A 55,866-nucleotide genomic window follows, 5' to 3' on the forward strand; every position below is an offset into this window, starting at 1 on the left:
CCTACGAGGGCGGGTATGGGGCCTACATCCTCCAGCGGGCCGAGCGGCACCGGCTGGCGGCGCAGGCGGCGGATAAGCGGGCGAACCTGCTGCGCAAGGAGTTGGCCTGGCTACGCCGGGGCGCCCCCGCGCGGACGTCGAAGCCGAAGTTCCGCATCGAGGCGGCAAACGAGCTCATCGCCAATGAGCCGCCGCCGCGAGACACGCTGGAGCTCACCAAGATGGCCACCACCCGGCTGGGTAAGAAGGTGGTTGACCTCGAGGACGTCACCTTCGCCTGGCCCGGAGGCTCCCCCGTGCTGCGCGACGTCACGCTCCGCCTCGCCCCCGGGGAGCGCGTGGGCATCCTCGGACGCAACGGCGCCGGCAAGTCCTCCTTACTGGGGCTGATCGCCGGGGCGCTTGAGCCGAGCGAGGGCGTCGTCAAGCGCGGCAAGACGGTGGAGCTCGCGGTCCTCAGTCAGGACACGAAGGAGCTTGACGAGGTGGCTCACCGGCGGGTGGTCGAATCCGTGGCGGACATCGCCACGCACGTGGTGGTGGGCGGCAAGGAGGTCTCCGCCTCCCAGCTGGTGGAGAGGCTTGGCTTCACGCGCGAGCGCGCCTGGACGCCGGTTGCGGACCTGTCGGGAGGCGAACGACGTCGGCTGCAGTTCCTCCGCCTTCTCATGCGGGAACCCAACGTGCTCCTGCTCGACGAGCCCACCAACGACCTGGATACCGACACCCTCGCCTCGATCGAGGACCTCCTCGACACGTGGCCGGGCACCCTCGTTGTCGTCTCGCACGATCGCTACCTGCTCGAACGCATCACCGACCACCAGATCGCCGTGATGGGTGGGACGGTGCGCGACCTTCCCGGCGGGGTGGACCAGTACCTTCAGCTCGCGCAGGCAGCCAAGGAGGCGCCCACAGAGGCGGGCGCGACGCCCGGCGGGACCGGCGCAGCTGGCTCGGCGTCGTCGACCGGCGAGCAGCAGGCGACGGTGAAGAACGCGGCCAAGGAGCGCCAGGCGCGTAAGGACATGGAGCGTGCCGAGCGGAAGATGGGGCGGGTGCGTGAGCGGATTGAGAAGCTCGGCGTCAAGCAGGGCGAGGTGGCCGCGAGCGTGAGCCAGACCGGCGACTACGAGGGGCTCGCCGCCATCGGCAGGGAGATCGCGGAGCTGAAGGATGAGCTGGAGGCCCTGGAGCTTGAGTGGCTCGAGGCGGGGGAGAGGGCCGAATACTACGGTTAGGCTTCACGTTTATCTCGATGTGAAGTAAACTTTTCGCATGGACAAACACGATGAGGTGGACCGCGTCGTCGAGGCCTGGCGCACCCAGCGCCCCGACTTTGACGTGGAACCCCTGGAGATCTTCTCCCGATTCCTGCGGGTCAACCGGCACTTTACGAAACTCCGTAAGGCGGTCTACGCCCGCCACGGGCTCGAGACCTGGGAGTTCGAGATGCTCGCGGCCCTGCGCCGCGATCCGGCGCATATTCTCACCGCCGGACAGCTCATGAAGGATACCTTCGTCTCCTCCGGAACGATCACCAACCGCATCGACCGCATGCAAGATCGCGGGTTGGTCAAGCGCAAGTCAGCCCCCGATGACGGGCGCGTGGTTCGGGTGGCCGCCACGAAGAAGGGGCTGACGGCCGTTGACGAGGCGATGGGGGACCTGCTCGAGGTTGAGCGCGAGATCCTCGCCCAGTTCACGGGCGAACAGAATGAGAAGGCCGCCGATTACCTGCGCGACGTCCTGCTCGCCCTCGTCGACCTCAACAGCGCGCCCGCGAAGGCGGGCGCGGGCAAGTAGCGATGTGCGACGGGCCTGTGCCGGCCGGCGCCCGCAAAGGCGTGCGCCGGCCGTGCGGGCCTACCGGCCGCGGATGCCCTGGATCAGCGAGAGCCGCTTGCCGGTGTGCAGGATCGAGTTGGAGTAGATCTTGCCTGCAAGCATTGCCACGAGCGGGATCGCCACCACCCCGATGACGGCGGCGATCGCCATCTCGGCTACCGGGACCGTGCCGTAGGCCTGGCGCACCGGGATCACGAACGGGCTAAAGCCCGGCACGAAGGAGAGAACCTTCGTCCACACCGAATCGGGTGCCGCCGGCACGAGGAACAGCGCGAGGTAGAACGGCACGAGCATGAAAAGCGATAGCGGCATCGTGACCGCGCCGAGGTCCTCCTGGCGGGAGGCCAGTGAGGCGAAGGCGCCCATGAGCATCGCATAGAAGAAGAAGCCCAGCAGGAGCCACACCAGCATCCAGCCTAGGAAGCTGCCAATATTGATCGAGAAGTCGATGCCGGCCACCTGAAGCGCGATGTAGATCGACGCGCCGAGGACGGCGAACTGGACCAGCAGGAAGGCGCCGATGCCGAGGACCTTGCCCAGCAGTAGTGTGCGGGGGCGGATCGTGGTCAGCAGGATCTCCACCACGCGCGAGGACTTCTCTTGGACCACGCCGTTGGCGATGGTGGTCATGCCCATCATGATCATCATGAACAGGATCATGATTCCGATCAGGGAAGTGAAGTAGCCAACCGGGTCGGTCTCGATGAGGCCGCCCGAGCCGAAGGAGACGAACTGCGGGGTGACGGACACCGAGGCGGCGAGCTGGCCGTAGTCGGCGTCACTGAGAGCGACGCCCTTGGACTCGAGGAGGTAGGCGGTCGCCGCGAGGTTGGCGGCGTTCGCGGCCACGGGGTTCACGCCCCCGGCGGGCGAGCCGTCTACCACCAGGGTGGGCTTGCCCGGTTCGCCGGCGAGCACGGCCGCGTAGCCCTCACCCGATTCGTCGTTGGCCTCAAGGTAGGACTCGGCGCTGGCGGTGTCGATCAGCTCGGTGTTGAGGAAGCCGGCGCCCGCCTTGTCCAGGTAGGGCAGGTAGTCGCCCATCTGCTCCTCGACGGCGATGGTCACGGCGTCGGAAGCGCTGGGACCCTCGTCGGCAGTGCTATTGAAGTAGCGGGCCGCGAAGCCGGCGACGAGGATGAGCACCGCCATGATGGCAATGGAGATGACCATGGCTTTCGAGCGCGCCATCGTGGTGAATTCGCGCTTCATGACGTGAACGAGCATTACTTTTTGCCTCCAAACAGGCCCAGGAAGCCCTTCTTCGGTGCGGTCTCTTCAGGCAGCGGCTCGGGGACCTGGACGATGTTGCCGAACAGGTCGGTGAGCGTCGGGCGCACGTGCGTAAAGCCGTGGACAGGGCCGGCGGCCATCGCCTCGCGCAGCACCTGCTGGTCGGTGACGGCGGCCGAGAGCCGCACACGCACGTGGTTGCGCTCGACCTCCGGGGTCAATCCCAGCGTGCGCACGGCGTTGGCCGTGGCGGCGGCGTCGGGAACCTCCAGATCGAGGAGCGTGTCGGAGCTGGTCGAACGTAGCTCCTCGATGCTGCCTTCGGCGGCGATCTTGCCCAGCGAGGCGATGCCCACGCGGTCGCACAGTCGCTCCACGAGGTCGAGCTGGTGAGAGGAGAAGACGACCGTAGCCCCGGCCTGCGCCTTCTCGCGAAGCACGGCACTCATGTCTGCCACCGCGAGCGGGTCGAGGCCGGAGAAGGGTTCGTCAAGAACAAGCACCTCAGGGTCGTGGACGAGGGCCGCCGCGAGCTGAACGCGCTGCTGGTTGCCCAGCGACAGGGTCTGAACCTCGTCCCCGCGGCGCATGTGAACGCCGAGGCGTTCCGTCCAGTACTCCATCGCGGAACGCGCCGCGGATTCGGATAGGCCGTGCAGGCGCGCGAAGTAGATGAGCTGCTCGCCCACCTTCATCTTCGGGTACAGGCCGCGCTCCTCGGGCATGTAGCCGAAGCGCAGGCGGTCCTCAAAGGTGAGCGGCTGACCGTCGCGCAGGACCTCGCCGGAGTCGGTGGATAGGACACCGAGGACGATGCGCATCGTGGTTGTCTTGCCAGCGCCGTTGGAGCCGACGAAGCCGTAGAGCTCGCCGGGATGGACGGTGAAGTCCATCCCGTCAAGCGCCTGGGTCTTCCCGAAGCGCTTGTATAGTCGGTGGATGCTGAGACTCATGATCCTCCTTCGTGGGTGGGTTGGTGTGAAACTGTTACTGTTCGCGTGGCGGTGGAAGGGGTGGGCTGAGGCTCTCGCTCGTGGCGAGGAGGAGGGCCAACTGTTCCTTGTAGTTGGCGTAGGCTTTGCGCCCCGCGCGGGTGGCGCGGGACCGGGGGCGTGGGTGCCTCACTCGCGGCCCAGCAGCTCAAGGCTCGGTTCGTGCTCGAGCCCGCGCAGCCCATTCCACATGAGATTGACCAGGTGGGCGGCGAGCACCTCCTTCTCCGGCGACTTCTCCTGAGCCCAGATCTGACCCATCGTGCCCACCGCGCCCGCCAGCATCTGTGCGTACAGCGGCGCCGTATCCACGTCGAAGTTGAGGTGCTCGAAGTAGGCCGCCAGTAACTCCGTCAGATAATCGCCCATGTCGGACATGGTCGTGGAAAACTGCGCTCCCGCGATCGCCTGCGGCGACTGGTGCACCATCAGCCCGAAGCCGTCCGGATTGACCTCGATGTAGTCCAGTAACGCCAGGATTGAGCCTTCGAGCGCCTCGCGCGGAGCCAGCGCCGGGCGCACCTTCTGCTGGAGCAATTCGTGCAGCGCCGTCGTCTCCCGGTCCACGATCACCTGATACAGGCCCTCCTTACCGCCGAAGTGCTCATAAATGACCGGCTTTGACACGCCGGCCGCGGTGGCGATCTCCTCCACTGAAACGGCGTCGAAGCCGTGAGCGGCGAAAAGACGGCGGCCGATGCCGATCAGCTGCTCGCGCCGCTGGATGCGTGACATCCGCGAGCGCTTGGGGCGGGAATCTTCTGAGGAGTCTGTCTTCATGTCCCCATTATCGCAAATGGCGCCGACATTGCGGACCTGATCCCACTTTGATTGGAAATTGCCGCACCAATGCTGGCACAATGGTGGAGAATTCCGCCATGGTGTAAAGGCAGCACACGGGTCTTTGGAACCCTTTGTCTAGGTTCGAATCCTAGTGGCGGAGCGCTGAGACCAGGAGGAATCATGGCCGAACTCACCGCAGCGATCGTCCTTGCCGCCGGCAAGGGTACCCGCATCAAGTCCTCGATCCCCAAGGTGCTGTTGCCGATGAACGGCCGTTCCCTGGTGGGCCACGCCAACGACGCCGTCGTTGGGGCTGGCGCCAAGCACGTCGTCTACGTGGTGCGCCACGAACGCGACAAGGTCGCCGCCCACATCTCCCAGATCAACCCGGACGCCACGATCGTGGACCAGGACGACATCAAGGGCACCGGCCGCGCCGCCTGGTGCGGACTGCAGGGTCTGCCCGCGGGCTTGACGGGCTCCGTGCTCATCATGGCGGGCGACTCGCCCATGTTCACCGCGGACACGCTCGCCGAGCTCGCCCGGATCCATGCCGCCGGCTCCAACGCCGTCACGGTGTTGTCCACCGTCGTCGAGGACGCCTCCGGCTACGGCCGCATCATCCGCGACGCGGCCGGGGCCGTGGTGGGAATCGTCGAGCACAAGGACGCCACCCCCGAGCAGCTGAAGATCCGCGAAATCGGCACGTCTACCTACGTCTTCGACATCGCATTCCTGCGCGAGTCCCTCGACACCCTTGACACGAACAACTCCCAGGGAGAGATGTACTTGACCGACGTCGTCGCCCGAGCCCACGCCCTCGGCGCCGGCGTCGGTTCTTTCGTGTTGGAGGATAGCGTCCAGGCCGAGGGCGTCAATGACCTCGTCCAGCTTGCCACCCTCCGCGCCGAGAAGAATCGCCGCATCCTGGCGGCGTGGATGCGCACCGGCGTCCACATCGTCGACCCGGCCACCACTCACGTCGACGTCGACGTCACGCTCGAACCCGACTCGGTGATCCAGCCCGGCACCATCCTGCGTGGCAGGACGCACGTGGCGGCCTTCGCCGTCGTCGGCCCGAATACCGAACTCGACTCCGTAGCCGTGGGGGAGCGTGCACGTGTCCCGCACGCCGTCCTTAGCGGCGGCGAGGTCGCCCCCGGCGAGGCGGTCTCGCCATTCAGCACGCGCATCACCAATAGGTAAGAAGGGCCCGCCGCACCCCACGTGTGCGGGGTAGGCTGGGCACTAGCACTCAGGCACCGCGGACGCGGCCGAAGAAAAGGGAAGTGGAATGACGGGTATTCACACCAGCGGCGCGAAGCATCTGGTTCTGGCGAGCGGACGCGCTCACCCCGAGCTTGCGAAGGCGGTGGCAGAGGAACTCGGCATCGAACTCCTGCCCGTCACGGCCTACGACTTTGCCAACTCCGAAATCTATGTTCGATTCGACGAGTCGCTGCGCGGCTCCGACGTCTTCATCCTCCAGTCCATCACCGTCCCGGTTAACAAGTGGATCATGGAGACCCTCATCATGGTCGACGCCGCCAAGCGCGCCTCGGCCAAGCGCATCACCGTCGTCGTGCCGTCCTACCCCTACGCCCGCCAGGACAAGAAGCACAAGGGCCGCGAGCCGATCTCGGCCCGCCTCATGGCCGACCTGTTCAAGACGGCCGGCGCGGACCGGATCATGTCAGTGGACCTGCACGCCGCCCAGAGCCAGGGCTTCTTCGACGGGCCGGTCGACCACCTGTGGGCCATGCCCACGCTGGTCAACTACGTGCGCACCCGCATCGAGCCGCACAAGTCCGTGATCGTCTCACCCGATGCCGGCCGCATCAAGGTGGCCGAGCAGTGGGGTGAGCGCCTCGGCGGCGTCCCGCTCGCCTTCGTCCACAAGACCCGCGACATCACCCGACCCAACCAGGCCACCGCCAACCGCGTGGTGGGCGACGTCGTGGACCGCACCGCCGTCATCGTCGACGACCTCATCGACACCGCCGGCACTATCACGGGAGCCGTGCGCGTGGTCCTCGAAGCCGGTGCGAAGGACGTCATCATCGCCGCCACCCACGGCGTGCTGTCCGACCCGGCGGCGAAGCGCCTCGCGGAATGTGGCGTGCGCGAGGTGATCCTCACTGACACGCTACCGATCCCCGTGGAGAAGCGTTTCCCGCAGCTGACCGTCCTGCCGATTGCGACAGTTCTGGCCCGCGCCATCCAGGAGGTCTTCAACGACGGCTCGGTGACTAGCCTGTTCGACGGGGCGCACGCCTAGCGTGGACGTGCGCACGGGCGTGGGCTTGGCGCTCTGCGTTGGCTCGCGCCCCGCTCAACCAGCTACGTCGAGGAACCCTCCGCTAAGTCGAAGCTCATCCACGAAGCGTTGCCTTAACGGATTAGAATCATCGCGTCGCCAGATCACTGCCACCTGCGTCATGATCTCCTGCCTAACACGCACGTACTTGACGTTTGGTATGCCAACGTGCCGGGTGGACAACGGCATTACCGTCACGCCCATACCAGCTCCTACAAGTCCGATTGCTGTCAGAGTCTCCGTCACTTCTATCCTTCTCCGTGGCTCGTAGCCTGCCCGCCGATACATTGACTGGGTCTGCTCAGCCACAACGGATCCTGAATGTGCGGGAAACACGATGTGTGTATCATTGGCAAGCTCACTGAGGTCAACGATCTTTTGGTTCCCACACCTGTGCCACGCGGGCAACACGGCAACGAGCGGGTCGTCGTACAAGGGACGCCAGTCAACGTGTGCAGACCTCACCGGAGTTCGCCCAATTCCGATATCCGTGCGGCGCAACTCGAGAAGCTCCTCAATTTTCTGGGTAAATCCTTGGCTACCGATTTCAATTGTCATATCTGGGATACGTTCAGAAAGCCGCCGCAAAATGCTGGGTAGAACCGTCGTCCCCACGGAGCCGATGAACGAGAGGTGGATTCGCCCGGAACTACCCGTCGCCTGGGCCTGAAGCCGTCTCGAGGCTGACGAGAATTGATCAAGAAGTACAACCGCTTCGCGGTGCAAAGCGCGCCCTAACTCCGTCAGTTCCAGATTCCGAGTATTGCGAATAGCGAGCCGCCCACCTAGCTCCTTTTCCAGTGCCGCCAAGCGTTGTGAGACTGCGGCCGGCGAAACGTAGAGCCTCTCGGCGGTGCGCCCCACGTGCAGTTCTTCTGCAAGCACCACAAAGGTTTCAAGCGCGACAAGGTCCCTCATGGTTCACCCACCTCTCAGCATTCAGCAAACCTAACCAATCGATCGAATTGTTTAGCTGAACTTAATGATTATTAACTCTACACAACAAGCCAGTGACAATGATCCCGTTTCGACACAGAATTTCATCCGATGGACCACAAGGCTATTGGGATTGCCCTATTCCTTCTGGCAAATCTTGTCCTTTGTAGCGACCTTCAAAGCTGAACGAGTTGCTACACAGTTAAACGAAAGGAGTCAGAGTGAACGCCGTAGCAAGCTTCTTCACAAATCTGATGCGTCGATGGCTTCCGGATCCGCTTGTCATTGCAATCATCCTGACGCTCCTGGCAATGATCCTGGCGATGACGTGGGGCGGCTCAACGCCGATGATGGTCGTTCAGTATTGGGGTGACGGATTTTGGAACCTGCTCGCATTTACGATGCAGATGACCGTCATCCTCCTGGCGGGTTACATGTTGGCTAAGACCCCGATCGTCGATCGCCTACTCGACCGACTGGCAGAAACTGTCAAGTCTCCACGCGCAGCCATCATTCTGATCACTCTTGTCGGTGGCATCGGTTCATGGCTCAACTGGGGTTTTGGTCTCGTTGCCGGTGGCATCATTGGCAGGAAGATTGCGGGACACGTCAAGGGCTTGCACTATCCGCTCGCCATCGCCGCAGGATATTCCGGCTTTTCGGTTTATGGTATCGGCCTGTCCGGAACGGTTCCATTGCTCATCGCCACTGAGGACAATTTCGTCCAGGAACAGATGGGTGGCACGGTTCCGTTGAGCGAGACCATCTTGGGACCTTGGGTCGGAGGGATGGCCATCGCCACCATCGTCCTCCTCCCGCTTTTCAACGCTTTCATGCACCCGAAGGATCCGTCGCAGATCAAGGAATACCGCCCCGCCGAGCATGACGTCGTCGTCGCCGAACTTGAACCACTTCCGGAAGATGAGAGTAGGCTGTTTGGCCCCCGTATGAACGACTCGCCTCTGTGGGGTATCCTCATCGGCGCCATTGGACTCGTCTACGCCGTCATGCACTTCGTCAACGGCGGTCAGCTCGATCTCAATATCGTCAACATCATTCTCCTCATGCTTGGCATGTTGATGTTCGCTCGCCCCCGCCATTACCTCCACGCTCTGAACGACGCCGTCAAGGTTGTTGCCGGCGTGATCGTACAGTATCCCTTCTATGCAGGCATCATGGCCATCCTTGTGGGGTCGGGACTAATCGTGTCCTTCTCGGAACTGTTCACTAGCATTTCCACTGCCGAAACGCTGCCCCTCTGGTCTTTTATTTCTGGCGGAATCACGAACATCCTGGTCCCTTCCGGCGGCGGCCAGTTTGCCGTTCAAGGTCCAGTCATGCTGGAAGCTTCCAACGCCCTTGGGGCGAATAACGCTGCTGTTGCGCTGGCCGTGCAAATCGGCGACCAGTGGACCAACCTCGTTCAACCCTTCTGGGTTGTCCCCGTTCTGGCAATTACCGGCTTGAAGCTCAAAGACGTCATGGGATACATGGTTTTGATCCTCGCGTTCGTCGGGGTGATCTTCGGCGTTGGAGTCGGTCTTTGGGGCTTCCTCGGATAAATTCGAAAGGAAAATGACATGACGCGATGGGTATGCAAGCCCGAGGGCTCGAACTGGGGCCGTTGGGGCAACGACGACCGATACGGCACGCTCAATCTTCTGAGCAACCATGCACGCAAATTGGGGTTCGAATCTGTGCGAGAGGGCAAGGTCTTCGTCCTGAGCCTGCCTCTGAATCTCCCGGGCGGATCGAAAATGAACCCCAACCGCAAACCACCTGTCCTTCGCCCAAATTTGCGTGGGGGCAAACCCAACTTCCTTTGCAAGCTCGGGCAAACCTCTCGTTTCACTGACGTGCTCTCCGACGATTTTGTCGTCCTCCACAACCAGTACTCGACACAGTGGGATGCCCTTGCCCACGCCGGGATGCTTTTTGATGCCGACGACGACGGCGAAGCTGAGATCGTCTTTTATAACGGATTCGGCCCTGAATCCATGCGCGGCCCGGACTCCCTTACCGGGGCAGGCTTCGATTCGCTTCCGGGTGATTCAACCAGCAATATGGGGCCGTTGAGCATCGACGCCGTTGCAGAAACGGGTGTACAGGGTCGTGCCTGGCTCATTGACCTGCGCCACCATTTTGGCGAGCAACGTAGGCGAATAGGCCTGCAGGATCTGATGGAAGCCTTCAGAGCAGACCACATCTCTCCTCAACCGGGAGATATCCTCACGTTCCACACCGGCCTCGCGGAGAAGATCATCGAAATGGCTGGTAACCCTGACCCCCGCGTATTTGAGAGCTACGGGGCCGTTCTCGATGGAACAGATCAAGCGCTTCTGAACTGGCTACGCGAGAGCGACATCGCGGCGATCGCCGCTGACAACTACGCAGTGGAGCACGTGATTGCCAGCGGTGCGTCCTCCGAGCAAGCCCCGATGCTTCCCCTGCACGAACACTGCCTCGTCAAGTTGGGAATGCCACTTGGTGAATTGTGGCGTCTGTCCCCGCTTGCTCGCCATCTGCGCAAGCGTGGTTCGTTCTCGTACCTATTGACCGCCCCGCCACTCATGTTGCCGGGCGCGGCCGGGTCAGCTGTCACACCAGTCGCAACAGTTTAAGGAGTACACGTGAATAACAGAGTCTTGATTACCGGCGGAGCACAGGGTATCGGTGCGGCGATCGCGGATCGATGTGCGCAGGACGGTTATGACGTCGTCGTCCTCGACCGCATCGATAACCCGCGCCACCACACGATCCTCGTGGATCTTTCCGACGCCGATGCTACCGAGGTTGCACTCAGCCAGGCGCTTGAAACTGGAGCTATCACACGGCTCGTCAATAATGTCGGAGCTGTATTTCCTGCGCCAGCCGACGAACAAACCCTCGAGCAGTTCGACATGGCGCTCACGCTGAATGCACGGACTGCAATGCAGTGCGCACAGGCTCTCAAGCCGGGCATGGCGGCGGCTGGATTCGGCCGTATCGTTTCAATGTCCTCCCGAGCCGCACTTGGCAAGGCCGACCGCACGGCGTATGCCGCTTCAAAAGGTGCGCTCCTGTCAATGACACGAGTGTGGGCGCTCGAATGGGGTGCCTGTGGTATTACCGCGAACGCCATTGGTCCTGGGCCGATCGCGACGGAACTCTTCATGAAAGCCAATCCGCCCGAAGCCCCCAAGACACAGGAGATCATCAATTCGCTTCCGGTACGCCGGATGGGAACTCCAGCTGACGTGGCGCACGCTACTTCTTTCTTCCTCTCGGAGGGGGCCGGCTTCATCACCGGACAGGTCTTGTACGTATGTGGCGGTATTACGGCCGGGAAGGCACCGCTATGAGTGTTGCAATTCTTGGTGCCGGCGCGATCGGCGTATCATTCGCCGCGCGTTGTTGTGCGAATGGAATTCCGGTGTTCCTGCTAGAAAGCAACTCTCACCGTGCGCAGGCGGCGCGAAGCGAATTTGCCGAGCGCAAACCCACGGAGTCATGGGCCGAGCTGGCTATCACAGATAACCTCGGCGAGGCAGTCTCTGACGCATACTTCGTCATCGAGTGCATCACCGAGCGACTTGACGCCAAGCGCAACCTGTTTGCCGAGCTTGACCCTCTTATCGATCCGGATAGGACAACAGTGGCCTCGAGCTCCTCCGTGTTCTTGCCTTCTGATGTCTTTTCAGGATTGAACCTGGCGCGTTCGGCGCTTGTCGCCCACCCGCTTAATCCACCAGAAGCAATCCCCATGGTCGAACTTGTTCCCGCTCCCGCCACAAGCGCTGAGGCGATGAAAGCCGCCGAAGAGTTCTATTCTAGGATCGGGATGTCACCCGTCAAGCTCAATCGCGAGATCGCCGGTTACGTCTCCAATCGGCTTCAAGCAGCGCTTCTGCGCGAAGCCTATCTATTGGTGAGAGACGGAATCATCAACGCTGACGGCGTCGATACTGTCGTGCGAAGCGGGCTTGGGCGTCGCTGGGCGTTCTACGGGCCGTTCGAAGTGGCAGACCTCAATACTCGCGGCGGTATCGACGCTCACGCCGCCCGTCTGGGAGACGCCTACGGCAGGCAGGCTGAAGAACGTGGCAGCACCAACCCGTGGCGCGACCGGGATCTTATCGAATCAGTAACCAAGGAGCGTCGGCATCTGCTCCCCATCGACGAGTGGGATACCGCGAACGCGGAACGTGAAGCGAAGGTTCGAGCCCTGTCTGAACTCATCGCCAAGCTGGAGGAGAAGTAATGCCGTACCTCATTGGCACACTCGTGTCATCGCTGACGGCGCACGCGGCATCGTCACTGACATCGGTGGAACGTATATCCCAGCTGTCGAAATCCCTCACGAATACGTCGCGGCAATCCGCGTCTGACTGATAGCAACGAAAAAGGATCACCATGGAATACCTCGTCGAAATGGAAGTCAAGTTTCCTGAATCTTTAACACCTGAGCAGGTCGCAGATTTCCAGGAGCGAGAGAGGCACTACTCGCAGAAGCTTCAGGAGGGTGGGGAGCTAAAGGCGATTTACCGCGTTGTCGGCAGGTACGCGAACGTTTCAATTTTTGACGTCGAGTCGAACCAGCATCTGCACGATACCCTCTCCGGCTTCCCGATGTATCCCTACATGGATATCAGGACTACGGCCCTGTGTACCCACCCGAACTCGATCCGATAGGACAAGAAAATGGCACATTTTGTTGAAGATGCCGCTGCTGCCCTCGAAGGCGTCAGCGACGGCGCCACCATCCTCATTGGGGGCTTTGGTGCGGCAGGTCAGCCCGTCGAGCTCATCGATGCGCTTATCGATACCGGCGCCACCGACCTGACGGTGGTAAACAACAACGCTGGCAATGGCGATGTTGGTCTCGCTCGACTAATCCAGCTTGGTCGCGTGAAGAAGATGATCTGTTCTTTCCCGCGACAAGCTGATTCGTGGCACTTCGATGCGAAATATCGTGCTGGAGAGATCGAACTCGAGGTTGTTCCGCAGGGGAATCTCGCTGAACGCATCCGTGCCGCAGGAGCCGGAATCGGCGCCTTTTACACCCACACAGGCTTCGGAACAATGCTCGCGGAAGGGAAGGAGACTCGCGAAATCGACGGCCGGCAATACGTCCTTGAGTTTCCCATCTTCGGCGATATCGCGCTGATTAAGGCTCAGACATCAGATCGTCTCGGGAACCTGCAATACCGTAAGACCGCCCGGAATTTCGGGCCAGTTATGGCCACGGCCACGAAGCGATCAATCGTTCAGGTCTCCGAGATCGTTGAGACCGGGCAAATGGACCCTGAAAACGTCGTAACACCGTGTATTTACGTTGACACAGTCGTCAAGATTGACACCGGAAATGGAGCAGAGTCATGAAGAATACGGATGCACCGCTGAGCCGCGAGGACATCGCAAAGCGTGCCGCGCAGGACGTTCCACCGTTGACGTTTGCAAATCTTGGGATCGGCATGCCGACGCTCATTTCCAACTATCTCAATGCCGATCAGAAGGTCATTCTTCACACCGAAAACGGCATGCTCAATATGGGGCCCGAGGCGCACGGAGATGAGGTTGATCCGGAGCTCATCAATGCCGGTAAGATCCCTGTGACCGAGCTCCCTGGGTCGTCTTATTTCCATCACGCTGATTCCTTCGCAATGATGCGGGGAGGTCACTTGGACCTGTGCGTCATGGGTGCCTTTCAGGTTGCGGTGAACGGCGACCTTGCAAACTGGCATTCGGGTAAACCCGATGCAATCCCCGCTGTCGGTGGTGCGATGGACCTCGCTGTGGGTGCCAAAGATGTGTGGGTCATGATGACCATGTTCACCAAAAAGGGCGAACCCAAGCTTGTCCGCGCTCTGACCATGCCTGTGACCGGTATTGGCTGCGTCAAGCGAGTTTACACAGATCTCGCGACCATCGAATTGACCGGCGCCGCCCCGATCGTCCACGACACCCACGGCGTTACCGTTGCCGAGCTATCGGAGAAGCTCGGCTTTGACCTTGTCGATGCCACGGAGGATTTCTAATGCCTGCATTCATTTACGACGCCGTTCGCACGCCATTCGGCAAGTTTGGCAGAGCTCTTGCCTCTGTACGTCCCGACGATATGTTAGCCACGACGCTCAAGCAGCTCTTGGAGCGACATCCCAACCTCGACCCTGCTCGAGTAGACGAAGTCATCGCAGGTAATGCGAATGGTGCAGGTGAGGAGAACCGCGACGTAGCGCGCATGTCCTGGTTACTTGCGGGCCTGCCCGTCTCGGTGCCGGGCGTCACGGTTAATCGCCTGTGTGGCTCGGGAGTCGAATCCGTCATTCAAGCCGCACGCGCTGTCGAGACCGGGGATGCCGACACCGTGATCGCGTGTGGTGTCGAGTCGATGTCTCGTGCGCCCTGGGTCATGCTCAAGCCGGAGCGGGCCTTCCCTGCCGGTGGTGCCAGTCTTGAATCGACGTCTCTCGGTTGGAGATTGATCAATCCAAAAATGCCCGACCAGTTCACCGTGTCACTTGGAGAGGGAGCCGAGATCCTCGCGGATCGTTACGGTATTTCTCGCACTGAGCAAGACGAGTTTGCAACTCGTTCGCATCGCCGCGCTACCAACGCATGGGACGAGGGCCGTTACGACGCCGAAATCGTCTCACCGGGTGTGGATCTCGAACGAGACGAGACGATTCGTCCCGATACCTCGGTCGAAGGGCTATCCAAGTTGCGCACCGCTTTCCGGAAGGAGAACGGTACTGTCACCGCCGGTAACGCGTCCTCGCTCAACGACGGCGCAGCGGCAATGGTCATCGGTAACGAAAAGCTCTCAGAGGCAATGGGGGACCCGCTCGCTCGAATTATCTCACGTGGTGTGTCCGGCGTATCGCCAGAGATTTTCGGTATCGGTCCGGTCGAGTCTGCCAACATGGCACTCGAGCGTGCAGGCTTGACCTGGTCAGACATTGACCTTGTCGAACTCAACGAGGCGTTTGCAGCACAGGCGCTCGCATGCATGCGCGAGTGGAAGGATCTCGATCCAGACAAGGTCAATGTCGATGGCGGCGCGATCGCCATTGGGCACCCGCTTGGCGCGTCGGGAGGTCGTATCGTGGGCCACCTTGCCCACAGCCTCAAGGCGCGCGGCTTGAGGTATGGCCTGGCAACTATTTGTATTGGTGTCGGTCAGGGACTAGCAGTGGTGATTGAAGCACAGTAACTAACAGGGATGAGGGGAAGCGTAGAGTTTTCCCTCATCCCTTATGTTACTGTCTCAAGCGGGTCGAAATCGTCCTCGAGTTCCAAACGCGTATAAGCCCACGTCCTTCTTCGGAGAGCATGCGGCCTGCTTCTTCGATGAGATTCGCGACGCTGACGCTGTGAGCTTCGCCCGCTCAGTTTTCGGCGGCGCCCGCAGGCGGTAAGATAACGGAGTTGCCTCGGCGAGGGAAGCATGCGCTTCCGTTATCGACGCGGTGTCTATGCCTGGCGTAGCCTCCGTTTCGGGGCCATCCGCTCACAACGCGTGAGCCATCTAGAACAGGAGATAGACATGGAGAAGCAGATTCTCGAGATCACCGAGCGTACCGAGTTCGGAAAGGGCGCCTCGCGCCGTATGCGCCGCGAGGGCGGCCTGCCCGTCGTCGTCTACGGCCACGGCGAAGACCCCAAGCACTACGTGGTTAACTACCACGATGCCTTCCTCATGGTCCGCGGAAACGCGAACGCGCTCGTGACCCTCAAGTCGGACGCCACCGAGCAGCTGGTCATGGTCAAGGACGTCCAGCGCAACCCGCTCACCCGCAGCATCGAGCACATGGACCTTCTGCGTGTGAAGGCGGGCGAGAAGGTGGCCGTCGAAGTTCCGGTCGTCGTCGAGGGCGAGCCCGCCGGTGACGCCATCGCCACCATCGAACTCATGGTGCTACCGGTTGAGGTCCCGGTCCAGGAGATCCCGGAGGCGATCGTCGTCGACGTCGAGGGCGTCGAGGACGGCACCAACATCACCATCGCCGACGTGAAGTTCCCGGCGGACGTGACCACCGACCTGCCCGAGGACGAGGTTGTTGTGGTTGTGGCGGTCCCGCAGGTCGAGGCCCTGCCCGAGCCTGAGGAAGGCGCGACCGAGGAAGGCGGCGCCACGGAGGCTCCGGCCGAGGACGCCGAGTAAGCTAGCAACGCAAACTCTACGTGCAGGGCTCGCCGGTGGGGCGGGCCCTGCCCCACAAATTGCGATACTAATCCCGCAGATGTCACGCCAAAAACCGGAAATTGGTGTGACATCCGCGGGATTAACGCATCGGATGCGGGGCCGGCCATGGTCGCGGGCGGGCCACGTTGGTAAGGTTCGGGTGGAGGGAAAATGTTCGCAGTCATTGGTCTGGGCAACCCAGGGCCCACGTATGAAAACACGCGCCACAACATCGGTCAACACGTCGTCCACGAGCTGGCCCGCCGGGCGGGCTCCTCGCTGTCGGTGCACAAGCAGTCGAATACGCGAGCGGCCTCGGTGCGAGTCGGCATCGGCCCGGGGAAGCCAGGTGAAGCAGTGGTGCTCGGCGTGTCCAACGGCTATATGAACACCTCCGGGGGCCCAGTTAGCTCATTACTGAAATACTTCAAGATCGCGCCAGAAGACCTCATCGTCATCCATGACGACCTCGACCTGCCCTTCGGCCACCTCAAACTCAAACGCGGTGGCGGCTCCGGCGGCCATAACGGCCTCAAGTCGATCACACAGTCGCTGGGTACTCAAGACTACGTCCGCCTCCGCTTCGGCATCGGCCGCCCGCCGGGCCGCCAGGATCCCGCCGACTTCGTGCTCTCCCCCTTCACTTCCAAGGAGGACAAGGAGGTCGACGTGCTCATCGCCCTCGCGGCCGACGCCGTCGAAGACGTCCTCCTTCACGGCCTGGACAAGGCCACCATGCGCCTGCACAGCAAGTAACCGGGCCCACCCGCCCGCGCCCTCGCTACTTTCGTCACCTCGGCATCCCCATCGCTCCGGCAATCGTTAGGACCTCATGGATCTTCGACCCGTTCTCTCCATCCTCGCAGACCAGGACACGCTCTCCTCGCGCGCGAACTCCCGCTTCGCCGACTTCGGTATGCCGCGCGGCGCCTTCGCCCCCGCGATCGCCGAGCTCCTTGGATCGGGCGATGGCAGGCTGCAGGTGGCGGTCACGACCTCTGGCCGCGAGGCCGAGGACCTGCGCGACGCCCTGCGCCCCTACGTCCCGGCCGAGAACATGGCGATCTTCCCCGCCTGGGAGACCCTCCCGCACGAACGCCTCTCGCCGCGCTCGGACACCGTGGCCGAGCGACTGACCACGCTACGCCGCCTCGCCCACCCCGAAGACTTCCCCGAGCTGCGCGTGCTCCTCGTGCCCATCCGCGCCTTTCTTCAGCCGATCGCGGCGGGCCTGGGCGAGCTGGAACCGGTTCGCCTGGCGGTGGGCGACGTCGTCGACTTCGACGACCTGCAAGAACGCCTGGTCGCCGCCGCCTACGAGCGCGTAGACATGATCGAGGCCCGCGGGCAGTTCGCCGTGCGCGGCGGGATCATCGACGTCTTCCCGCCCACCTCCGACTCCCCGCTGCGCGTGGAGCTCTTCGGCGACGAGGTGGACGAGATCCGCTCCTTCGCCGTGGCCGACCAGCGTTCATTGGGCGACGTTGGGCAGCTGTACGCCCCACCGTGCCGAGAGATCCTGCTCACCGACGACGTCCGCTCGCGCGCCGCCGAAGCGCTCACGGAGCTACCGGGCGCGGTGGACATGCTCGACCGAATCGCGAACGGCATCGCGGTGGAGGGGATGGAGTCGCTGCAGCCGGTGCTGGTGGAGCAGATGCATCCGCTTCTCGACGAGCTGCCCGAGGCGACACGTATCATCATGGTCGAACCGGAGCGCATCGAGGCCCGGGCACAGTCCCTGCAGGAGACAACGCAGGAGTTCTTGGCGGCGGCCTGGTCAGCGGCGGCGGCCGGCGGCGATATCCCGATCTCGGTGTCGAAGGCGTCCTTCCTTGAGATCCCCGACGTGCGGGCCCACGCGATCGAGCTGGGCCTGGGCTGGTGGACGCTCGGCGGATTCGCGGGCCAGGACACCATCCAGCTACCGCTACGGGAGCCGCGCAACTTCGCCGGCGACGTTGATGCCGCCCTGCGCGAACTCGGCCACAAGGCGCGCGAGCAGTGGCGGATCGTCGTGGCGGTCGAGGGCGGCGGACTTGGGCGACGCCTAGTCGAACAGCTGTCCGACGCCGACGTGCCCGCCAGCTTCTCCGAGGACCTGGGCGAGGTGCGCCCCGGCGTCGTCGCGGTCGTCACCGCATCCGTCCAGTCCGGCTTCGTCGCCGACGCCGAGAAGTTCGCCCTGCTGGGCGCGAGCGAACTCATCGGGCGCAAGCGCTCCCGGTCGGCACAGCAGCGACAGATGCCGAAACGACGCAAGAACGCCGTCGACCCGCTCCAGCTCAAACCCGGCGACTACGTGGTTCACGCCCGCCACGGCGTGGCGCAGTTCGTCAAGCTCGCCAAACGCAAGCTGGGTGGGCCGAACGGGACGCAGCGCGAGTACGTCGTCCTCGAATACGCGCCCTCCAAACGCGGGCAGGCCCGTGACCAGCTGTGGGTCCCCACCGACCAGCTCGACCAGATTTCCAAGTACGCCGGCGGTGACGCCCCCACCCTCAACAAGATGGGCGGGGCCGACTGGGAAAAGACGAAGTCCAAGGCGCGGGCGGCGGTCAAACAGATCGCGAAGGAGCTCGTGCGACTGTATGCCCAACGGCGTGCCACCAAGGGGCACGTCTTCGCCCCCGACACCCCCTGGCAGCACGAACTGGAGGACGCCTTCGAGTTCGTGGAAACCCCGGATCAGCTCTCCACGATCGAGGAAGTCAAGCGGGACATGGAGGCGCCCGAGCCGATGGATCGCCTAATCTCCGGCGACGTCGGCTACGGTAAGACCGAGATCGCCGTGCGGGCCGCGTTCAAGGCGGTCCAGGACGGCAAGCAGGTGGCGGTCCTCGCTCCGACCACCCTGCTCGTCCAGCAGCACCTCGAAACTTTCCAGGAGCGCTACGCCGGATTCCCGGTCAAGGTGGCGGGCCTGTCGCGATTCCAGACGGAGAAGGAATCGGAGGACGTCAAGGACGGCGTGCGCCGCGGGGAAATCGACGTCGTGATCGGCACCCACCGCCTCATCACGGGCGACGTGCGCTTTAAAGACCTTGGCTTGGTGATTATCGACGAGGAGCAGCGCTTCGGCGTCGAACACAAGGAAACCCTCAAGCAGATGTACCCGACGGTGGACGTGCTGTCGATGTCGGCCACCCCGATCCCGCGCACGCTCGAGATGGCGGTGACGGGGCTGCGGCAGATGTCGACGCTGGCGACCCCGCCGGAGGAGCGCCACCCAATTCTGACCTATGTGGGGGCGCAGGAGGACCAGCAGATCGCCGCGGCCATCAAGCGCGAGCTGCTACGTGACGGGCAGGTGTTCTACGTCCACAACCGCACCGAATCCATCAACCGGGTGGCGGCGCACCTGGCCGAGCTCGTGCCGGGTGCGCGGATCGGGGTCGCGCACGGGAAGATGAGTGAGAATCAGCTTGAGACGGTCATCCAGGAGTTTTGGGACAAGGACATCGACGTGCTCGTGTGTACGACGATCGTGGAGACCGGACTGGACATCTCGAACGCGAACACGCTGATCGTGGAGAATGCCCACAAGCTCGGGCTCTCCCAGCTCCACCAGTTGCGCGGTCGCGTGGGGCGCGGGCGCGAACGCGCGTACGCCTACTTCCTTTACCCGCGCGATGGGACGATGACTGAGACGGCGATCGAGCGGCTTCGAACCATCGCGGCGCACACCGAGCTTGGCGCGGGATTCCAGGTGGCGTTGAAGGACCTGGAGATCCGCGGGGCGGGCAACCTGCTGGGTGGCGAGCAGTCGGGGCACATCGCCGGGGTCGGCTTCGACCTGTACATCCGCATGGTCTCCGAGGCCGTCGCGGAGATGACGGGGCGCGACACCCGGTCCGAGGCGGAGAAGGCGGCCGAGACCCGCATCGAATTGCCGGTTGACGCCTACGTGCCCGAGTCATGGGTGACCTCCGAGCGGCTACGGCTGGAGATCTACACCAAGATTGCGTCCTCGACGACGCGGGAGCAGCGGGCGGACATCCACCGGGAGCTTGTGGACCGGTATGGGGCCGTGCCGGCGGAGGTGGAGCGGCTCTTTACCCTCGCCGAGTTGCGGGAGAAGGTGCGCTCAGTGGGCATCGAGGAGGTCACGATGCAGGGCAACAACGTGCGCTTGGCGCCCGCGGTGTTGCCCGATTCGCGCCACGCGCGGCTTCGTCGCCTCTACCCCAAGGCGATCGCCAAGCCCGCTATCCGCACGCTGCTGGTTCCGTTGCCCGTGGAGAACGAACGTCGCCTGGGCGCTGCGAAGACGATCGAGGGCGACGCCGTGGTGGAGTTCGTGGAGAGCGTGATCGATTCGGTGATGCTGGCGAGCATCGGCAGCTAGGCAGGCGCCCGCGGGCCGGTCTGCCTGCCGAGGGTGACATTCGCGGGACGATTTGGGCCGTATCTTCGTATATACGAAGATACGGCCCAAATCGTCCCGCGAAGGTATGGCGGGCTGCCGGGCGGCGCTGCCGGGCGGGGTGGCAGTCCGCGCGAGTCGGGACGAAAGACGCCCGTGCGTGTCCTGTGTCACGGTAAAGAATTGCCCCGAGAGATGAAAAGCCGGGGTGATCTCGGCGGGGCGGTGTCTTTTGTCGGTGATTCGTAGGACAATAGGGGGTGGAGGTAGCGCAGTTCCGCTGCGGTACTGAAAACAACCCTAAAGAAGGAGTTCTTGTGGCAAACATTGAAGCCGTACACGCTCGTGAGATTCTTGATTCGCGCGGCAACCCCACCGTTGAGGTTGAGGTCCTGCTGGATGACGGCCACTACGGCCGCGCTGGCGTTCCTTCCGGCGCGTCTACCGGCGCATTCGAGGCGGTTGAGCTTCGTGATGGCGACAAGTCCCGCTACGGCGGCAAGGGCACCTCGAAGGCGGTTGCCAACGTGATCGAGGAGATGGAAGAGGAGCTTATCGGCCTCGACGCCGCCGAGCAGCGCTACATCGACCAGATCCTGCGCGACCTCGACGGCACCCCGAACAAGGGCAAGCTCGGCGCCAATGGCATCCTCGGCGTCTCCCTCGCCGTTGCGAAGGCCTCCGCTGAGTCCGCCGGCCTGTCGCTCTTCTCCTACCTGGGCGGCCCGAACGCCCACGTCCTGCCCGTGCCGATGATGAACATCCTCAACGGTGGCTCGCACGCCGATTCCAACGTTGACATCCAGGAGTTCATGATCGCCCCGATCGGCGCTCCGACCTTCAAGGAGGCCCTGCGCATGGGTGCCGAGGTTTACCACGAGCTCAAGGCGGTGCTCAAGGAGCGCGGCCTGTCCACCGGCCTGGGCGATGAGGGCGGCTTCGCCCCGAACCTGGACAACAACGCCGAGGCCCTCGACCTGATCGTTGAGGCCATCGAGCGCGCCGGCTACAAGCCCGGCGCCGACGTCGCCCTCGCACTCGACGTCGCCTCCTCCGAGTTCTTCAAGGACGGCAAGTACACGTTCGAGGGTGGCGAGAAGGACACCGCCTACATGGTGGACTACTACGAGAAGCTCATCACCGACTACCCGATCGTATCCATCGAGGATCCGCTCTCGGAGGACGAGTGGGAGGATTGGAAGGCCCTCACCGAGCGCATCGGCGACCGCGTCCAGCTCGTCGGCGACGACCTTTTCGTCACCAACCCCGAACGCCTCGCCAAGGGTATCGAGATGGGCGTCGCGAACGCCCTCCTCGTGAAGGTCAACCAGATCGGCACCCTCACCGAGACCCTCGAGGCCGTGGAGATGGCCCACCGCGCCGGCTACAAGTCGATGACCTCGCACCGCTCCGGCGAGACCGAGGACACCACGATCGCCGACCTCGCCGTTGCCACCAACTCCGGCCAGATCAAGACCGGCGCCCCGGCTCGTGGCGAGCGCGTCAACAAGTACAACCAGCTCCTGCGCATCGAGGAGGAGCTCGACGACGCGGCCGTCTACGCGGGCCGTTCCGCCTTCCCGCGTTTCAAGGCATAAGCACATAGCCGCACGTGGGCCCGGGGTTGGGAAACCGACCCCGGGCCCCCTTTTGTTCGCGGGCGCGGCCGACCTCCCGCCGGTATTCGGTCGGCTTCCGGCAGGCTGGCTTCCGACCGGCGAGCTTCCCGTCGGGTTTACCGCCGGCCTTCGGGCGGTGTTCCGCCGGGTTCCGGCCGACCTCCCGTCGGTATTCCGCTGGCTTCCGGCAGGCTGGCTTCCGACCGGCGAGCTTCCCGTCGGGTTTACCGCCGGCCTTCGGGCGGTGTTCCGTCGGGTTCCGGCCGACCTCCCGTCGGTATTCCGCTGGCTTCCGGCAGGCCTCCCGTCGGTTTCCGACCGGCAGGGCCTTGGGCGTCTGCACGGGACGCGTCTGCACGGGACGGCCCACATGAGACGCGTCCGACGGTGGCGCGCCCGGCGGCCTTTCCCGGTTGACGACTCGCGGGCCCTAAACTGAGAGCCATGAGTTCGCGGCGTCCACCATCGCCCGCCCGAGGCCAGGGCGGGCGTCGGCCTACCCGGAATTCTCCGGCGGACCGCCAGCGAAACCGCAAGGATCCGCGGAGCCCGGACACCCCGCACCGTCAGGGTGGGGCCGCGCCGTCGGGGCCGGGAGCCAACAAACCGCAGTCTCCCGGTAAGGACGCGCGGCCAGACGGCAAGAACGCCGCCGGCACCTCGACGCGCATGGTGGGCGCCGCTCACCGTACATCGGGCGCGACCCGCGGCGATACTGCCTCCCGCCGCACGCGGGGTACCCGTGGCCCGGGTGCCACCGGGCAGCGCCCCGACAATGCCCGCCGCTCGGATCGTTTCTCGAAGAAACTTAACGTGCGCTTCTCCTCCGGCGAGCGCACGCGTCAGTTCTCCCTGCGCATGCTGGCGATCGCGGTGTTCGCGTTGGTCGCCGTCATCATCGTGGCCAGCCCGCTCAACCAATACCTGAACCAGCAGCAGGAAAAGCGCGAGCTACTCAGCCAGCTGGCGGAGACCACGGCGCGGGTGGAGGTCCTCGAGCAGGAGCTTGCCCGCTGGCAGGATGACGACTTCGTCCGCTCCCAGGCGCGCGAACGCCTCGGCTACGTCATGCCGGGGGAGACGCTCTACCTTGTCTCCGACCCGGAGAAAGGAACCCCAGAGGAGATCCGGGCCGAACGCACGAAGGAAGTCAACGACCGGCGTCGTCAGGTCACCCCGTTCTACCAGACGCTGTGGGACTCCATTCAGATCGCCGGCGCCTCGGGCGAGTTAGTCAATCCCTCCAACATCCCGCTGATCGGCACAACGCCGGGAGAGGGCGCCTCGCAGGGCGGCGCCACCGCCCCTGCGGACGAATCCGCCCCGGCTGATGAGACATCCACGACGCCGCCCGCCGATGAGGAGGGCCAAGGCTAGCGGGTAGGCTTAGGGCTATGAATGACACGCCACGGGTTGCCCCCGAAACCCTTCACCGGATTGCCGCGAACGCGAGCCCTGTCCGCGATACCGACATCGAGGTGCTGAGCGAGCAGCTCGGCCGCCACCCGCGCGGGTTGGTCGGGATCGGAGCGCGTTGCGCGTGCGGCAACCCCGCCGTGACCATCACCTACCCGCGCCTGCCCGATGGCTCGCCCTTCCCCACGCTCTTCTACCTCTCGCTGCCGGCGCTGGTGAAACGGATCTCGCGGGCCGAGTCCTCGGGGCGGATGGAGACCTTCAACGAGCGCCTCGCCGCCGACGCCGACTATCGCGCCGCCCACGAACGTGCCCACGTCTCCTACATCGAGCGGCGCAACCTGCTGGAGGAGGTTCCCGAGATCGAGCAGCGCTCGGCGGGCGGGATGCCGGACCGGGTCAAGTGCCTGCACGCGCTGGCGGGCTTCGCGCTCGCGGCCGGCCCGGGGGTCTGCCCTGCCGGCGACGACGCTCTTGCCCTTGTCGGGTGGGACCCCGCCGTCTGCCACTGCCAGGATCCGGCGGAGGAAGGGGCGCAGGCATGAGGGTTGCGGGAATTGACTGCGGCACGAACTCGATCCGCCTCCTTATCGCCGACGTCGACGGCGCGCCCGGGTGCCCGGGCCGGGGCGGCCAGCCCTCCGAGCAGGTCCACCTGACCGATGTCGTGCGGCGGATGGAGGTTTCGCGGCTGGGGCAGGGTGTGGATCGAACGGGGCGTTTCGCCCCGGAGGCCCTGGCGCGTACGCTCGCCTTCGTTGACGACTACGCGGGGCAGTGCCGCGACTACGGGGTCCAGTCCATCCGCTTCGCGGCCACGTCCGCCACGCGCGACGCCGCTAACCGCCAGCTCTTCGTCGACGGCGTGCGCGAGCGCCTCGGCATCGACCTGCAGGTGCTGACCGGGCAGGAGGAGGCGCGGGCGTCGTTCTCGGGGGCGACCTCGGCGCTGAAGACGGGCACCGAGCCTTTGCTCACGGTCGACTTGGGTGGTGGATCGACCGAGTTCGTGCTTGGGCGCAACGACGGCAGCGTGCTTGCCGCGGCGTCGATGAACGTGGGTTGCGTGCGCATCTACGAGCGTCATCTGAAGGACTCGGGCGAGGCGGGCATCGAGCCGGCACGCGCCGACGTCCGCGCGGCGCTGGACGCCACGGGCATCGACTTCTCCGCAGCCCGCACGCTCATCGGCCTGGCGGGTACGATCACCACGGTGACGGCGAAGGCCCTCGGTCTCGACGTCTACGATGCTGACCGCATCCACGCGACCCGCCTGCCGCTGGGCGTGATCGACGAGGCGTGCGAGTGGTTCATTCACGCGAGTGTGGCCGAGCGGGCCGCGCTGGGATTCATGCATCCGGGGCGCGTGGACGTGATCGGCGCGGGCGCGCTCGTGTGGCAGGAGATCATCCGCCGCGTCGCCCGCGAGACGGAGGCGACCACCCCGTTGACCGAGGCGGTCACCTCCGAGCATGACATCCTTGACGGGATGGCGCTCTGGGCCGCCCGCGAGCCGAACCCGCCGCGGCTGTGAGGCAAGGGGCGCGGCCGGCGTCGTTCTTGCTGGCGTCGTTGTTGGCCGCGCGCCGACGCCGTGGCCGCGTCCGGGTGCAGTCCTAACGGTCGTAGTGGCCGGGCCCGACCTCGGGCTCGCCGCCGGGGACCTCGCCCCAGGTCTCTTCGATCGTGTCGTCGGTGAGGACCTCGTGGCGCTCGAGGGTGGCGCGGTTCTGGGCCATGTGCTCGTAGTCGTAGACGGGGGCGTGGTGGCGGTGCCAGCGGACGCGGCCGCGCAGGAAGATCGCGCCGATAATGAGCGAGATCAGCGTGCCAAGGAGCACGGCCACGCGGGCGTGCGGGCCGGCCGGGTCGTCGGGCGGGAAGGATAGGGTGGCGATCAGCAGCGAAACGGTGAAGCCGATGCCCGCCACGAAAGCCATCGCGTTGATGTCGCCCATGTAGAGGTTCTTACCCAGCTCGAGTTTGAAGACGTAGATCATGAGGGCCACGCCGCCCGTGATGCCGAGCATCTTGCCCAGCGGCAGGCCGAGGTAGATGCCCAGCGCGGCCGGGTCGGTCAGCATGGCTACGAAGCCACCGGAATCGACCACGTTCACGCCCGCCGCGAAGAACGCGAAGATGGGCAGGATGATGCCGGCGGAGTAGAACTCCAGCTTCTCGGTGAGGACCTCGGTGAGCGGGAGCTTCTCGCTGGCGAGCTGGCGGGCGGGGATCGTCATGCCCAGGAGCACGCCGGCGATCGTGGCGTGGATGCCGGAGGAAAACATGAAGAACCAGGCGACGAGCCCGATCGGCCACAGCAGGTACCAACGGATGATCCGCTTTTGGGCCAGGACGCCAAAGATCGCGACCACCACGATGGAGAGCCCGAGGTAGATGAAGTTGAGATTCTCGGAGAAGAAGATGGCGATGATGAGGATGCCGAGCAGGTCGTCGACCACCGCGAGGGTCATGAGGAAGGTGCGTAGCGCGATGGGTAGGCCCTTGCCGAAGAGGCCCAGCACGCCGAGGGCGAAGGCGATGTCAGTGGCCACGGGGACGGCCCAGCCGTTCCAGTTGGGGGTGGAGGACAGTAGCTGAACCACCACGTAGACGATCATCGGACCGGCCATGCCGAACACCGCGGCGAGGATTGGCACGAGCGCCTTGCGGATGTTGTGAAGCGAGCCGATCACGAACTCCTGCTTGAGCTCCATGCCGACGATGAAGAAGAACAACGCCAGTAGGAAGTCGGCGGAGATGAGCGAGAGGCTCATCTCGTGGCCGTGTAGCTCAAACAGCGAGGTGTTGGCGAGGGAATCGTAGGCGCTACGTGCGCCCTGGACGGGGAAATTCGCCCATATCAAGGCGAGAACCGCCCCGATGATGAGGACGACGCCGGCGATCGTTTCGTTCTTCAGGGCTTGACGGTAACGCGCAATCATATGAGTCCAATCCGTGTGCGCCACTCCTCGTGACGGCTTACGTCCCAGTCTAAGACACGGGCCGCCGCATTTTGGCTGAATCGGACGTGCGGGTAGTGTTACTTGCAAGGCCCCCATAGCCCAACGGCAGAGGCAGTCGACTTAAAATCGATTCAGTGTCGGTTCGAATCCGACTGGGGGCACCGCCAAGGATTTTCCTAGATGTCACGCTTACTGAAGGTCGCCAGACCGACGACGACGCCCGCCACCGTGTAGCCCACGAAGATCGCCAGCGCGGCCCAGGGTGAGGAGACGAGCGCGTCCGTGGGGGCCTGGCCGGTGATGGCCACGTTGCCCAGCGAGCTCGGGATGAGTTGCGAGACTGTCTCCTGGAAGAAGCGCTGGGGGATGAGACGAACGAGGTCGAGCAGGTTGATGAAGCCGATCATGATTGCGATGGCGCCGGCCGTGGACCGGACGAGGTAGCCCATCGCGGCGGAGAGCACGCCGATGGCCGTCGTGAGCACGACGAAGGCGAAGTAGGCCTCGAGGCCATCGCCATTCACGCGAAATCCGTCCATGCGCAGGCTCAAGATCGCGAGGCCGACGCCGAGCAACACCACGCTGAGGACGGCGCTGACGATCGTCACAGCCGCCAGCTTCGCCGCGTAGGAGCGAGGGCGGCGCGGGTCGGATAGCGCGGTAGTGCGCATCGTATTATGGGCGTATTCGCTGGTGGCGGCGACGGCGCCGATGATGATGAAGAAGAAGGTCAGCGAGGACCAGCCAATGACCGCGATGCGCGGGTTGGGCTCTTCCGCAGCCGAGGTGGCGACGAGCCACATGATGAGCCCGTAGAGCGCGACGCCGATGAGGGCAGTGACCTGAACTGTCCGGGTGTTGAGCTTGGTCAGTTCCGAACGCAGGGAGCGGGTGAACGTGGGACGGTAGGCGTTCTCGGCGAAGCGGCTGGTAAACGTGGTCATCTTAGGACTCCCGGGTGTTTCGTGTGGGCGGGACGGGCGTGGCCGCAGGGGCCATCGGGGCCGGGCCGGGCGCTGGCACCGAACCGGGCGCGGAGGCGGGCGCGGAGGTGAACTCGGCCTGGTCGGAGGTGAGCTCCATGAAGACGTCCTCGAGGGTGGAGTGAATCTCGGTCAGCTCGTGGATCTCTACCCCGCGCTCGAAGAGCAGGTGGCCGACCTGTTCGCGCTCGAGGCCCGGCAGCTCAAAGGCGCCGTGCGGGTTGGCGTGGCCGGGGGCGACGTCGTGAACCTCCCACCCCGCCTGGCTGAGCGTGCGGCGCATGGTGGCCATGTCTGGACCCGAGACCCGCACGCGCATGCCGTGGTTGGATTCGGTGAACTTCGAGATCGGGCCGGAGTCGATGAGGTGGCCGCGGCCGATAATGACGAGGTCGTCGGCGGTCAGAGCCATCTCGCTCATGAGGTGGGAGGAGACGAGGACACTACGGCCCTCCGCGGCGAGCGCCCGCATCGTGGAGCGGACCCAGCGCACGCCGTCGGGGTCGAGGCCGTTGACCGGTTCGTCGAGGATGAGGACGGCCGGGTCCCCGAGCAACGCGGTGGCGATGCCGAGGCGCTGGCCCATGCCGAGGGAAAAGCCCTTAATTTTCTTGCCCGCCACAGATTCGAGGCCGGTAAAGCCGATGACCTCGTCGACGCGCTCCTGGGGGAATCCGTGCGTCTTCGCCACGACCCGCAGGTGCTGCCTGGCCGTTCGTCCGGGGTGAAACGCTTTCCCATCTAGGAGCGCGCCGACGGCGGTGAGCGGGGAGGCGAGGTTGCGATACTCGGTTCCCCCGATCAGCACCCGGCCCGATGTGGGGCGGTCAAGGCCAACAATGCAACGCATCGTGGTGGACTATCCCGAGCCGTTCGGCCCGAGGAATCCTGTCACGGCGCCGGGGCGCACGGAGAACGACAGGTTGTCAATAGCCCGTTTCTTGCCGTAGTCCTTCGTCAGGTTCTCGACGGTGATCATCGTGTCCTCCTCGTGGTCACGCATGTGGTGCTGGCCGGTATCAGCGTACGGGGTCAGTATCCGCGATTGCGTCCTACCACGGACGTATTCTCCACAGCGTCCGACGACGCGCGTTGTGTACAGCGTCCGGCGACGCGCGGCTCGGCGTCGGGTTGAGCCGCCTGGCATCTGCGGCCGGTGGGAGCGTTTCTCTTTGGGGAAAAAAGACCGTGGGTGGATTGCCCTTAGTTACCGTGTGGTTAGTATTAGGAGTGGACGGCCCGATTCGTGGCCCTACTTCAAGGAGACTCCCGTGAGCAACCCGATTACGACACGTAATCCTTACTTCTCGACTCAGCAGGCGCGGCCGAACCAGTTCGACCAGACTCAGTTTGGCGACCAGTACGGCTACGGTCAAACCGAGTACGGCGATCAGTATGCGGCCTATGCCCAACCGGGCGCCGACGTCGCCGGCCCGGGCGCTTTCGCCACCGAGCGAATGACGTACAAGGATGCCCTCAACAAGGTGGGCCTCCTCCTCGGCATCGCCCTCGTCTCCGGCGTGGCGACGGCCATCCTTTTGCCGCCGGATGCGTGGATGCCGGCCGCTATGGTCTCGGTGCTGGGCGCGTTCGTCGTCGGCATGGTCCTGGCGTTCCAGAGGATGGTCAAGCCTGGCCTGGCGATCGCGTATGCGGTGCTGGAGGGCGTGGCGCTCGGCGCGATGACGGCCGCCCTCGATCTCTTTATTCCGGGTATCGCGGTCCAGACGATCCTGGCCACGGCGATCATTGTGGGCGTGACGCTGGCGCTGCACTACTCGGGCACGGTCCGCACTACGCCGAAGGGGCGCAAGATCGTCATCACGGTGGCGCTTGGCTACCTCATCTTCTCACTGGTTAACCTGGTGCTTATGTGGACGGGCGTGCTCGACCAGGCGTGGGGCGCGCGCGGGTACGAGGTCGCGGGTATCCCGCTGGGCGTGCTTTTGGGTGCGGGCATGATCCTCATCGCCTCCTACATGCTGATCGGCGACTTCGAGGACATCAATACCGCGATCGTCAACGGTGCTCCGCGTGAGTTCTCGTGGACGGTCGGCATCGCGATCGTCATGACGATCCTGTGGATCTACGTCGAGGTGCTTCGCATCATCGCGATTCTCTCGGACCGCTAAGGCGCGGAAGGAGGGGCCAGTTCGCGTGGACTGGCCCCTTTTTTTGTGCCTGAGTCCCCTTGTGCGTGGCGCCTGAGAACCGCTGTTCTTTCCGCGGGAGGCCGGGCTTGCGCACGCCTTGCTGCTCGCCGCGTCGGGTGTTCCTGATGGGCTTGACAAGCACATCGCTTCGTGGGTTAATTAGTTATGCAATTAACCCAAGCGGCGGTGCCGCTCACCTGGAAAGGAGGGCCCGTGGACGACCTCGAGTTTGATTCGAAGACGCCGATCTACCAGCAGATCGCCGAGGATATCCGGCGCCGGATCATTCGCGGCGAGCTACAAGCGGGCGATCAGCTTATGTCCACCACGCAATACGCCACCACCTACCGGATCAACCCGGCCACGGCGAACAAGGCGTTCAACGAACTCACGGCGGAGGGCATCATCTTCAAGCAGCGGGGCATCGGCATGTTCGTCACCGACGACGCCGCCTCCATCCTCCGCTCCGGCGGCCGGCAGGCCTACGCGGCCGACCGCCTCGGCCCGGTGCTCGCCGAGGGTCTCGCCCTCGGCTTCACGGCGCAGGACATCCGCGCATTCGTCAACGACTTCTTGGAGGAGAGATGACAACCATTGCACCTTACGAGGTCTCGCTCAAGGACGTCGGCTACCGCTACTTCCGCCACCAGGCTGTCCGCGGCGTGTCGGCGACAATCGAACGGGGCAAGATCACCGGTCTGCTCGGCCGTAACGGCTCGGGCAAGACCACGCTGGAGATGCTGATCGCCGGGCAGATGAGGGCCACCGGCGAGGTGACGGTGGCCGGCGAGCCCGTCTGGGAAAACCCGCGAGTGATGCCCAACATCGCCTTCGTCTCCGAGTCGCCGGCCGTGCTCCAAGATCAGCGGCTCACCCGAACGATCGACCTGTGGGAGCGCGTGCGGCCCACCTTCGACCGGGAGGTCGTCTACTCCCTGCTCGACGCGTGGGAGATCCCGGTGAGGAAAGGCCCCGGCGGGCTCTCGCGTGGGCAGAAGTCGGCATTCTTCGCGGCACTCGGCATCGGCTCGCGCGCGCCTTTGACGATCTTTGACGAGATTCACCTCGGCATGGACGCGGTGCTCCGGCGCGACTTCTACGACGTGCTGCTCAAGGACTTCATCGATCACCCTCGCACGATCATCATCTCCAACCACAACGTTGACGAGATCGAGGACCTGTTGGAGAACGTCCTCATCATGGAGGAGGGCCAGCTGGTGGCGGCCGGAAGCGCCGACGACGTCCGCGCGGCTTACTCCACCGACCGCGTCGCCTCGCTCACCGACGTGCTCGCGGCCATCAATCACCGACGCACGGGCGCGCAGGCTCTGACGGAGCTGAACGCCGGAAAGGAACAGGGGAAAGAATCATGACGTGGATGCTCGAGCTACTAGTGGCCTTAGCCCTTGCCATTGTGCTGATAGCAGGGCTGGTATATGTGGGATACCGGCGAAATTCGCCGCGCGTTGCGGGCCGGCCGGTCAGGGGCATGAAGATGGAATTCCAAGCTCTCTACGCTTCGACGCTGGCGCTGTTTGCCACCTTCGTGGTCTCGGTTGCGCTGGCCTATCTGACCCCGGAGTCCGTCGACGTCAGGCTCTTCGTTTCCACTGATCTGTTCGGGGTGATCCATCCCCGAGGGCTGGAGATGACAGCGTGGAATTCGGCAGCGGGCGTGATCTTGGTGAGCATGAGTCTGATGCTCGCGTTCGGTTGCATCGGCGCGGCGCTGAGCCGCACGATGCTCGGCGCGGGAATGACCCGGCGGCAGATCTTCGCCAAGCTGAGTACGCTGGGTCTGGTCTTCACGCTGACGTACACGGCGCTCGGAGCGCTCGTGTGGTGGCTGGCGTCGTTGATCGAGCGGCCGGAGCTGACCGGCGTGAGCCCCGCAACCCTGGCGGTGATCCCAGCCGTGCTGCTACTGGTCTACGCGGGCGGACTCTTCGGGGCCGCGCTGTTCGTGCGCTTCGCATGGTGGGTCGTGATCGTCGGGTCAGTAGTGGCCTACACGTTGGCGGCGTTCATCACCTACTTCCTTCAGATGATCCCGGCCCTGGAATCCTTGCCCGCGGTCAACCTCGGTCCGAGTGGCGCCGCGCCGATGGTGCTCGCCGTCGCCCTCGCGCTGTGGGGCCTGACCTGGCTACTTCTACGAACTCTGCCGATGCGCCGGGGATAGTGCACGACAGTTGAAGCAGGCCACATAAAAGTTGGTGGGCCGGCCCCTCGAGGGGCCGGCCCACCAACTCACGCGGCGCCTAGATCACGCCGTCGAGCAACATGGTGTGATCGCCGAAGCGGTGATTCGTGGCGGCCACGGCCTGCTCGAGGAAGAACGGGCGCAAATCTACCCGGCCGTTGCCCGTGGCCGGCTCGGAGTAGATGGCCACGTCCACCGAGCCGCCCACCGCCTCGGCCACGGCGCGCGGATCCTCGCCGAAGTAGCGCACCTTGTGCGTCTCGGACTTGGGCAGGTCGGACAGCCACTGGGCCGTCGAGGCCACGCAGACAGTCGCGCCGGCGGCGCGGAACGCCTGGGCAACGGTGTCGCGCAGGTCGTCGGCCACGCTCAGCTCCACCGCCGTCTTACCCGTCAGCGCGCCGGCCACCATCGGGGCAACCTTCCACCACTGCTCCGGGTCCTCCAGCCGTACCATGACCGACGTGGGCCGGTAGCGGAAGACGTTCTTCTCTACGCCCAACGCCGAAACGTCACGCTCGGCCAAGTAGTGCTCCTTGAGCGCCGCCTCCACGCTCCGCAACGCGGCCCGGTACTGGCCCACATGCTCGGCGGGCACCTTCGCGGCGAGCGTGTCGAACTCGCTCAACGTGGGGTAGGACAGCGCGGCAAACTGCTCCGGCACAGCCACCTCGACCGGTTCCACGTGCGACAGGCCAATGAGGTGGTTCGGCCCACCCGCCTTCGAACCGGTGCCCACCTGCGAACGCTTCCAGCCGCCGAACGGCTGACGGCGCACGATCGCGCCCGTCGTGCCACGGTTGACGTAGACGTTGCCGGCCTCCACCTTCGACAGCCACAGCCTGATCTCCTCCGGGTCGAGCGAATGCAGGCCGGCAGTCAGGCCGAATTCCACCGCGTTCTGCAGCCGGATCGCCTCCTCCAAGGTCTGCGCGTGCATGATGGAGAGCACCGGACCGAAGTACTCGGTCATGTGCGCATCCTGGCCGGGGGTGACGCCGTCGCGAATACCGGGCGACCACAGGCGACCTGAATCGTCCAGCTGACGCGGCTTGAGCAGCCACCTCTGACCCGGCTCGAGCTCTGTCAGGCCACGCTTGAGCTTGCCGGCCGCCGGCTCGATGATCGGGCCCATCTCGGCGGACGGGTTCGTCGGGTAATCCACGACGAGCGACTCGGCCGCGTCGACCACCTGGTTGATGAAACGCTCCGAGGAGCCCATCGCGCCCACGAGGATCGCGATCGACGCCGCCGAGCACTTCTGGCCCGCATGCCCGAAGGCGGACTGGACGACGTCCTTCGCGGCGAGGTCGATATCGGCCTGCGGGGTGACGATGATGGCGTTCTTGCCCGAAGTCTCGGCGAAAACCGCCAGGTCCGGCTCCCAGGAGCGGAACAGCTTCGCGGTATCGATCGAGCCTGTCAGGATCACCTGATCCGAACCCGTAACGAGCGCCTGACCCACCTCGGCCATCTCGTCCGGGTGAACGTCAACGAGGCGGAGGGCCGACTTCGGCACGCCGGCATCCCACAAGGCCTGCGCGATGACGGCGCCGCAGCGGCGTGCCTGCTCGGCGGGTTTGAAGATGACGACGGAGCCGGTGGCCAGCGGGGCCAACGCGGAACCAGCCGGGATCGCCAGCGGGAAGTTCCACGGCGGGATCGCCGCGGTGACGGGCGCGGGGGAGAAACGCACGCCCTCCATCCGGTCCAGCTCCTCGGCCAGGTCGGCATAGTAGTTGGCGAAGTCGATCGCCTCGGAGACCTCCACGTCGGCCTCAGCGACGATCTTGCCGCATTCAGAGCCGGCAACCTCGATGAGGTCCGCGCGGCGCTCGCCCAGCACCTGGGCGGCCCGGCGCAGGATCTTGGCGCGCTCGGCGCCCGTGGTCGCGGCCCACTCCGGCGCCGCCTGGCGCGCCTCAGCCACGATCTTCTCCACCTCCTCGACGGTCCGCACCCGGGCGTCGTCGGCGCCCTTCACACCCAGCTCCGATGCACCCATCTTGGCGAAGATCTGGTTAGCCCACTCGATGTTCGCCGGCAGCGACGGATCCGAATCGGGAGTGTTACGGAAGGACATGAGCAGCTCGACGTCGTCGGTGAGCCGGTTCTGGTGGCGGTTCGGCCCAAAGGTGAGGGTAGGAACCTCGTTGACCGGGCTCATCGCCGCCTCGAGGTCCGCCTCCGGGAACGCGGCCACGACGCCGGTGGCAAAACGGTTGCGCTCGCGAGTGAAGACCGAATCGTTGTCCGCGATCTCGAAGACGCCGGACATGAAGTTCTCATGCGCCGCGGACTCCTCCAGTCGGCGCACGAGGTAGGAGATGGCGACGTCGTAATTCTCCGGATTGACCACGGGCACGTAGTACAGGATCCGGCCCACGTCCTCACGGACGGCGAGCGCCTGGTTGGTGGCCATGCCCTTGAGCATCTCCACCTCCAGGCCCTCCTTGATGCCGCGCGCCTTGGCCAGGTTGAGGCCGAAGGCGAGGGTGAAGAGGTTCTGGCCGGCGACGCCGAGGTTGACGTTCTTGATGTGCTCGGGGCGGATCGCGTACTCCAGGACGCGCATGTAGTTCGCGTCCGTGGCAGCCTTCGACGGCTGAACGGTGAGCGGCCATCCGTGCATGAGCGCGTCCACCTGCTCCATCGGCAGATTTGCGCCCTTGACCAGGCGTACCTTGATCGGGGCGCCGCCGTCCGCCACGCGCCGAGCGGCCCACGCTTGCAGGCGCTCCATCGCCGGAAGGGAATCCGGCAGGTAGGCCTGCAACACGATGCCGGCACGCAGGTTCTTAAACTCGTCACGATCGAGAACGCCGGTGAAGACGTCGATCGTCAGATGGAGATCGTGGTACTCCTCCATGTCGAGGTTGACGAACTTGCCGCCCTTGTTCGCCGTGCGGTACAGCGGCAACAGCGCCTCGACCGCCTGGTCGACCGCCTGCTGGTATCCCCAGGGGTTGTGGACGCCGAGCACCGAGGAGACCTTGATCGACACGTAGTCCACGAAGTCGTACTCGAGCAGCTCCTTGACGGCGGCCAAGCGGTGAGCGGCCTCCTTCTTGCCGAGCACCGCCTCGCCGAGCAGGTTGAGGTTCAGGCGCGAACCGTCCGAGCGAAGCTTCTTCACCGCCGGGCCGAGCTTCTTCGGCGTCGTGTCCAGCACGAGGTTGCCCACGAGCATGCGGAACACTCGGAAGGCCGCCTCGGTGATGAACGTGGGGGATGCGGGAGCGAGTGCGCCACCGACCTTTGCGGGTAGCGACAGGTAGGAGGGAAGGAAGCTCGCGGGCTTCTTCACAAGCTTGTTGAGGTTGCGTGCGCGGGTCTTCGGGTCCTCGGGGCGGATCACACCGTCAACGAATTGGACCGTGAAGTCGAGCCCGCCCTCACCTTTGAGGACTTGAGACAACAACTTGCCAGCGCGATCCTCGGGGAAGGATGCTGAGCGCTTGGCCCATGTCTTAGCCTGGTCAATGGCTGCGTGCGCCACCTTGGAAAAATCGACGTCATTCTTGACTTCTGCCACTGTATCTCCATCTTTGCAGTCGTGTGGCCGACGAGGGCCAAGTGCCCTCATTGTAGAACGGCGAGTGACGTCGAGCCACTGAAAAAGTGGTCATTTATCGAAATTCTCTTTACATCGAGTTATTTTCGGGTATTCTCGCTTTCAATCGCCCGTGTTGCATGGCGCACATGACCACTGGCTCACCAACAACAAATAGGGAGAATATCGATGAGCGATACAGCATGGCAGATCTTCACCATGGTCTTGTACTTCCTCCTCATGATCGCGATTGGCTTGTGGGCCTACCGCAAGACGTCCGACGTCGATGACTACATGCTCGGCGGACGCCAACTCAATCCAGCGGTTGCGGCGCTGTCCGCCGGCGCATCCGACATGTCCGGCTGGCTCCTCATGGGCTTGCCCGGCGCGCTCTACCTTTCCGGCGTATTCGAGTTCTGGATCGCGATCGGCCTGACGATCGGCGCGTGGCTGAACTGGAAGTTCGTCGCGCCCCGCCTGCGCTCCTACACCGAGGTGTCGAACAACTCGATCACGGTTCCGTCCTTCCTCGACTCACGCCTGCGCGACTCTACCCACAGCTTGCGCATCGTCTCCGGCTTCATCATCCTGTTCTACTTCACCTTCTACGTCTCCTCCGGCCTGGTGGCCGGCGGCACGTTCTTCGAGGGCGCCTTCGGTGTGGACTACAAGATGGGCATGCTCCTCATCGCCGCGATCACCGTGTTCTACACGCTGGTGGGCGGCTTCCTCGCCGTGTCTTACACCGACGCCGTGCAGGGCACCATCATGCTCCTCGCGCTCGTGCTCGTCCCCGCCGTCGGCATCTTCTACGTGGGCGGCTTCGGTGCCATGCTCGACGCGACGCGCTCCGTCGACCCCGAGCTCCTCAACCCGATGAAGAACGTCACCGTCATCGGCCTGATCTCGGCTATCGCCTGGGGCTTGGGCTACGTCGGCCAGCCCCACATCATCGTCCGCTTCATGGCTCTGCGCAATCCGAAGGAGGCCTCCTCCGCCCGCCGCATCGGCATCGGCTGGATGCTGCTGGCCGTCTTCGGGGCGCTGTTCACCGCACTCGTGGGCGTGGCCGTCTACAAGCACGACACGTCGATGCTCGCCAACCCCGAGCAGGTCTTCATCGCGCTGGGCCAGCTGCTCTTCCACCCCTTCATCGCCGGCTTCATGCTCGCCGCGATCCTCGCGGCCATCATGTCCACGATCTCCTCCCAGCTGCTCGTCAGCTCCTCCGCCCTCATCGAGGACGTCTACATGACGTTCACCAACCACAAGCTCTCGGCGAAGAAGGGCGTGATGCTCTCGCGAATCGCGGTGGCCGGCATCGCCGTCCTCGCCGCGGGACTCGCCCTGCACCCGAACGACACGATCCTCGGGCTCGTGGCCTTCGCCTGGGCCGGCTTCGGCGCCTCCTTCGGCCCCACCATCGTCCTCAGCCTCTACTGGCGCAAGCTCACCGGCTTCGGCGCGCTGGCCGGCATGATCATGGGTGCCGTGACCGTGGCGGTGTGGGGTAACCTCGACGGCGGCATCCTCGACCTGTACGAGATCGTGCCCGGATTCATCGTCAACCTCGTGGTCACCTACATCATGTCCTCGCTGACCTACCGGCCCAACGCCATCGTAGAAAAGGAATTCGACACCGCCGTGGCGCTGACGAAGGACTGGTCGCGCCACGACGCGCTCACGGCCGAGGTGCGCCAGGTGGTGGCGGATAACCCCGACGGCTACAAGCCGCGGTCGGCCACCCTCGTCGCCGACGACGGCAGCGAGGTCGAGCTGCCCAAGTAGGAGCAGGCTCCGGCGGCCATCGTGGGCGCGACGAGCGCGTTGCGCGAGGCACTGTAAAAGCACCGGACGAGTTTGGGGCGGTCTTCACATATGAGAAGACCGCCCCAAACTCGTCCAGGAAACTTTAGACCCGGCGCCGATCAGTTGTCGTGGAGCGTGTTGAAATTGAAGGCCGAATCCTGGATTCCCTTGATATCCACCACGAACACCAGGATGTCGTCGCCCTTAATGCCGGCGCGCGGGTTGCCCTGCGGGCCGTAGCCCTTAAACGGGGGCACGCAGATGAGCAGGCGCGAACCGACCTGCTTGCCGACGATCGCCTCATCCCAGCCCTCGATCACCATGCCCACACCGATCGGGAAGACGGCCTCGCCGTCGCGATAGTAGGAGGAATCGAAGATCGGGCCGTCCCAGATCTGGCCGTGGTAGTCGACCTCGATCTCGTCCCCGGCGTGCACGACCCGGCCGGTGCCCTCCTCCAAGACCTTGACGCGGAGCCCCTTCGGCGCCTCGGCGCCCTCGGGGAACGTGAGTTCGGGGGTCTGGCCAAAGGAACCCGACACTTCAGGGTAGATGATGCCCATGACAGCCTTTCAACGGTGAATACAACCGTGCCCAGTCTACCGTGTGTCCACGCCAAACATGCCCGCTAAGGTGGTGCCGGGTCCAAGCGCACCCGGCGAGCGGGCGTCGTCAGCTAAGATCCGCGAGCGGACCTGCGCCCGGCATCGGGCATGCCATGCCCGTCTTGGCATGGCAACGGTAGCCGTGGGGCACCTTGATGAGGTACTGCTGGTGATCTTCTTCGGCCGGGAAGAACCCGGTGGTCTGGCTGACGTCAACGATCTGCGTGACGATGGGGCCTTGGCCGGCGGCGCGCAGCACGTCGTCGTAGGCGTCACGAGACTCGGTTGCGAGGCGCGACTGCTCGGGCGTCGTGGTGAAGATAGCCGAGCGGTACTGGGTGCCGACGTCGTTGCCCTGCGCGTTGAGGGAGGTCGGGTCGTGACACTCCCAGAACGTCTTGAGGATGAGGGGCAACGGATCGGTGCCCGAATAGACCACGCGGACGGTCTCGGTGTGGCCGGTCATCCCGGTGCAGACCTCGCCGTAGGTGGGGTTGGGGGTGAAACCGCCCATGAAGCCCACCGCCGTGGTCACCACCCCGGGCAGGTCCCACATGATCTCCTCCACGCCCCAGTAGCAGCCGGCGGCGAGAAAGATCTCCGCCTGGCCCTCCCCAACGGGTGCGAGGATATCCGTGCCAAGCTTGAGGTGCGGTGCCGGATGAATGAGGATCGGCTCGCCGCGCCCGGGCAACGCATCCTCCGCCACGACCATGGATGGTGCGGTGCGGCGAATAAACACTAGTGGGCCTCGATCGAGAGGATGTTGACGGTGAACTCTTTACCGTTCGGCGCGATGTAGGAGGTGGACTCGCCCACCTTCAGGCCCATGATCGCCTCGCCCAGCGGCGCCGACTCGGGGTAGACATCCACGTCCACCCAATCCTGAGCCTGCCGGGCGCCCAGCAGGAAGCGCTTCTCCTTGCCGTTCACCGTGGCCGTGATGATGAGCCCGGGCGCCACCGTATCGGTGGCCTGCTCGCCTTCGCCAACCTGGGCGTGCTCGAGGAGGTAGGTCAGCTCCTGGATGCGGCCCTCCATCTTGGACTGCTCCTCGCGGGCGGCGTGATAACCGCCGTTCTCCCTGAGGTCGCCCTCCGAGCGGGCAGCCTCGATACGCTGGGCGATCTCGGCGCGGCCGGTCGTCTTCATTTCCTCCAGCTCGGCGGAGAGGCGGTCGAACGACTCCTTCGACAGCCACGTGGTCTCAGCCATGAGGTTCCTCCTTACGGTGCGAGCGCCCACAGGCGCAGACGCGACATATAAAAACATGCCCACCATGTCGGGCACGTATCTGGCGAGAATAACACCAAGAACACACCCGCTTCAAGGGATTTCGAGGGTGTTTACTCAGGGCGGAGTGGTGGCCCGGGGTGGCGTCGAAGCCCGCCTCGGCCGACAGGCGCCACGAGGGCCGGGTGTGAGAAAACATCCTGCACTCGGCTCGCCTTCCGCCGTTGTCCTATACTCTGCCGTGATGCCTATCGACGAGGAGGAACTGTGGCAGAACGCAGACTCATGGCAGTGCACGCCCACCCTGACGACGAGTCCTCGAAGGGCGCCGGCACGATGGCCAAGTACGCCAAGCACGGCAGGGTCCGCGTGGTCACGTGTACCGGTGGGGAACGCGGCGACATCCTCAACCCTCGTCTCGTCGACGACGCCGACCTGGCAGCCAACCTGCCCGCCGTGCGTCGTGAGGAGATGGCCCGCGCCGCCAAGGCGCTCGGGATCGAACACCGCTGGCTTGGCTTCGTCGACTCGGGTTTGCCGGAGGGAGACCCGCTCCCTGCCCTGGATCCGGGTAGTTTCGCGATGGCGCCGCTCGACGTCGTTGTGGAGGCGCTCGTGCGTGAGATCCGCGAGTTCAAACCACAGGTGCTCCTGACCTACAACGAGAACGGCGGCTACCCGCACCCGGATCACATCCGCACCCACATCGCTTCGATCATGGCGGTTGCCGCCGCACACGACCCCCAGGCTTACCCCGAGGCGGGCGCGCCCTGGCAGGTGTCGAAGGTGTACTACGACGTCATGTTCAACCGTCCGCGCATCGAGGCTTTCGACGCCGCCCTACGCGCTGCCGGCCTGGACAGCCCGTTCGATTGGTGGCTCGAGCGTGACACCGTGGCGATCCAGCCCTCCGCCCGCATCGACGTGGCCGACTTCTTTCCCCAGCGTGACGCCGCCCTGCGCGCCCACGCCAGCCAGATCGACCCCGACGGCTTCTTCTTCGCCATGCCCCGCGACCTGGAGGCCAAGGTCTGGCCGTGGGAGGAGTACGTGCTGGCGCTCACGACGGTCGGGCAACCGGCCGGCGTCGAGACCGACCTGTTCGAGCGCGTGCCGGGCGTGGAGCTGGTGGACTGAGCCTAGACGAAGAGGCCTAGACGAACAGCGCGAGCCAAACCGCCACCGAATGGCAGGCGTAGCCGATCACGGTGCCCGTGTGGAAGAACTCGTGGAAGCCGAACCACTTCGGCCACGGGTTGGGCCAGCGCAGTGCGTAGAACACGGCGCCGATCGTGTAGGCAATACCGCCGGCGAGTAGCAGGATGACGATCGCCGGACCGCCCGCGGTCCAGAAGTTGGGCAGGAACCAGAGCGCCACCCAGCCGAGCGCCACGTAGAGCGCCACGAGGAACCACCGCGGGGCACTGATCTTGAAGACATGAATGAGGGTGCCGATGATAGCCCCGCTCCACACGATCCCGAGCACCAGTGCCGCCGTCTTCGCGGGCAGGAGCACCACGGACAGCGGGGTGTAGGTGCCGGCGATGAGGAGGAAGATGTTGGCGTGATCGATGCGCCGGAGTACGGCGTGAACCTTCTCGCCCCAATTGCCCAGGTGGTACAGGCCGGAGTTTCCGAAGAGCAAAACCGCGGCGAGGGCAAAGACGACGCAGGCGAGGGTTGCCGCCGTGCCCGAGGCGAAGATGATGAGCAGGATGCCGTTGGCCAGCGCCAACGGTGCGGTGATGGCATGAATCCAACCGCGCACCTTCGGCTTGGGGAGGGCGGCGAAGTAGGACTTGCGTTCCGCGCGTGTCGAGGGCTTGTGGCGGACCGAGGGCGCCGGCGTCTTTGGCTTGACGTTGCCGTTAGCGGGGGATGCGTGATCGATCATGCCCTTACCCTATGCCTAAAACCGGGCGGAGCAAAGGGGTAAGTACGTGACGTGGCGAAACGCCTGGCGGAGTGCGGTTAGACTGGGGATACCAGTGTAGGAAAGGTTGGCTCATGCGCGTGCCCGAGTTTCTCTATTCGCTCTACGAGCGGCGCCTCACTCGCGAAATCGACCCGGATCGCCGCCCATGCCATGTGGGGATCATCCTTGACGGCAACCGGCGCTGGGCAAAGCAGCTGGGCTCGTCGGCGTCGGCGGGGCACCGCAAGGGCGCCGACCACGTGAGCGAGGTACTCGACTGGTGTGCGGAGGCCGGAATCCAGATCGTCACGCTGTGGATGCTTTCCACCGACAACCTCAAGCGATCGTCCGAGGAGCTCGTTGCACTGATGGCGATCATCGCCGACACCGTGGAGAATCTGGGCGCGAGTGGGCGGTGGAAGATCCGCATCATCGGCGACCTCAAGCTCGTGCCCGACGAGTTCGCCGCCCGGCTTCGCGCCACCGAGGAGCGCACCGCGGCGGCAAACGGTATGACGGTCAACATCGCAGTCGGCTACGGTGGGCGCCATGAGATCACCGACGCCGTGCGAACCTACCTGCGCGAACGCGCCCGGGATGGGGCCACGCTGGATCAGGTGGCCGACGAGATCAACATCGGTGCCATCACCGAGCACATGTACACCAAGGGGCAGCCCGATCCGGACCTCATCATCCGCACCTCCGGTGAACAGCGCATGAGCGGCTTCATGTTGTGGCAGACGGTCCACACGGAACTCTACTTCTGCGAGGCCTACTGGCCAGAGTTTCGCCGCACGGACCTGCTGCGCGCACTGCGCGACTACGCCGCCCGTGAGCGGCGCATGGGAAAGTAGGGGGCGCAGGTACGTGGGGCGGAGCCCGGGCGATGAGGGCACGAAGGACCCGCGTGGGGAAGTGGCGCCCGCGCGGGGAGTCTAGGCCGAATGGGGCTCGGTGCGCGTTTCTTCCGCCGCCGGGTGCTCGCCTTCATCCTTGAGGGAGCGAGCCAGGGAGATCATGACGCCGACCATGACGAACCCGAAGGGTAGGCCCATGATGATCGTGGCGTTCTGAAGGGCCGGAATCCCGTCAACAATGAGCATCGCGATCGTGAGCACGCCCGTGGCGACCGCCCACAGCGCCCTCATGGGCAGGCGAGCATCGACGCTCGGGTCGGGAAGCTTGCTCGAGAGGTTCGCCATGACGAGCGCACCTGAATCGGCTGAGGTGATGTAGAAGAGAAGCCCGGTCAGGCAGGCGATGGAGATGATGACGGTGGGGATGGGGTGGGTCTCAAGCAGCGCGAAAATGCCGCGCTCGGGGCTAGCCAGGGTTAGTTCGGCAAAGTCGAGGTCGCCGCCGCGGATCATCTCAATGGCCCGGCCTCCGAAGATCGTGGCCCAAGCCCCCACGTAGAGCAGGGGGATGGTGAGGGTGCCGAGAACGAATTGGCCGATCGTGCGCCCGTGGGAGATGCGTGCCAGGAAGAGGCCGACGAAGGATGCCCAGGCGATCCACCAGGCCCAGAAGAATAACGTCCACAGTGTCATCCAGGCCTCGGGGTAGTCGATCGCCATCGTGTCCATGAACATGGACGGGAACAGGGCCACGAAGTCGCCGATGTTCATGACGATGGAGCGCAGCAGATAGGTCGTGTTACCGGTGATGAGAACCCACAGGCACAGGAACAGGGACAGGCACACGTTGAGTTGGGACAGGATCTTGATCCCACGGTTGATGCCTGAGACGGCAGACAGGGTGGCGGCTGTGATTGCGAGGATGACCAGGCCGAGGTGAACCCACCGGTTGGCCTCGAGCCCGACGAGAATCTCGAGAGCGGTGGCGAGCATGACGACGCCGATGCCGAGGGAGGTGGCCAGGCCGAAGATGGTGGCCACGATCGTGGCCACATCGACGCTGTGACCAGCCCATCCTTCGGTCCGCTTGCCGAGCAGGGGACTAAGGGTTGACCGAACAGCGAGCGGCAGCTTCTTCCGGTAGGCGAAGTAGCCCATGGCGATGCCCATGAGGCAGTACATGCCCCAGCCGTGCAGACCGTAGTGGAACATGGTCCACACCGGGGCCTGTTCGGCGGCCGCGAGAGACTGGGGTTCGAGCTGCGGGGGCCTCATGTACTGCTGGACGGGCTCGGAGACCGCGAAGAAGAGAATGTCGGTGCCGATGCCGGCGGCGAAGAGCATGCAGGCCCACGAAAACGTCGAGTATTCCGGCTTCGCGTCATCGCCGCCCAAACGGACGTGGGAGTACTTGAAACCAATGACGACGACGAAGACGAGAACGGTCGCGGCCAGGAGGACGAAGAACCATCCGAACCAGTCGGAGACCGCTTCCACCACCCGGGTGAGGAGCGAGGCCGTGCCCGTCGGGGTGACGAGTGCCGCGCCCGCTACGAGAGCAATAATGACGAGGGAGGCGAGGACGACGGGCCTGCGGGTTGTTGCTTTCACGATGTTCCCTCAGATGGTGCGGAGCGGGTGGGTGGAATGCGTGGGCAGGGTCAGGGGATGCATGACCCAGGTGTCCATCATTCACTACAAAACCTAGTGCCCCAAGGGCAAAGTGCTATGTACGGCACGCGGTGGGGGCCGGCGATGTGGCGTGATCGAGGCTCGGGTCAATGCCACTAGCCAGAAAGCCGCACGCGCCGGCTAAGCGAAGGATTGAGGCGATCGTTTCCAAGGCCAGAGGCGGCTTTGGCGGGCAAACACCCGCACCCCGCTTCCGTGACCTCGAAGGATGCTGAGGTGACGAACCTGCGGGGAGGTACAGCTAGAGGAGGTTCGCGACGACGTCGTTGAGCTCGGCCCGCGTGGGCGGGTTGGCTCCCGCCCGTGAGACCGTGATCCCCGCCGCGCGCGAGGCATATTCGCCCACGGACTGCAACATCTGGGTCGAGATCGAGGTGAGCCGAGCCCGGTCCTCGCCGAGTACGGAGATGCGGGCGAGGGAGTCGATGAGTGCTGCCATCATGGCGTCCCCGGCGCCAACCGTGTCTACCACCTTGACCTGCGCGGCCGGGATGTGAATCGAGATGGCGGGGGTGAAGAACTGCGAGCCGTTCGGTCCGTCGGTGATGGACACGAACTTGACCCCGCGCTCGAAGAGGTGGTTGACGAACGCCATCGAATCAGCGCTTGGGCCGAAGAGCATGTGGAGGTCGTCGGTGGAGGCCTTGACGATGTCGATGTAGGGCAACATCGCCTCCATGTCCGCCACGATCGAGTCCGCCGAGCCGAGGATCGACAGGCGCACGTTCGGGTCGTAGGAGACGGTCGAATGCGGGCTAAGAAGTTCGATCCACCGCCGCACGGTGTCAGATCCTGGGCGCAGGTGGGCTCCGATCGATCCGATGTGGACGTGCAGCGGTGGGTGGGTGATCAGGGCGGCTCGCTTCTCCCCGGCGGCGGGCGGGTCGACGTAAGCGGAGTGCACATCGAATCGGTAGGTGGCGTGCCTGTGTTCGTCGAGGGAGGCCATCGCGATCGACGTAGCGTCCGTGTCCACCGCCCCCGGCATGAGGGTCACGCCGGCGCCTTCCACGTAGTCGCGGATTGTGTCGCCGTCGAAGTCGTCCCCGAAACGGGTGAGCAGTTTCACTCGGCGGCCGAGGCGCGCCAGACCCACGGCCACGTTCATCGGCGAGCCGCCGGGATGACGGGTGGTCTGGTTGGGTCCGCGCTTGACGACGTCGATGAGGGACTCGCCGATCACGAGGCAACTCATCATGCCTCCTCTTCCGGGGCATCCGCCCGATCGGCGGGGGCGGCGGCCGCGCCGGCCTGCCCGCTCGCGGCGGTCTGGGCGGCGCGTAGCCGCTCGCGGGCGCCGTCGAGCCATGATTCGCAACGGCGGGCGAGGGCTTCGCCAAGCTCCCACATGGTGAGGGCGTCTTCGAGGGGGATGTTGCCCTGCTCGAGGCGAGTGACGATCTCGACGAGGCGCGAGCGGGCATCTTCGTAGCTGAGTTCGGCTACCTTCTCATCGAGCTCTTGCGGGCTCAGGGCCTTGGCCATGGTCATCCCTTCGTGACGCGGTTGATCGTCATGTCGAGGGTGCCGTCATGGAGCGTTGCGCGCGCCTTGGCGCCTGTGGTGACGCCGTCCACGCTACCCACGAGTCCATCCTCGGTTCTAATGACAGCGTAGCCCCTCTTGAGCGTCGACAGTGGGGATAAGGTCCGCAGTCTGCCAAGCTCGGTATCGAGCGCGGAGCGGTGCGAATCGAGGATACGGCGGATGTGGGTATTCGACCATTCTCGCAGGTCGGCGAGGTCTTCGGCCCGGTTGTCGACCATCGCTTCGGGCTGGGCGAGCGCGGGCCGGGCGCGCAGTGTGGCCAGTTCGCCCATGGCCAAGTCGAGCAGGTGATCGACCGCGATCCGGCCGCGGCGCACCGTCGTCGTGAGTCCCACGCGCTCCTCGCCGACGTCGGGCACGATATTCTTCGCCGCGTCGGTGGGAGTGGAGGCCCGGAAGTCGGCCACAAAGTCGAGGACGGGGGAGTCCGGCTCATGGCCGATCGCGGAGACGATCGGGGTGGTCGCGGCGAACGCGGCACGCACGAGTCGCTCGTCAGAGAAGGGGAAGAGATCCTCGACGGAACCGCCGCCGCGGGCGAGGACGATGACGTCGACGTCGTCGATCGCGTCGAGCTCTTGGAGCGCGGGGATCATCGCCTCCACGGCTCCGGCGCCCTGGACCTGCACCTCGCGGATCTCGAATTGGGCCGCGGCCCAGCGGCGTTGGACGTTTTCGACGACGTCGTGCATCGCCTGGGTGTTGCGCCCGCAGATGAGGCCGATCTTGCGCGGAAGGAAGGGGAGGGGCTTCTTTTTTGCCGGGTCGAAGAGGCCCTCGGCGCCGAGCCTGGCCTTGAGCTGTTCGATGCGGGCGAGGAGGTCACCCACACCGACCATGCGGATCTCGTCGGTCTGCAGCGAGAGGGAGCCGTTACCCGTCCAGAAATCAGGCTTGGCGGCGATGATGACGCGCGAGCCCTCGCTGATCGTGGGCGGAAGATTATGTGACCAGATCTTGCACGTGATCGTCATCTTCTCTTCGAGGTCGGCGAGCGTGAAGAACTGGACGCGGGCGTTGGCGCGGCGTTTGAGCGCGATGACTTCGCCCTCCACCCACAGGCGTGACATCTTGGCGACGTATTCGCCGATCTTCGCTGACAGCAGGCGTAGCGGCCACGGGTGCTCGGGGCTGGTCAGGTGGGCCAGTGGGGGTAGGTCGTCGGGGACTTTGATGCTCACGGGTTCAGCCTACCGGTTGGGCGGTCGGGCGGGCCGGGATTGTACGTGCCGGCGTCGTGCGGAGCGGGGTCTTGCGCAATGCTGGCGTGGCCGGAGATGAGCGCGCCGGCTGCAATGCCGATAGGATTTGGGCGTGAATGAGATTAAGCAGCTCCCCGTCACCCTGGCCGGCGCCTCGGCCTTCCCGCAGGACATTCCCTCCGAGCCGAGCCCGGAGGGCAAGCGCATCCTCGTGGCGAGTCCGCGCGGGTACTGTGCGGGGGTTGACCGTGCGGTGGACGCAGTGGAGAAGGCGCTGGAGCTGTACGGCGCGCCGGTGTACGTGCGCAAGGAGATCGTCCACAACAAGTTTGTGGTGGAGACACTGAGTGCCCGTGGCGCGATCTTCGTGGAGGAAACCGACGAGGTGCCCGAGGGTGCGCGTGTGGTCTTCTCCGCACACGGCGTCTCGCCCGAGGTCCACAGGCAGGCCGAGCGTCGCCAGCTGCAGACCATCGACGCGACCTGCCCGCTTGTGACCAAGGTTCACAAGCAGGCCATCCGCTTTGCCGACGACGACTACGATATCCTCCTCATCGGTCACACCGGACATGAGGAGGTGGAGGGCACGTACGGCGAGGCACCCTCCCACATCCACATCGTCAACGGGATCGAGGACGTGGCGGGGGTGGAGGTGCGCGACCCGGATAGGGTGGCGTGGATTTCGCAGACCACCCTTTCGGTGGATGAGACCATGGAGATCGTGCGCGCCCTGCGTGAACGCTTCCCCAACCTCATCGACCCGCCGAGCGACAACATCTGCTACGCCACCCAGAATCGCCAGGTGGCGGTCAAGAAGATGGCACCCGAATCAGACGTGGTCATCACCGTTGGCTCGGCAAATTCCTCGAACTCGGTGCGCCTCATGGAGGTGGCGCTGGAGGCGGGAGCCGGCGCCTCCTACCGCGTGGACAAAGCCGACGAGCTTAGACCCGAGTGGTTCGAGGGAGCCATGACCGTGGGCGTGACCTCGGGGGCGTCCGTTCCGGAGATCCTCGTGCGAGACGTGGTCGAGGCGCTCAAGGCCCGCGGCTACACGGAGGTTGTTCCTGTGACCACCGTCCAGGAGGATGTGCAGTTCTCCCTGCCGAAGAACCTGCGCGCCGATCTGAAGGCCGTGGGCGTGGAACCCGACCGCCCGCATCGCGCACGTAGCGTGGGCGAGCGCGGCCGGGTATCGAACGCGCGCGGGACCGGCAACATCGCGGGCGCCTAGGCGACGCGGATCGAAAGTGAGTATTGATTGAGTGAAATTGTGAGCGTGGGGTGGAGCCCCGCCTGGCGCGCCCACGTGGCCGTGGAATCCGCGATGAGCGGCATGCCGCTGTCGCTGGCGCGCGTGGTCAACGTGCACAAGAGCCACGTCGACGTCGTTTCCGTGACCGACGACGGCGAGCCGCGCGCCGACCTGCGCCTCAAGGTCGATGGTGCGTTGATGTCCGCCTACGGAGAGGACTATCCGCCGGCTGTGGGGGATTGGCTCATGCTCGACGACGAGCGCGTCCACGCCCTCGTGCCACGCCGTACCCTCATCACACGCCCGTCTGCCGGGCGGGACTCAAAAGAACAGCTGATTGCGGCGAACGTGGACATCGCACTGGTCATTGAGCCGTTTGTTCCCACCTTCTCGCTTGGGCGCGTGGAGCGACTGGCTGCGCTCGCGGAGAGCGCGGGAGTAGAGCCATGGATAGTGTGTACCAAGACCGACCTGGTGGACGACGAGGAAATCTCACGGTTCCGCGGCCCGCTCGAGGCGAAGTTCCCCCACGTCCGGTTCGTCTCCGCGCTGGACGAGGAGACGGTCGCAGACCTGGCGGCCGAGATCCCTCAAGGCGCAACGATGTGCGTGCTGGGGCGCTCCGGTGCCGGAAAGACGACTCTGATCAACCTCTTGACGGGTGCATCGAGCGCGGTGGGTGCGGTGCGTGAGGTGGACGCCAAGGGCAGGCACACCACAACTCACCGGCAGGTTTTTGCCACGGATCAATTCATCATTATTGACAATCCCGGCGTGCGAGCGGTGGGTGCGGTCGGTGATGTCGGCGCAGTGGAGTCCGTCTTCCCAGGGATCTCCCAACTGCGTTGCCGTTTTGCCAACTGTACCCACACCGGCGAACCCGGGTGTGCGGTCAGGCAGGCGATGGAAGACGGAACGCTCGATCCCAACGAGGTGGAGCGCTTCATCCGCATGAAGGCCGAGGCAGTTCGCAACATTGCCCGTAAGAATGCCCGCGTCGCCCGCCAGGAAGATCGCCAAAAGACCCGAGAGAACCAGTCGGGGCGCAGGGCGATGATGCGCAATAAGGGCCGCTGAACCAACACCAGGGCGGCGTCATATCCGCCATCTTGCCCAAATAATGGTGCTTGTTGCATCGCGTTATTTCTGGTCTTGCTATTGCGGCTCTGGCATCGACTCCTCCCTGGCGGACAGCTCGGGGGAGCGAAAGGCCCTCACCTGGGAGCTGTCCTCGCTCACGGGTGGCGGCGCGTCCAGCTTGTGTGGCGCGCTTAGCTGGAGAGAGGACAGCGAGCGCGCCGAGACGAGAAGCCGTGATTCGATGGAGCTCACGGCGGCGTTGTAGTGGTTGACCGATTGGCCGAGGCTCTTGCCCAGTCGCTCGAGATGGCCGACCACCACGGAGATGCGTTCGACCAGGGTGCGCCCTAGCTCGACGATGTCCCGAGCCTCGGCCGATGCCGCCGCGGACGTCCACACCGACGCCACCGTGCGCAGGATCGCCAAGAGTGAGGAAGGTGATGCCAGCACAACCCCTTTGCCGAGGGCGTATTCGAGCAGGGTTGGATCAGCTTGGGTGGCCTGCGCGAGCAGTGCCTCCGAGGGGAGGAACAGGACTGTGACCTGAGGCGAGTCCGGAAAGTCACCCGGATAGTTGCGCTTGACGAGCTCGTCAACGTGGGCGCGAAGGGCCTTGGCGTGCTTGTCTAACAGATCCGTGCGCTCCTTGAGCGCACCGGGATCGTCGGCGGGGACCTCCATGGCGAGCAGGTAGGAGTTCATGGGGGCTTTCGCGTCAATGGCGAGGTGCCCGTCACCGGGCAGGTGAATGATCGCATCCGGCCGGAGCGTAGAATCCTTGCCCTTCCCGCCGGCGAAGCGCTTTGAGGCGACCTGGATGTCGACATCCACGTGTTCGAGCATTCCCGCCGCCTCGACGATTCGACGAAGCTGGACTTCGCCCCATTGGCCGCGCGCCGTGGTGGAGCGCAGGGCCGCGTTGAGGGAGGCCGTAGCCGTGGATAGCTCAGCGCCGATCTGTGCCTCACGGCGCATGTGCGTGACCATTTCCGAGTGCTGTGAGGCCGCGGTCGTCTCTAGGCTACGCACGTGAGCACTGACCCGCTCGAGCTGCTGGGTAATGGGGGAGAGCGCCTGGAGAATGTTGGCGTCGGCGCGTGAACGCTCGATCAGCCCCTCATTCTCCTCGAGGAGACGTTCGGCGCGGGCATCGGCCTGCGCCGCCCGTGCCCGGAGGGCAGCCGCCTCCTCGGCGCGGGCAGTGGCCGACGCGCCTGCCCGTGAGGACGCCGCAAGCCACCCGAGTGCCGCGCCCAGCGCCGCCGCGAGTGCCACGAATACGATAAAGATAGGTGTCGAGATCATGAATCCACACTATCGCCGCCCTCCGACAAAAATTTCGTCGCCCGCTCTGACCTCGGCGCTGGCCGGACCGGCCGCCGTCGTGACCGGCCGCCGTCGTGCGGTAGCTGCGGGCCGCCCGCCGTCGTGACCGGCCGCCGTCGTGCGAAAGCCCGCCGCTTTGGGAAAGAAACGTGCGGCAACTAGACTGGGGGCGTGAGCTTAACAATTGGTATTGCCGGACTACCCAACGTCGGTAAGTCGACTCTCTTCAACGCCCTGACCCGCGCCAACGTGCTGGCCGCGAACTACCCGTTTGCGACGATCGAGCCGAACGTCGGCGTCGTGCCCCTGCCTGATCCTCGCCTGGAGAAGCTGGCCGAGATCTTCGGTTCGCAGAAGATTCTGCCGGCCACGGTGTCGTTTGTGGATATCGCGGGGATCGTGCGCGGCGCGTCCGAGGGTGAGGGCCTCGGCAACCAATTCCTCGCCAACATCCGCGAAGCCGACGCGATCTGCCAGGTCACGCGCGCATTTGTCGACCCGGACGTCACGCACGTGGACGGCAAGGTGGACCCGAAGTCCGACATCGACACGATCACCACCGAGCTCGTCCTCGCCGACATTCAGACCCTCGAGAAGCAACTCCCGCGCCTTCAAAAGGAGCTGACCGGTAAGAAGATCACCCCCGAGCATCTGCAAACCGCCAAGGACGCGCTCGAGATCCTCTACGACGGCAAGACCCTCTCCTCCGCCGGCACCCACCTCGACCAGGACATCCTCAAGTCCTTCCAGCTCATGACTACCAAGCCCTTCATCTACGTCTTCAACACGGACGACGACGGGCTGGCCAACTCCGCCATGCAGGAAGAACTTCGCGCGCTGGTCGCACCCGCCGAGGCGATCTTCCTCGACGCCAAGTTCGAGGCCGAGCTCATCGAGCTCGAGCCGGACGAGGCCCGTGAACTGCTCGAGTCCACCGGCCAGGACGAGTCCGGCCTGGATAAGCTGGCCCGCGTCGGCTTCGACACGCTCGGCCTGCAGACCTACCTCACGGCCGGCCCGAAGGAGGCGCGCGCCTGGACCATCCACAAGGGCTGGACCGCGCCGCAGGCCGCCGGAGTTATCCACACCGACTTCGAGCGTGGCTTCATCAAGGCGCAGGTGGTCTCCTACGACGAGCTGGTCGAGTACGGCTCGATGGCCGAGGCCAAGGCGCACGGTCGCGTGCGCATGGAGGGCAAAGACTACGTGATGGCGGACGGCGACGTCGTTGAATTCCGCACGGGGCTTACGTCTGGCGGCAAGAAATGAGGCGAACTGGGCGATGATCAAATCCTCTTGGATAAGCTAGCGACTATTGAAACGCATCCACGTAAGGCGATAGTATTAGATTGTCTTACGAAATGAGGTGATGTCTATGACGATGGCTTCGGTGACTGTTCGCGTGGATGCAGATACAAAACTGGCGGCTACTAGGATTGCTGAGGATTTTGGTTTTGATCTCTCGTCGGTGACGCGCGCTTTCTATCGGCAGATGGTTCGCGAGCAGCGCATTCCTTTACGCCTTTCCTATCCCGAGCCCAACGAGGAATCGCTCGCCTCTATACGTGAAGCCGATGAGATTATCGCCCGTGGTGGCACGGGTCGCTTCTCAAATGCTGATGAGGTATTTTCCGATTTGGGGATTTGATGCGGTATGGCGCTCACCCCTGACTACACGAAATCCTTCCAGAAAGATGTGAAGCTCCTTAAACGCCGCCATACTGATATGCAACCGTTGCGTCAAGTAATCGAACTGGTGTTGGAGAATTCGCGTGAATCGATCGAGGGGCTAAAGCGCAGACACAATATGCATGTGCTCAAAGGCAAATGGCGAGGTGCAAATGAATGCCACGTGGCTAATGCGGGAGACTGGTTGCTCATTTGGAAAACCGGGAATGGCCTAGCGGTATTTCAGCGCACCGGCACCCACGACCAGATTTTCAGATAGCCAACATCGCGGCGACGTCTTGCCGTCACCATGGTGCCGAGGAAGGTTGCCGGGATGGAGACGAGGATCAGGTCGATAAAGGTTCACCCCGTGTTTCCGTCCTCGAGTTGGGTGGACAGGAATACGACGGCGGCAGCGATCTCCTCGTGGGCGCCGTCGGCAAGCGGCATGAGGGGCGAGCGGACCGACGCGGTCTCGAGGGCGTCTCGGGCAACGAGGGCTTCCTTGAGCGCGACCGTTCCCTCCATGTGCGAGCCGCGGTGGTAGACCGTCTTCGTGACGGGCAGGAGCTGGTCGTGAACCGCGCGGGCGGCGTCGTAATCGTGGGCCTGGCCGGCCTTGAGGAGCTTGATGAGAAGCTCCGGGGCGATGTTGCCGTAACCGACCAGGAGGCCGTCGACGTCGAAGATGGTGTGGAGCAGGTACTCGTCGTGGCAGCTCATGATCGTCAGATCCGGGAAGGCCTCGCGCAGCACCGGGATCTCGGTGTCCCGACGCTTCATGTTGCGCACGCCGTTCTTCGTGTAATGCACACCCGGCAGGGCGGCGATCTCGAGCTGGATGTCTCACTTCCTTGTGGTTGGTGGAACGTTATCGGAAACGATCCTGGGAACGATCGCAGCTCTACGGGGGTGCGGTTGTTGACGCAATGGGTCGAAGGCCCTGACTTTGCGGCGGGTGGGCTGGCTTTGTCGTTCCGGCGCCGGTCTGGCGAGCGGTCTCGACTCCTGTGTATAACGGCTGGCGTTATTAACGCAAGGCGTTATATACTTGATTTGTGATCATTTCTTTCGCCGACCGGGACACCGAGGCCCTCTACCTGCGACAGCCGGTGAGGTGGCTCGATTCGCGGTTGCACCGGCAGGCGCTACGAAAACTGCGCTTACTCGATTCGGTGGTGGATCTCAACGAATTGAGAATTCCGCCAGGAAATCGGCTCGAAGCCCTCAAGGGGGACCGGGCTGGCCAATTCAGCATAAGAATCAACAATCGGTGGCGAGTCTGCTTCGTTTGGACTTCCAGGGGTCCGAGTGAAGTGGAGATCGTCGATTATCACTAGGAGGGGTGAATGATGGGGAAGAAGATTCCGCCGATCTCGCCCGGTGAGGTCCTCTTGGAAGAGTTCATCGGGCCGATGGGTATCACGCAGAACAAGCTTGCCGTGGAGATTGGGGTTCCTCCGCGTCGGATCAACGAGATTGTTCACGGCAAGCGTCGCATTACTGCCAATACGGCCTTGCGTCTGGGCCGGTATTTCGGGATGAGTGCGCAGTTTTGGATCAACTTGCAGTCGCGTTACGACCTGGAGGTTGAGATGGATACGCTCGCGGGCGAGCTGGATCGGATCACGCCCATCGCCCGCGGGGCATAGGGGCTAGGCCTGTTGGGCAACCGAGGGGTCAGCTGGAACGAACTGGAACACGAACTGGAAAGTAGTGGAAAATTTACTGCAACAAATGTTTAAGTTGGGGAGCGCAAGGACGGGGCGGGTTGGCGTCGTGAAACATGCCAAACGGATGCCGCCGTCCGCAGGTTTGGCTGACGGCCCGGGCGCTACTGCTCCTGAGGCATCCAGAAGCTCGTCACGTTCTTCTTCGTCTCGAGCTGGTAATCGATGAACATGCCGAGCAGCTCATAGTCGAACGGTTTCGCCCACGGCTGGCGGGCGAACATCTTGCCGAAGTCGGTGCCACGGGCCTTCATCTCGTCTTCGAAGTGGATCATGGTGTGGCGTTCGGGGGCCATGGCCATGTGCTTGGTGGCCGCTGAAAAGCCCACGATCATCGTGCCGTGATCGGTGAACATCGGCTGATTCCAGGCGATGCGCAGCTCCAGCTGCGGGTAGTGTTCGCGCACCCAGTCGAGGACGGCAACCATGCGGTCCCGCTTCTCGCCTTCGGGGATGGTGGCCAGGAATTCGTCAAGGGTTTTCAGTGCCATGGCACGAGTGTACGGCTCCGGACCACGGTAGTGGCAGGGGACTAGCCGGACTCCCTTCATCTCTTGCTATCATGAGCGATAGCAAGAGGGGGTGCTCATGGCGTCTATCATCGTTCGTGGCCTCGATGACGGGGTCAAGCAGCAGCTTGCGGCCCAAGCCAAGGAGAACGGCCGGTCAATGGAAGCCGAAGCGCGCGACATCCTGACCAAAGCTGTCCGCCGTCCCAATATCGGCGTGGCATTCCTTGCGGCTGGCCGCGCTACCGGCGGAGTCGATGATCTGCCGATCCCGGCTCGGGAGGACGCCGCGAGGTGGGTGAACTTCGAGTGATAGTTCTCGATACGAACGTCATCTCAGAGCTTCTGCGGCCATCGCCAGATGTGCGTGTTGTTGCGTGGGTCGAATCGCTGACCGGCAGTGTCGCGGTGACAACCGTGACGATCGCCGAACTCCTGGCCGGTGTCAGGATGCTCCCGGATGGGCGCCGCAAGGACGAGCTCGCGAAACATATCGAATTATCCCTCCAGCCCTACAGGCACACGCGCGCGGTGTTGCCCTTCGATGAGGCCGCCGCCCGCTCCTATGCCGACGTTCTTGCCGCGCGCAAGAAGGCCGGAGCGCCGATTTCCACAGCCGACGCCCAGATCGCGGCCATCTGCCTCGCGCACGAGGCAACGTGCGCCACCCGCAATGTCAACGACTTCGCCCACACGGGTGTGCGCCTGATCGATCCGTGGCGGACTGGCCTCGAATAGCGCGGGCAGACTCGCAGCCCGTCAAATGTCAGGATTCTGAGCCCAAAGAGGCCCAAAACGCGAACGAAAAGCTACAGGGTCCTGATCTTTGACGCCGATCCCCTTGCTAGTCCGGCCCGACGCCGCCCGTAGGCCCGTGGGAGTCACGGGGGCAGAACAAGGCTGGAATAATGAGTGTTTTGCCCTCTTGATTGGTGCCAGAGTGTTCAGCGGTTGTGGGGTTACCAGGTCTTTGCGCGTCTGAGGAACAGAGTTCACTTACGCACCTGTCGCTACCTTGCCCCCAAGATTGGCTCGTCACCGAGTCCAACCCACGTAAAGCTGTTACCAGTCCAGTGATACAGTCCATTATCGAATGCCCTGTGGTGATTGGCGCAAAGCAAACGCCCATTCTCGCTGCTAGCTCTTCCGCCCTCAGCGTGAGGCATGATATGTGCGGCCTCGAGCACTTCAAGGAGTGTTATCCCGCAAATCGCGCATTCTTGTGGCCCCTGCTCCAGCAGTAGATGTCGGAATCTGGCTTGACTGGTGCGGCGACGTGTAACGCCGTGGGTGTCCGCAGATGTGACATCCCATTCCTCGTCAATCTCATCTCCCGCTTTCGAAGAAGGCTCAATATGCTCCGGATCTCCAACCGCACCCCAGAGCCAAGGGTTGTGCCAATCATCTCTGCGGGGGTGAGGGAACGCCGTCCTTAGCTCGTTGACTCGATCAAATATGAAAGTCCGCGCCTCGGGGGAGTACAAGAGCTCCAGATTGAGAGCGCCTTCTACCGTAATAGCGGTCGGATTACCCCGAAGATGTGAGGGGCTGATAGTAAGGTTCTGCCTATCAAGGGAGTGCACGCGATGGAGCCAGGAGGTATCTGCATCAGTTACTCCGTAAAAGGTGACGGAATCGATCTTCCCAGTAGAACGATCAATGGCAGCGAAGAGAACCTGCGCCATGCCGACCGAGACTGTGAATAGGTGTCTCCAGGGAGATGGCCAACGTCTCCCCGGCAGACAGGATGCTGAAAAATCGGACTGTGCTCGGAGGTCCGCGATGTCAGCGAAGAGCGAGAGAAGTGCAAGGGCCTCTGGGGCCGCCTTTAGTTGCGCGAATGCCTCGAATGCCTCCCTTGAGGTGGAAGAGCGAGCGCCGGATGGAGGCCACGCACACGGCCATCGC

56 protein-coding genes and 2 tRNA genes (2 of these 58 cut by a window edge) are annotated in these 55,866 nt (G+C 64.1%); 38 read left to right on the forward strand and 20 right to left on the reverse strand.

What is annotated here, in order from left to right:
• Both J2S45_RS01890 and J2S45_RS01895 read left to right on the forward strand, forming a co-directional pair.
• Positions 1–1,238 carry the 3' portion of an ABC-F family ATP-binding cassette domain-containing protein gene (locus J2S45_RS01890; protein WP_307634370.1) on the forward strand. 643 nt of this gene lie to the left of the window's left edge, so the window shows 1,238 of its 1,881 coding nt (coding positions 644–1,881); its start codon lies off the left edge, out of view; its stop codon occupies positions 1,236–1,238.
• 37 nt (positions 1,239–1,275) lie between these two features.
• A complete protein-coding gene (locus J2S45_RS01895; RefSeq protein ID WP_307634371.1) occupies positions 1,276–1,803 on the forward strand; it encodes a MarR family winged helix-turn-helix transcriptional regulator in 528 nt (175 codons plus the stop codon).
• 60 nt (positions 1,804–1,863) lie between these two features.
• On the opposite strand, the gene J2S45_RS01900 is transcribed toward J2S45_RS01895, so the two are convergent.
• The 3 genes from J2S45_RS01900 to J2S45_RS01910 form a co-directional block, all read right to left on the reverse strand.
• Positions 1,864–3,072 carry an ABC transporter permease gene (locus tag J2S45_RS01900; protein WP_307634372.1) on the reverse strand — a complete coding sequence of 403 codons (1,209 nt, stop codon included), beginning with the start codon at positions 3,070–3,072 and terminating at the stop codon, positions 1,864–1,866.
• Positions 3,072–4,031 (reverse strand): ABC transporter ATP-binding protein, encoded by a 960-nt coding sequence (locus tag J2S45_RS01905; RefSeq protein WP_270975077.1) that lies wholly within the window; start codon positions 4,029–4,031, stop codon positions 3,072–3,074. The genes J2S45_RS01900 and J2S45_RS01905 overlap by 1 nt, the downstream gene beginning before the upstream one ends.
• 168 nt (positions 4,032–4,199) lie before the next feature.
• Positions 4,200–4,850, reverse strand: a complete 651-nt coding sequence (locus J2S45_RS01910) for a TetR/AcrR family transcriptional regulator (RefSeq protein WP_270975076.1) — start codon at positions 4,848–4,850, stop codon at positions 4,200–4,202.
• 92 nt (positions 4,851–4,942) lie between these two features.
• Between J2S45_RS01910 and J2S45_RS01915 the strand changes: the two genes are divergently transcribed.
• From J2S45_RS01915 to J2S45_RS01925, 3 genes are all read left to right on the forward strand, one after another.
• A tRNA-Gln gene (locus tag J2S45_RS01915) sits at positions 4,943–5,013 on the forward strand.
• Positions 5,014–5,033: 20 nt separating this feature from the next.
• Entirely contained in the window at positions 5,034–6,059 is a 1,026-nt protein-coding gene (locus J2S45_RS01920) for an NTP transferase domain-containing protein (protein ID WP_307634373.1), read from the forward strand.
• A gap of 88 nt (positions 6,060–6,147) precedes the next feature.
• Entirely contained in the window at positions 6,148–7,131 is a 984-nt protein-coding gene (locus J2S45_RS01925) for a ribose-phosphate diphosphokinase (protein WP_270975074.1), read from the forward strand.
• A gap of 54 nt (positions 7,132–7,185) precedes the next feature.
• Here J2S45_RS01925 and J2S45_RS01930 read toward each other — a convergent pair whose 3' ends face one another.
• Positions 7,186–8,088 carry a LysR family transcriptional regulator gene (locus J2S45_RS01930; protein ID WP_296931443.1) on the reverse strand — a complete coding sequence of 301 codons (903 nt, stop codon included), beginning with the start codon at positions 8,086–8,088 and terminating at the stop codon, positions 7,186–7,188.
• Between the two features lie 239 nt (positions 8,089–8,327).
• On the opposite strand from J2S45_RS01930, the gene J2S45_RS01935 reads away from it, so the two are divergent.
• The 15 genes from J2S45_RS01935 to J2S45_RS02005 all read left to right on the forward strand — a co-directional run bounded on the left by J2S45_RS01935 (position 8,328) and on the right by J2S45_RS02005 (position 25,205).
• Positions 8,328–9,668, forward strand: coding sequence for a short-chain fatty acid transporter (locus J2S45_RS01935; RefSeq protein WP_296931442.1), 1,341 nt, complete (start codon positions 8,328–8,330; stop codon positions 9,666–9,668).
• 18 nt (positions 9,669–9,686) lie between these two features.
• Entirely contained in the window at positions 9,687–10,727 is a 1,041-nt protein-coding gene (locus tag J2S45_RS01940; protein ID WP_307634374.1) for a cyclase family protein, read from the forward strand.
• Between the two features lie 9 nt (positions 10,728–10,736).
• On the forward strand, positions 10,737–11,447 hold the full coding sequence (locus J2S45_RS01945) for an SDR family oxidoreductase (protein WP_307634375.1): 711 nt from the start codon (positions 10,737–10,739) through the stop codon (positions 11,445–11,447).
• A complete protein-coding gene (locus J2S45_RS01950; RefSeq protein WP_296931436.1) occupies positions 11,444–12,346 on the forward strand; it encodes a 3-hydroxyacyl-CoA dehydrogenase NAD-binding domain-containing protein in 903 nt (300 codons plus the stop codon). Before J2S45_RS01945 ends, J2S45_RS01950 begins: the two co-directional genes overlap by 4 nt.
• Positions 12,347–12,498: 152 nt before the next feature.
• Positions 12,499–12,777: a muconolactone Delta-isomerase gene (locus tag J2S45_RS01955; protein ID WP_296931434.1), complete on the forward strand. Its 279-nt coding sequence runs from the start codon at positions 12,499–12,501 to the stop codon at positions 12,775–12,777.
• A 9-nt stretch (positions 12,778–12,786) separates the two neighbouring features.
• Positions 12,787–13,467: a 3-oxoacid CoA-transferase subunit A gene (locus tag J2S45_RS01960; RefSeq protein WP_296931433.1), complete on the forward strand. Its 681-nt coding sequence runs from the start codon at positions 12,787–12,789 to the stop codon at positions 13,465–13,467.
• Positions 13,464–14,123, forward strand: coding sequence for a 3-oxoacid CoA-transferase subunit B (locus J2S45_RS01965; protein WP_296931431.1), 660 nt, complete (start codon positions 13,464–13,466; stop codon positions 14,121–14,123). The genes J2S45_RS01960 and J2S45_RS01965 overlap by 4 nt, the downstream gene beginning before the upstream one ends.
• Entirely contained in the window at positions 14,123–15,298 is a 1,176-nt protein-coding gene (locus J2S45_RS01970; RefSeq protein WP_296931430.1) for a thiolase family protein, read from the forward strand. Before J2S45_RS01965 ends, J2S45_RS01970 begins: the two co-directional genes overlap by 1 nt.
• A gap of 333 nt (positions 15,299–15,631) precedes the next feature.
• Positions 15,632–16,249 carry a 50S ribosomal protein L25/general stress protein Ctc gene (locus tag J2S45_RS01975; protein ID WP_270975073.1) on the forward strand — a complete coding sequence of 206 codons (618 nt, stop codon included), beginning with the start codon at positions 15,632–15,634 and terminating at the stop codon, positions 16,247–16,249.
• Between the two features lie 192 nt (positions 16,250–16,441).
• Positions 16,442–17,026, forward strand: coding sequence for an aminoacyl-tRNA hydrolase (gene pth / locus J2S45_RS01980; protein ID WP_296932423.1), 585 nt, complete (start codon positions 16,442–16,444; stop codon positions 17,024–17,026).
• 76 nt (positions 17,027–17,102) lie between these two features.
• On the forward strand, positions 17,103–20,618 hold the full coding sequence (gene mfd, locus J2S45_RS01985) for a transcription-repair coupling factor (protein WP_307634376.1): 3,516 nt from the start codon (positions 17,103–17,105) through the stop codon (positions 20,616–20,618).
• A gap of 335 nt (positions 20,619–20,953) precedes the next feature.
• Positions 20,954–22,234, forward strand: coding sequence for a phosphopyruvate hydratase (eno, locus tag J2S45_RS01990; protein WP_296932418.1), 1,281 nt, complete (start codon positions 20,954–20,956; stop codon positions 22,232–22,234).
• A gap of 465 nt (positions 22,235–22,699) precedes the next feature.
• Entirely contained in the window at positions 22,700–23,632 is a 933-nt protein-coding gene (locus J2S45_RS01995; protein ID WP_307634377.1) for an FtsB family cell division protein, read from the forward strand.
• Between the two features lie 17 nt (positions 23,633–23,649).
• Positions 23,650–24,216, forward strand: a complete 567-nt coding sequence (locus tag J2S45_RS02000) for a DUF501 domain-containing protein (RefSeq protein WP_307634378.1) — start codon at positions 23,650–23,652, stop codon at positions 24,214–24,216.
• Positions 24,213–25,205, forward strand: a complete 993-nt coding sequence (locus J2S45_RS02005; RefSeq protein ID WP_296932410.1) for a Ppx/GppA phosphatase family protein — start codon at positions 24,213–24,215, stop codon at positions 25,203–25,205. The genes J2S45_RS02000 and J2S45_RS02005 overlap by 4 nt, the downstream gene beginning before the upstream one ends.
• Positions 25,206–25,287: 82 nt before the next feature.
• On the opposite strand, the gene nhaA is transcribed toward J2S45_RS02005, so the two are convergent.
• Positions 25,288–26,616, reverse strand: a complete 1,329-nt coding sequence (gene nhaA, locus J2S45_RS02010; protein ID WP_307634379.1) for a Na+/H+ antiporter NhaA — start codon at positions 26,614–26,616, stop codon at positions 25,288–25,290.
• Positions 26,617–26,725: 109 nt separating this feature from the next.
• On the opposite strand from nhaA, the gene J2S45_RS02015 reads away from it, so the two are divergent.
• Positions 26,726–26,798, forward strand: a tRNA-Leu gene (locus J2S45_RS02015).
• 15 nt (positions 26,799–26,813) lie between these two features.
• Here the strand turns inward: J2S45_RS02015 and J2S45_RS02020 are convergent.
• The gene (locus J2S45_RS02020) at positions 26,814–27,581 is read right to left on the reverse strand and encodes a hypothetical protein (protein WP_307634380.1); all 768 of its coding nucleotides are present in this window, start codon (positions 27,579–27,581) and stop codon (positions 26,814–26,816) included.
• A gap of 1 nt (position 27,582) precedes the next feature.
• Positions 27,583–28,470 carry an ATP-binding cassette domain-containing protein gene (locus tag J2S45_RS02025; RefSeq protein WP_307634381.1) on the reverse strand — a complete coding sequence of 296 codons (888 nt, stop codon included), beginning with the start codon at positions 28,468–28,470 and terminating at the stop codon, positions 27,583–27,585.
• Between the two features lie 421 nt (positions 28,471–28,891).
• Here J2S45_RS02025 and J2S45_RS02030 point away from each other — a divergent pair, with 421 nt between their 5' ends.
• The 4 genes from J2S45_RS02030 to J2S45_RS02045 all read left to right on the forward strand — a co-directional run bounded on the left by J2S45_RS02030 (position 28,892) and on the right by J2S45_RS02045 (position 31,955).
• Entirely contained in the window at positions 28,892–29,752 is an 861-nt protein-coding gene (locus J2S45_RS02030; protein ID WP_307634382.1) for a Bax inhibitor-1/YccA family protein, read from the forward strand.
• Positions 29,753–29,986: 234 nt separating this feature from the next.
• Positions 29,987–30,361, forward strand: coding sequence for a GntR family transcriptional regulator (locus tag J2S45_RS02035; protein WP_307634383.1), 375 nt, complete (start codon positions 29,987–29,989; stop codon positions 30,359–30,361).
• Complete coding sequence (locus J2S45_RS02040; RefSeq protein WP_307634384.1) at positions 30,358–31,146, forward strand: ATP-binding cassette domain-containing protein; 789 nt, start codon at positions 30,358–30,360, stop codon at positions 31,144–31,146. Before J2S45_RS02035 ends, J2S45_RS02040 begins: the two co-directional genes overlap by 4 nt.
• Before the next feature lie 122 nt (positions 31,147–31,268).
• Entirely contained in the window at positions 31,269–31,955 is a 687-nt protein-coding gene (locus tag J2S45_RS02045; RefSeq protein ID WP_307634385.1) for a hypothetical protein, read from the forward strand.
• Between the two features lie 79 nt (positions 31,956–32,034).
• Here J2S45_RS02045 and J2S45_RS02050 read toward each other — a convergent pair whose 3' ends face one another.
• Entirely contained in the window at positions 32,035–35,511 is a 3,477-nt protein-coding gene (locus tag J2S45_RS02050) for a proline dehydrogenase family protein (protein ID WP_307634386.1), read from the reverse strand.
• A 207-nt stretch (positions 35,512–35,718) separates the two neighbouring features.
• Here J2S45_RS02050 and putP point away from each other — a divergent pair, with 207 nt between their 5' ends.
• A complete protein-coding gene (putP, locus tag J2S45_RS02055) occupies positions 35,719–37,317 on the forward strand; it encodes a sodium/proline symporter PutP (RefSeq protein ID WP_307634387.1) in 1,599 nt (532 codons plus the stop codon).
• Positions 37,318–37,457: 140 nt separating this feature from the next.
• On the opposite strand, the gene J2S45_RS02060 is transcribed toward putP, so the two are convergent.
• The 3 genes from J2S45_RS02060 to greA form a co-directional block, all read right to left on the reverse strand.
• Positions 37,458–37,901 carry an FKBP-type peptidyl-prolyl cis-trans isomerase gene (locus J2S45_RS02060; protein ID WP_307634388.1) on the reverse strand — a complete coding sequence of 148 codons (444 nt, stop codon included), beginning with the start codon at positions 37,899–37,901 and terminating at the stop codon, positions 37,458–37,460.
• 109 nt (positions 37,902–38,010) lie between these two features.
• Positions 38,011–38,658 carry a peptide-methionine (S)-S-oxide reductase MsrA gene (msrA, locus tag J2S45_RS02065; protein WP_407702497.1) on the reverse strand — a complete coding sequence of 216 codons (648 nt, stop codon included), beginning with the start codon at positions 38,656–38,658 and terminating at the stop codon, positions 38,011–38,013.
• Positions 38,659–38,684: 26 nt separating this feature from the next.
• Entirely contained in the window at positions 38,685–39,158 is a 474-nt protein-coding gene (greA, locus tag J2S45_RS02070; protein ID WP_270975052.1) for a transcription elongation factor GreA, read from the reverse strand.
• A 285-nt stretch (positions 39,159–39,443) separates the two neighbouring features.
• On the opposite strand from greA, the gene mca reads away from it, so the two are divergent.
• Complete coding sequence (gene mca / locus J2S45_RS02075; protein ID WP_307634390.1) at positions 39,444–40,313, forward strand: mycothiol conjugate amidase Mca; 870 nt, start codon at positions 39,444–39,446, stop codon at positions 40,311–40,313.
• Positions 40,314–40,329: 16 nt separating this feature from the next.
• On the opposite strand, the gene trhA is transcribed toward mca, so the two are convergent.
• Positions 40,330–41,070, reverse strand: a complete 741-nt coding sequence (trhA, locus tag J2S45_RS02080) for a PAQR family membrane homeostasis protein TrhA (protein WP_307634391.1) — start codon at positions 41,068–41,070, stop codon at positions 40,330–40,332.
• Positions 41,071–41,183: 113 nt separating this feature from the next.
• Between trhA and J2S45_RS02085 the strand changes: the two genes are divergently transcribed.
• Entirely contained in the window at positions 41,184–41,945 is a 762-nt protein-coding gene (locus J2S45_RS02085) for an isoprenyl transferase (protein WP_307634392.1), read from the forward strand.
• 81 nt (positions 41,946–42,026) lie between these two features.
• On the opposite strand, the gene J2S45_RS02090 is transcribed toward J2S45_RS02085, so the two are convergent.
• The 4 genes from J2S45_RS02090 to xseA all read right to left on the reverse strand — a co-directional run bounded on the left by J2S45_RS02090 (position 42,027) and on the right by xseA (position 46,369).
• A complete protein-coding gene (locus J2S45_RS02090) occupies positions 42,027–43,559 on the reverse strand; it encodes a BCCT family transporter (RefSeq protein WP_307634393.1) in 1,533 nt (510 codons plus the stop codon).
• A 322-nt stretch (positions 43,560–43,881) separates the two neighbouring features.
• Positions 43,882–44,838, reverse strand: coding sequence for a carbohydrate kinase family protein (locus tag J2S45_RS02095; protein ID WP_307634394.1), 957 nt, complete (start codon positions 44,836–44,838; stop codon positions 43,882–43,884).
• Positions 44,835–45,125 carry an exodeoxyribonuclease VII small subunit gene (locus J2S45_RS02100; RefSeq protein ID WP_270975042.1) on the reverse strand — a complete coding sequence of 97 codons (291 nt, stop codon included), beginning with the start codon at positions 45,123–45,125 and terminating at the stop codon, positions 44,835–44,837. Before J2S45_RS02100 ends, J2S45_RS02095 begins: the two co-directional genes overlap by 4 nt.
• A 2-nt stretch (positions 45,126–45,127) precedes the next feature.
• A complete protein-coding gene (gene xseA, locus J2S45_RS02105) occupies positions 45,128–46,369 on the reverse strand; it encodes an exodeoxyribonuclease VII large subunit (RefSeq protein ID WP_270975041.1) in 1,242 nt (413 codons plus the stop codon).
• 163 nt (positions 46,370–46,532) lie between these two features.
• Between xseA and J2S45_RS02110 the strand changes: the two genes are divergently transcribed.
• Together J2S45_RS02110 and rsgA are read left to right on the forward strand one after the other, a co-directional pair.
• Positions 46,533–47,624 (forward strand): 4-hydroxy-3-methylbut-2-enyl diphosphate reductase, encoded by a 1,092-nt coding sequence (locus tag J2S45_RS02110; RefSeq protein ID WP_407702498.1) that lies wholly within the window; start codon positions 46,533–46,535, stop codon positions 47,622–47,624.
• A gap of 27 nt (positions 47,625–47,651) precedes the next feature.
• The gene (gene rsgA, locus J2S45_RS02115) at positions 47,652–48,722 is read left to right on the forward strand and encodes a ribosome small subunit-dependent GTPase A (protein WP_307634395.1); all 1,071 of its coding nucleotides are present in this window, start codon (positions 47,652–47,654) and stop codon (positions 48,720–48,722) included.
• Between the two features lie 78 nt (positions 48,723–48,800).
• On the opposite strand, the gene J2S45_RS02120 is transcribed toward rsgA, so the two are convergent.
• On the reverse strand, positions 48,801–50,030 hold the full coding sequence (locus J2S45_RS02120) for a DNA recombination protein RmuC (protein WP_307634396.1): 1,230 nt from the start codon (positions 50,028–50,030) through the stop codon (positions 48,801–48,803).
• A 192-nt stretch (positions 50,031–50,222) separates the two neighbouring features.
• Here J2S45_RS02120 and ychF point away from each other — a divergent pair, with 192 nt between their 5' ends.
• The 3 genes from ychF (at position 50,223) to J2S45_RS02135 (ending at position 51,999) form a co-directional block, all read left to right on the forward strand.
• The gene (gene ychF, locus J2S45_RS02125) at positions 50,223–51,320 is read left to right on the forward strand and encodes a redox-regulated ATPase YchF (protein WP_296932441.1); all 1,098 of its coding nucleotides are present in this window, start codon (positions 50,223–50,225) and stop codon (positions 51,318–51,320) included.
• Positions 51,321–51,426: 106 nt separating this feature from the next.
• A complete protein-coding gene (locus J2S45_RS02130; protein ID WP_307634397.1) occupies positions 51,427–51,699 on the forward strand; it encodes a type II toxin-antitoxin system RelB/DinJ family antitoxin in 273 nt (90 codons plus the stop codon).
• Between the two features lie 6 nt (positions 51,700–51,705).
• Complete coding sequence (locus J2S45_RS02135) at positions 51,706–51,999, forward strand: type II toxin-antitoxin system YafQ family toxin (protein ID WP_307634398.1); 294 nt, start codon at positions 51,706–51,708, stop codon at positions 51,997–51,999.
• Positions 52,000–52,082: 83 nt separating this feature from the next.
• Here J2S45_RS02135 and J2S45_RS02140 read toward each other — a convergent pair whose 3' ends face one another.
• Entirely contained in the window at positions 52,083–52,562 is a 480-nt protein-coding gene (locus J2S45_RS02140; protein WP_307635425.1) for a dihydrodipicolinate synthase family protein, read from the reverse strand.
• Between the two features lie 215 nt (positions 52,563–52,777).
• Here J2S45_RS02140 and J2S45_RS02145 point away from each other — a divergent pair, with 215 nt between their 5' ends.
• Both J2S45_RS02145 and J2S45_RS02150 read left to right on the forward strand, forming a co-directional pair.
• Positions 52,778–53,059 carry a type II toxin-antitoxin system RelE/ParE family toxin gene (locus tag J2S45_RS02145; RefSeq protein WP_307634400.1) on the forward strand — a complete coding sequence of 94 codons (282 nt, stop codon included), beginning with the start codon at positions 52,778–52,780 and terminating at the stop codon, positions 53,057–53,059.
• 12 nt (positions 53,060–53,071) lie between these two features.
• Positions 53,072–53,371 (forward strand): HigA family addiction module antitoxin, encoded by a 300-nt coding sequence (locus tag J2S45_RS02150; protein WP_296929471.1) that lies wholly within the window; start codon positions 53,072–53,074, stop codon positions 53,369–53,371.
• Between the two features lie 182 nt (positions 53,372–53,553).
• On the opposite strand, the gene J2S45_RS02155 is transcribed toward J2S45_RS02150, so the two are convergent.
• Entirely contained in the window at positions 53,554–53,940 is a 387-nt protein-coding gene (locus J2S45_RS02155) for an iron chaperone (RefSeq protein WP_296929468.1), read from the reverse strand.
• 97 nt (positions 53,941–54,037) lie between these two features.
• On the opposite strand from J2S45_RS02155, the gene J2S45_RS02160 reads away from it, so the two are divergent.
• Positions 54,038–54,271, forward strand: a complete 234-nt coding sequence (locus J2S45_RS02160; protein ID WP_300048361.1) for a FitA-like ribbon-helix-helix domain-containing protein — start codon at positions 54,038–54,040, stop codon at positions 54,269–54,271.
• Positions 54,268–54,696 carry a type II toxin-antitoxin system VapC family toxin gene (locus J2S45_RS02165; protein ID WP_296929466.1) on the forward strand — a complete coding sequence of 143 codons (429 nt, stop codon included), beginning with the start codon at positions 54,268–54,270 and terminating at the stop codon, positions 54,694–54,696. The genes J2S45_RS02160 and J2S45_RS02165 overlap by 4 nt, the downstream gene beginning before the upstream one ends.
• A 272-nt stretch (positions 54,697–54,968) precedes the next feature.
• Here the strand turns inward: J2S45_RS02165 and J2S45_RS11085 are convergent, their stop codons facing one another.
• Positions 54,969–55,643, reverse strand: coding sequence for an HNH endonuclease signature motif containing protein (locus J2S45_RS11085; RefSeq protein ID WP_366512633.1), 675 nt, complete (start codon positions 55,641–55,643; stop codon positions 54,969–54,971).
• Between the two features lie 173 nt (positions 55,644–55,816).
• On the opposite strand from J2S45_RS11085, the gene J2S45_RS02170 reads away from it, so the two are divergent.
• A protein-coding gene (locus tag J2S45_RS02170; protein WP_296929464.1) for a hypothetical protein crosses the window boundary here: on the forward strand, positions 55,817–55,866 show its start. It continues 304 nt past the right edge of the window; the window shows 50 of its 354 coding nt (coding positions 1–50); its start codon is at positions 55,817–55,819; its stop codon lies beyond the right edge, outside the window.

Origin of the sequence: Trueperella abortisuis (assembly GCF_030811095.1) — a bacterium.
GTDB lineage: Bacteria > Actinomycetota > Actinomycetes > Actinomycetales > Actinomycetaceae > Trueperella > Trueperella abortisuis.

Bases quoted from the DNA above. Each gene is read 5' to 3' on its own strand.
- J2S45_RS01895 (WP_307634371.1), top strand. From the start codon at position 1,276: ATGGACAAACACGATGAGGTGGACCGCGTCGTCGAGGCCTGGCGCACC.
- J2S45_RS01900 (WP_307634372.1), bottom strand. From the start codon at position 3,072: ATGCTCGTTCACGTCATGAAGCGCGAATTCACCACGATGGCGCGCTCG.
- J2S45_RS01905 (WP_270975077.1), bottom strand. From the start codon at position 4,031: ATGAGTCTCAGCATCCACCGACTATACAAGCGCTTCGGGAAGACCCAG.
- J2S45_RS01910 (WP_270975076.1), bottom strand. From the start codon at position 4,850: ATGAAGACAGACTCCTCAGAAGATTCCCGCCCCAAGCGCTCGCGGATG.
- J2S45_RS01920 (WP_307634373.1), top strand. From the start codon at position 5,034: ATGGCCGAACTCACCGCAGCGATCGTCCTTGCCGCCGGCAAGGGTACC.
- J2S45_RS01925 (WP_270975074.1), top strand. From the start codon at position 6,148: ATGACGGGTATTCACACCAGCGGCGCGAAGCATCTGGTTCTGGCGAGC.
- J2S45_RS01930 (WP_296931443.1), bottom strand. From the start codon at position 8,088: ATGAGGGACCTTGTCGCGCTTGAAACCTTTGTGGTGCTTGCAGAAGAA.
- J2S45_RS01940 (WP_307634374.1), top strand. From the start codon at position 9,687: ATGACGCGATGGGTATGCAAGCCCGAGGGCTCGAACTGGGGCCGTTGG.
- J2S45_RS01950 (WP_296931436.1), top strand. From the start codon at position 11,444: ATGAGTGTTGCAATTCTTGGTGCCGGCGCGATCGGCGTATCATTCGCC.
- J2S45_RS01955 (WP_296931434.1), top strand. From the start codon at position 12,499: ATGGAATACCTCGTCGAAATGGAAGTCAAGTTTCCTGAATCTTTAACA.
- J2S45_RS01960 (WP_296931433.1), top strand. From the start codon at position 12,787: ATGGCACATTTTGTTGAAGATGCCGCTGCTGCCCTCGAAGGCGTCAGC.
- J2S45_RS01965 (WP_296931431.1), top strand. From the start codon at position 13,464: ATGAAGAATACGGATGCACCGCTGAGCCGCGAGGACATCGCAAAGCGT.
- J2S45_RS01970 (WP_296931430.1), top strand. From the start codon at position 14,123: ATGCCTGCATTCATTTACGACGCCGTTCGCACGCCATTCGGCAAGTTT.
- J2S45_RS01975 (WP_270975073.1), top strand. From the start codon at position 15,632: ATGGAGAAGCAGATTCTCGAGATCACCGAGCGTACCGAGTTCGGAAAG.
- pth (WP_296932423.1), top strand. From the start codon at position 16,442: ATGTTCGCAGTCATTGGTCTGGGCAACCCAGGGCCCACGTATGAAAAC.
- mfd (WP_307634376.1), top strand. From the start codon at position 17,103: ATGGATCTTCGACCCGTTCTCTCCATCCTCGCAGACCAGGACACGCTC.
- J2S45_RS01995 (WP_307634377.1), top strand. From the start codon at position 22,700: ATGAGTTCGCGGCGTCCACCATCGCCCGCCCGAGGCCAGGGCGGGCGT.
- J2S45_RS02000 (WP_307634378.1), top strand. From the start codon at position 23,650: ATGAATGACACGCCACGGGTTGCCCCCGAAACCCTTCACCGGATTGCC.
- J2S45_RS02005 (WP_296932410.1), top strand. From the start codon at position 24,213: ATGAGGGTTGCGGGAATTGACTGCGGCACGAACTCGATCCGCCTCCTT.
- nhaA (WP_307634379.1), bottom strand. From the start codon at position 26,616: ATGATTGCGCGTTACCGTCAAGCCCTGAAGAACGAAACGATCGCCGGC.
- J2S45_RS02020 (WP_307634380.1), bottom strand. From the start codon at position 27,581: ATGACCACGTTTACCAGCCGCTTCGCCGAGAACGCCTACCGTCCCACG.
- J2S45_RS02025 (WP_307634381.1), bottom strand. From the start codon at position 28,470: ATGCGTTGCATTGTTGGCCTTGACCGCCCCACATCGGGCCGGGTGCTG.
- J2S45_RS02040 (WP_307634384.1), top strand. From the start codon at position 30,358: ATGACAACCATTGCACCTTACGAGGTCTCGCTCAAGGACGTCGGCTAC.
- J2S45_RS02045 (WP_307634385.1), top strand. From the start codon at position 31,269: ATGGAATTCCAAGCTCTCTACGCTTCGACGCTGGCGCTGTTTGCCACC.
- putP (WP_307634387.1), top strand. From the start codon at position 35,719: ATGAGCGATACAGCATGGCAGATCTTCACCATGGTCTTGTACTTCCTC.
- J2S45_RS02060 (WP_307634388.1), bottom strand. From the start codon at position 37,901: ATGGGCATCATCTACCCTGAAGTGTCGGGTTCCTTTGGCCAGACCCCC.
- msrA (WP_407702497.1), bottom strand. From the start codon at position 38,658: ATGGTCGTGGCGGAGGATGCGTTGCCCGGGCGCGGCGAGCCGATCCTC.
- greA (WP_270975052.1), bottom strand. From the start codon at position 39,158: ATGGCTGAGACCACGTGGCTGTCGAAGGAGTCGTTCGACCGCCTCTCC.
- trhA (WP_307634391.1), bottom strand. From the start codon at position 41,070: ATGATCGATCACGCATCCCCCGCTAACGGCAACGTCAAGCCAAAGACG.
- J2S45_RS02085 (WP_307634392.1), top strand. From the start codon at position 41,184: ATGCGCGTGCCCGAGTTTCTCTATTCGCTCTACGAGCGGCGCCTCACT.
- J2S45_RS02095 (WP_307634394.1), bottom strand. From the start codon at position 44,838: ATGATGAGTTGCCTCGTGATCGGCGAGTCCCTCATCGACGTCGTCAAG.
- J2S45_RS02100 (WP_270975042.1), bottom strand. From the start codon at position 45,125: ATGGCCAAGGCCCTGAGCCCGCAAGAGCTCGATGAGAAGGTAGCCGAA.
- J2S45_RS02120 (WP_307634396.1), bottom strand. From the start codon at position 50,030: ATGATCTCGACACCTATCTTTATCGTATTCGTGGCACTCGCGGCGGCG.
- J2S45_RS02130 (WP_307634397.1), top strand. From the start codon at position 51,427: ATGACGATGGCTTCGGTGACTGTTCGCGTGGATGCAGATACAAAACTG.
- J2S45_RS02135 (WP_307634398.1), top strand. From the start codon at position 51,706: ATGGCGCTCACCCCTGACTACACGAAATCCTTCCAGAAAGATGTGAAG.
- J2S45_RS02150 (WP_296929471.1), top strand. From the start codon at position 53,072: ATGGGGAAGAAGATTCCGCCGATCTCGCCCGGTGAGGTCCTCTTGGAA.
- J2S45_RS02155 (WP_296929468.1), bottom strand. From the start codon at position 53,940: ATGGCACTGAAAACCCTTGACGAATTCCTGGCCACCATCCCCGAAGGC.
- J2S45_RS02160 (WP_300048361.1), top strand. From the start codon at position 54,038: ATGGCGTCTATCATCGTTCGTGGCCTCGATGACGGGGTCAAGCAGCAG.
- J2S45_RS11085 (WP_366512633.1), bottom strand. From the start codon at position 55,643: ATGGCGCAGGTTCTCTTCGCTGCCATTGATCGTTCTACTGGGAAGATC.